We start from the raw sequence: 56954 nt of genomic DNA, 5'->3' as shown, positions 1-56954 counted from the left end.
TATCCCCTTCTTCGTTAAACGGGTAGCGGAAGGAAGTGTGGTAACCGAGTCCGAGCGGCATCGGATCTTCCCCGTGATTGACAACCGACGCATCTATCCTGAGATTCGGCCCCTCCAATATATAGGTCATTTCGATCGAAAACGAATGGGGAAATATGCGCTGGATCTCCGGATGATCCTCAGCCTTCAGAATGGTTTTGACGATGCTCTGCTCTCCTTCTGCTTCCGCTTTTTTCACCGCCCATTTTTTATCATAAAGAAATCCGTGCAAATGGTTTTGCAGCGGTTTTTCATTGACTGGCAGCGAATACGTTTTTCCTTCATATGTAAACTTCCCGTGATCGATCCGATTCGGCGGAAAAAGGATGGGAATCCCGAACAAGCATGGATTTTCATCATATTCTCCCTTCGTTTCCGGCGTCTTCAACAAATGTATTCCCGCAGGTTTCCACTTCAATGAAATCAAATTGCTCCCCCAGCCAGGCACGAGTATGGCTTCCAAATAATCGTTCGCAAGCAATAGTGCATCTTCGTTTAAAAAGCGGTGCTTTTGTACGGTGCAGGACATCCTTCATTTCCTCCCTTTCGTCATTCGGTACAGGCATCCATCCAAGCGGCAATGCTGCCTTTAGCTTATTATATCTAAAGAAGGCAGCGCTTTCAAAAAGCGGAAGTGAAAAATGTTTGAAATATTTTAATTTAAATAAACGCGCTATCTTTCTGTTATAATACGTTTACGCACAAAAGCATAAAAGGATTAAAGAATGATATTTTTGTAATGAGGTGTATAATTTGTCCAACGAAAAACGCTTATCGTTTTCTATATCGGCTTTTTTATTTTTGGCCATCTTATCGGTTATTTTTATATGCTTATTTATTTTTCATGCCGATCCGCATATGCCTTTATTGATTTGCATCGGATTTTTGGCGGTTGTCAGCGTTTTAAAGGGTTTTTCCTGGAAGGAGCTCGAAAGCGGCATCGTTTCCGGTATTAAAAGCGGCGTTCAGCCGATTATCGTCCTGGCGCTTATCGGCATTTTGATCGGGGTTTGGGAGTACAGCGGCGCGATCCCGACGGTTACGGTTTACGCGCTGAACTTGATCGAACCGCAGTTTTTGCTGCTGACCGCTTTATTCAGCTGCATGATCATCAGTTCGCTCGTCGGTTCCAGTTTTACGACGGTGAGCACGATCGGCGTCGCTTTAATAGGGGTCGCTTCAGCGGCCGGCCTTCCGCTGACATGGGTCGCAGGGGCCGTGATTTGCGGCGCATGCTTTGGAGACAAAATGTCGCCGTTGTCAGATACGACGAATTTTGCCTCCGGCGTCGGCGAGATTCCGATTTTCAAGCATATCAGACATATGACGGGAACGACGATCCCCGCCCTTCTGATCACCGTTCTGCTGTTCTTTTTCATGGGAAGATCTTTAACCATCGCATCAGCATCAACGGAAAACATTAAAGCGATTGTTAACGGGATTGAAAACACCGTAGGAATCAGCGCATGGTCCCTTTTATCGCCTTTAGTCGTCATTGTGATGGCGGTGAGGCGCATGCCTGTCATTCCTTCCCTGGCTGCGGGGATTTTGTCAGCGGGTGTTCTCGCCGCCTTTATTCAGCCTGATGCCGGCATTTCGTCATTTTTATCCGCGATGCAAAAAGGACCGGTATTTTCAGCCGGAAACGAAGCGGTCGAAAACATACTGAATCGCGGCGGGCTCCAATCGATGCTCGGCTCGATCTCTCTGATCATGATTGCATTTGCACTCGGCGGGCTGATGGAAAAGACAGGGCTGATTAAGAGCCTTCTCGAAGGCGTGATTAAAGGAATTCGTTCAAAAGGACGCCTTGTGTTTTCAACGGTTTCATCGAGCATCGCCATGAACCTTTTGACAGGCGAGCAATATTTATCGATTTTAATACCCGGACAGTCCTTCAAAGCGCTTTACGATAAGCTCGGAATCGACCGCAAACATTTGACAAGATCGCTTGAAGACGGCGGTACACTGGTCAATCCCTTGATTCCGTGGGGGGTCAGCGGCGCGTTCATGTCGAGTGCGCTCGGCGTCAGCGTCATTGACTATTTGCCGTTTGTCTTTTTCCTTTATATATCACCGCTCTTTTCGATTTTGTTCGGATTCCGGAAACAATGAAAAAGCGCCGTTTCCTTACACAGGAGACGGCGCTCTTTTTTATGAAAATGCTGCTGTTACTGATAAAATGTGCTGCTCTAAAGCTTTTTGCACCTCTTTTGTACGCGGGCCCGGCGCCCCTGTTCCGACATTCTGGCCGTCGATGACGGTGACCGGAATGACCTCGGCTGTCGTCGATGAAATAAACACTTCATCCGCATTCATCAGTTCATCTTTTGACATCGCTTTTTCTTCATACTGCCAGCCGTTTTTCCGGATCAGCTCCAACAGAGTCCTCCGCGTGATGCCGTTTAATATGAGGTTTGTCGCCGGATGTGTGTAAATCACCTGATCTTTGACGGCATAAACGTTTGAAGAAGTCCCTTCCGTCACAAATCCGTCGCGCACCAAAATCGCTTCAAACGAGGAAGCCTCATGCGCTTTTTGTTTGATCATGACGTTGTATAAGAGATTCAGGCTTTTAATATCGCACCTCAGCCAGCGCAGGTCGTCTTCCGTGATGACGGAAACGCCGTTTTGCTGTTCGTTTACCGGTTTTTTGATCGGGAACGTATAAGCCGTCACCTGAGGGACGAGTCCTGCGGGATATTGATGCTTCCTCGGAGCCGTTCCCCTTGTCGCCTGAAGATAAAGTCCCCCGTCTTGAACCTGGTTGGCCTCGATGAGCCCTTTCAGCTCACTTTTCAGTTCAGCCTCTGAAAACGGCAGGTCAATGCGAATATCCGCTGCGCTTTTGAAAAAACGGGCAACGTGTTCATCAAGCGTATAAAGCGTTCCGTTGTATATGCGGATCACTTCATAAACGCCGTCCCCGAATTGATAGCCTCTGTCTTCAATATCAACCGCGCATTCGCTCCGATCCATCAGCCGTCCGTTAAAAAGAACCTTCATTTCTCCATCCCCTTGCTACCAGAATTGGTTTCTCGATTTTCTCCCTTCCATTCTAACACGCCGCTTTCATTCTAAATAGTGTAAAAATTCTTAGAACGCCGACTTCCATCATTCAGCATTTTCTCTTAAAATTTGATCATTTTTTCGCTGCTCCCGGTATCCAACTTCTTTCCAATCCTGTATACTTAAACATTGTGGTCCATTATTTTATTAGACTAGAAATCTATTTCTTAATGGCATCGGAATAAGAACATGATATGGAGAGAGTAACATGCGCCAGGATTCAAAAAAAGCAGCCCCTTCAGCGGCCTATCTGCTGACGAAAACAGCATGTTTTGCCATTTTGTGCCTGATTCTCCTTTACGTATGGGATTTGTCGAAGTCCGCCGGCACGCCGGGCAAAAAAGAGCTGACCATGTCGGAAAACAGCCAAATGCGGCATGAAGGGGACAGCATTCCGCTTAAAAAAGCAACGCACGGCAAGCTTCTCGATCACCTGAGCACAAAGCAGGAAATCGCTGAACGCAAAAAGGAAAAAGAAAAGAAAAAAGAAGCGGCGGAAAAAAAGCAGGAAAAAACGGTTTATTTGACTTTTGATGATGGACCTTCAGCCGTAACCCAAACGCTGCTGGATATTTTGGACGAACACGATGTGAAAGCGTCATTCTTCATGCTTGAGCCGAACATGAAGCTTCACAGGAAAGCCGTTCTCAATATGAAGCAAGAGGGCCATGCACTCGGTCTTCACGGGGTTACACATAACCAGAAGCTATTTTATAAAGGCGCCAATTCTCCTAATCTGGAAATGAAGCAGGCTCAAAAAACGCTGAAGTCTATTACAGGAGTGAAAACCAGGCTGATCAGAACGCCGTATGGAAGCAAACCGTCGCTTACCGACGCGCAAAAGAAAAAGCTGAAGAAAAACGGGTTTATTTATTGGGACTGGAATATTGACAGCCTTGACTGGAAATACAGAAATCAACGATATGTTCCCGAAGTCATGAACCAGCTGAACATGATCAAAAACCGGCACACGAAACAGCCGATCGTCATCTTATTGCATGACATTCCTTCAACGGTTCACTCGCTGCCGCTGTTGATCACCAATCTAAAAAACATGGGATATTCATTCGCAACGCTTGATGAGTCAATGACGCCTGTTCACGAATAGCCCATCCGCATGATCCCCTGACGGCAGGGGATTTTTTTATTGCCAAAGCGGTTTTGGTCAGTTTATCTGACACACTCGTTGCATTTAAAAACCGTTTGACTATATTGAGAAGATAGATTGATATCAAATGAGGTGTTCAGATGGAGATTGAAGACGTGACATCGATTGAAGGCCATCTTGATCAACTGGCCGACCTCCTCGTCCAAGTCACAGACGAAGGGGCGTCGATCGGGTTTCTGCCTGCGCTTGACCGGGCGGCAGCAAGAGCATATTGGGAAAACGTGCTGGAGCCCGGCGTGATTTTACTGATTGCCCGACGGGACGGCGAGATCGCCGGAACCGTTCAACTGCATTTATGCATGAAACAAAACGGACGCCACAGAGCCGAAATCTGCAAATTAATGACGTCCCCCTCCTTCAGGCGGCAAGGCATCGCCCGTTCATTGATGGAAAACATCCTGGAAAGGGCGCAGCATGAAGGCAGATCTTTGGTCGTTCTCGATACAAGAGAAGGAGATCCTTCCAACCTTCTTTATGCGTCGCTCGGGTTTGCCGAGGCGGGACGAATCCCCCAATACGCTGAATCGGCGAACGGCCGGCTAGATGCAACTGTTATTTATTATAAAAATTTGGCTGCAACATGAACATGGAAATGGTCATAAAAAGAGGTCGAATGGATGTTTAGTGAAAACAGCGGCAATGGAAAAAACGCTGCGGCAAAAATGAAAGGCGTCCCCTCCGGAACGCCTTTTCAACTGCTGATTTCTTTGACAAACTCTGCGACTTTGCGGTGAATGACAACGTCGAACAAATGGTCAAACGGGGTGTCGTCAAGATTGATCATGATTTTCTTTAACCCCGGGATCAAATGGGCTTCCCCCGGTACAAACCGGACAGGCGCCACTTCAAGCGAAGTGCCGATCACCAGAAGAAGGTCGGATTCATCAAGGCTTTCAAAAAGGGTGTCAAAATGCTGAACGGCGTCACCGAACAAAACGACATCCGTCTTTAAAATAAACCCGCACTCCCCGCCCTTCCGGTTGATGCGGTTGCACCTCGGGACATCATCCTTAAGAATGTGTTCCAGTCCGTAGCGCGCGCCGCATTTTGGGCATGCAGCCGATTGAATGGAGCCGTGAAGCTCATAGACGCGGCGGCTGCCCGCCTTGCTATGAAGCCCGTCGATATTCTGTGTGAACACCCTGACGTCTTTCCCCCGCTTCTCAAGGTCGGCTAAATACATATGCCCTGCGTTCGGCTGAAACGTACCCGTCATCTTCATTTGGAAAAGCTCTTTGAACTTGGGCCAGAAAAGCTTTGGATAACGCTCATAGTAATCGCGGCTCATCGCTTCCATTCTTGACATATCTTCCGTCCATATCCCGCCGGCCGAACGAAAATCGGGAATTCCCGATTCAGTGCTCATCCCGGCACCCGTTAAAACGGTGATGCGCTGCGCGTTTTCGATTGCTTTTAAAAACGTTTCGGATTCTCCGCGCACGATTAGTCCCCCCCTTTTATCACGCTTGATTTTCCAGAGCGGCTTTCATATCTGTCAGCTCAAACAGGCTGTGTCCGGGAGAAACAAACTCCACTTGCTCTTCGTTCATGATGTCGATGATTCGATAGTTGATATCCTGTCTGATGTCTAAATTTTCGGCCCAAACAGTCGTATTCGTATAGAAGTTGAAAAAGATGCCTAAATACGTATCCTGCAATACATCAAGGTTGACCATGATCACCTCGGGATGAACGCCTTCATGCGTTTGCAGCATTTCCCTGAACCGTTGGATGCACCTTTCGACTTTTTCCCGCGGTGTTGACGGATCGATATGAAGCGAGAACGTGATCTGGCGCTTTCTCATTTTCGTCCAGTTCATGATCGCTTCATTGGCGAGCACCGAGTTTGGCACCGTAACGAGAGCCTCTCCCGACGTGCGGATCTTCGTGCTTCTGAACGAAATATCTTCGACCGTTCCGATTACGATTTTCGTTTCGATAAAGTCTCCTATCGTAAAAGGCTTCTCCATGATGATGACAATTCCTCCGAAAAAGTTCCCTACGGTATCTTTCGCCGCAAGCGCAAACGCGAATCCGCCGAGGCCTAGGCCGGCGACAAAACCGTTCACATCGTAATGAAACTCTCCGGCAATCACGCTGATTCCAAGAGCCACGATGACAAAGCGGAGAATCTTTGACAAAAACGGCGCGAGAATATCGTCCATCTCAAGTTCCAGCCGCTTGTTGATTTTATGAAAAAGCACCGAAGACGAAGCCGTTAAGTTATAGAGCCCGGTCACGACGAGAATGACAAGGGAAACTCTGTACAGCTTATGAACGATCGCCATATGTGTGTCGAAAAACGGCGAATAAATAATAGCCAAATAAATACCGAGGATGGCAAAAAACCATCTGGCCGGCTTTTCAAATGCAACCGCCACTTGATTGAAGAAATCGGTTTTCGGTTTATGCGTTAATTTTAGAATCAAGTTAAACAAATACTTCGTAAAGATTTTTCTCAATAAGAAAAATAAAAGCAGGATGCCGATGCTGATTCCGATTTGACCGGCAAACTCCATTGTCATGTATTGTGTGAACATCGCTTTCTCTCCTTATATCGCTGTCAAGCATTTATTATACTAAAAGCTTCGAAAAATTTCTCATTTTATTGCGCGGCAAAATGTGTCAAGTTATCCCAGGCGCCCGAAAGACAGCCATTGACAGACGGAGGCGGAACACATAAAAGGCCGCCGTTTTTTTCGGCAGCCTTTGTTGACTATATTCAGTTGTTCCACGAGACAATTGATTCGGGCTGCGCTGCTACTTTTCCTTCGCAGACTTCGTTTGGTCCAGGAGAGTCGCTTCAAACATTTCGGCATCGGTTTCGGCCTTGATCCGTTCTTCCACTCTAATTCTCCCTTTACCCATCATCTCGCCTCCTTTGCTTCATTATAAAATATCTGAATTTTTCGTAAATAGTCCTTTTGAACGATTTTGGCGAAATTTGTCGCAAGCTTTGCCGGCGGCTCTTTTTAGCTCTTATTTATTGCGATTCGAATGTGAGCCGATTTACTTGCGCCATCTCTTCGGGTATCCTTGTTATGGAATAGATTTTTATAAAGGGGAGCTGACATGTTTGCACATCATCGGACATCGCGGTGCCTCAGCTTACGCCCCGGAAAATACGTTTGCCGCTTTTGAAAAAGCGCGAGAGCTGGGGGCCGATTTTATTGAGCTGGATGTACAATTGACAAAGGATGGGAAGCTTGCAGTCATCCACGATGACAAAGTGGACCGGACGACAAACGGAACGGGCTTTGTCCGTCATTTTACGATGAAAGAGCTGGAAAAGCTTGACGCAGGAAGCTGGTTCGGCCCTTCTTTTCAAGGCGAAAAAATCCCGGACCTCGAAACCGTTCTTCACAAATATCACAAAAAAATAGGGCTGCTCATCGAAATCAAGTCATCCAGAACACAGCCCGGTATTGAACAAGCGATCGGCCGGCTGATTGAACGGTTCGGCTTTTCAAACAACACGATCGTTCAATCCTTTGACGCCGATGCGATCATGACGCTGCACAGCCTGTACCCTTCCATACCGGGCGCCGTATTGATGAGGCCGAGGTTTGGAATGCTGCCGCACGGCCGCCTTCGGCACATTGCTTCATTTTCGCGCTATGTCAGCCTGAAACATACAATGCTCAGCCCTTTTTTGATTAAATCCGCTCACAGCCATAATCTGAAGGTGTTCGCCTGGACGGTAAACGGGCTGAAAACCGGGCTCCGCCTGCAAGGCTGGAAGATCGACGGAATCATTACTGACTATCCAGATTATTTTGTGAAAGAAGGAAAAGCATGAAACCATATGTTGCTGTATTCATTGGGGGTGCACTCGGTTCGCTGTTCCGCTATGCGGTAAACATGAGTGTCGGGGGCGCCTTTTTTCCTTGGCCGACTTTTATAGAAAATGCTTCAGGAAGCCTGCTTCTCGGTCTCTTGACAGGCTTTTTTTCGTCAAGAGAGAAAAATAAGCTTATCCAGCTCATGTTAGGAACGGGTTTTTGCGGAGGGTATACGACAATGTCCGCGTTTTCAAAGGAAACGGCGCTGATCCTTCACTCCTCTTCGCCTCATATCGGGGTATTCTATTTGGCTGCCTCCCTTGCCACCGGGCTCTGCCTCGCTTTTATAGGGATTGTGTCGGGGACCCGGATCAGCCAAAAAAAGGAGCGATATGGATCATGATGACAGCGGGTTTTGTGATAGCGGGAGGCCTCGGTTCCGTTCTGAGGTTTTGGCTAGGGCATTTTATCAGCTCGAGATCGCAGGGCGCGCCGTTTCCGGTCAGCATTATGCTGATCAACATCCTCGGCTCTTTAATGCTCGGCATCTTCACGGCTCTCGACATGCAAAATCAAATGCTTTCTATTATAATAGGAACCGGTTTTTTCGGAGGGTTTACCACGTTTTCAACCTTCAGCGTCGAAGCCGTCCAGCTTCTGGCAGAAAAACGGCTGAAGGCGGGTGCAGCTTACATACTAATGACAATGATATGCTGCATCGGAGGCTTTTGGGCTGGAAGCCTTCTTTAACAAAAAAATGAGATGATAGGGTGTTTTGATGAAGCAATTGTTCTTGTTTGGTTTTGAACAGGCAAAATCGTGCCTGTTTCCCGTTGTTATTTTTCTGGCTCTCGCCATAACAAAGATAGTTGAAGTGCCTTTCATCTCCCGTTATGATGCGATTCTATTGATTTGTTTGCTGACGCAAATTCTCATGATCGCATTCAAGTACGAATCGTTGGACGAAGTGAAAGTGATCTGCGTGTTTCATCTGATCGGACTCGCATTGGAGTTATACAAAGTACATATGGGGTCGTGGAGCTATCCCGAGGAGGCGGTTACGAAATGGTTTGGGGTTCCTTTGTACAGCGGCTTCATGTACGCCAGCGTCGCAAGCTATATGTGCCAGGCGTGGAGGAGGCTTCAGTTAAAACTGACGAATTGGCCTCCTACTTGGAGCGTGTTTGTCCTCAGCGCCGCCATCTATATTAATTTTTATACAGACCATTTTATTTACGATTTTCGCTGGATATTAAAAATCGCAACCTTGCTTATCTTTTATCGTACATTTGTGCATTTTACGGTCAATCACCGTACATATGCGATGCCTCTGCCGCTGTCGTTTGCATTGATCGGCTTTTTCATTTGGGTGGCCGAAAATATCGCGACGTTTTTCGGCGCCTGGCAATACCCGAACCAGCACAGGCAATGGGAAATGGTTCACGTCGGAAAAGTCAGTTCCTGGCTGTTGCTCGTGATTGTCAGCTTTCTGATCGTTGCGCTTTTAAAACATATCAAAGAAGGCCGCACACAAACAGGCAGATTAAGCCGGGCGGGGGATCCCGGGGTCAAATCATAAGAATCCATTTTGAAAGCTCAAAATGGATTCTTTTCCCCATTTACCCTTTTTCAATCGTTGCCGTCTGAAAGGCCTCCCAATTTGAAGAAACGACTTGCAGCACGTCGTCTTTTTCCTGATAAGCCCCGATCTGTCCCCCGTCCATCGTCACTTTATATAATGAGGCGCCGCTTTTGGCGAGGCCGAGGCATTTGGCAATTCCGTTGACATGCCCTCTTGCCGTCTGTTCGATCCAAGCCGAGCTCTTCATCTTCGCTGCATCGTCCGGGTGATCGATAAAGCCGTTTTCCGTTAAAATCGCATGCATCACCGTTTCCCTGAGCACATGAAAATTCGCTTTTTTCATCCCTCTGTCCCGCAAACCGTTTTGTTTAATGACTTCTTCGTGAATGATTCTTTGGTAAAGCGCGGTGACAGACTCGTCGGACAAGCCGCTGTAAATATAATCCTCATAACCGTAGGCCGTGCCGTCAAAAGCGTTGATATGAATGGACACAAACAAATCGGCCCCCCACGAATTGGCGTCATCGGTCCGCTCCTGAAGCGAGACCGTTTTGTCTGTCGTCCTGCTGAGCCTCGTCTCCGCATTGCTGTATTCCTGCAAAAGGATGTCATTGATCTTTAATGCGATGGCCAATGTGACGTTTTTTTCCGACAAACCGTTTCCCGTAGCTCCCGGATCACTTCCGCCGTGTCCCGGATCCAAATAAATTTTCATGTTCGAATTCCTCCTTATTCGTTGTTAAGACGTTTTTTGAACCTGAATAAAAACCGACTGATGACAATCCGAGGCAGATTCCGACCGCCATGTCTTCCTTCCAGTTTCCCGTGGTCAACAGCAGCGAAATGCAAATTCCGAAAACAATCGCAAAGACGGGGAGAAATCGTTTCTGAATGCCGAGCAGCCTGACCGTATGAACCAGCCCTGTAATCAACGGAACGAATGCCACATCAGAAAATTCCATGCTCTTTCCCCTCCCTTTCTTCTTCGGTTACATGTTTTAATCCCCCCTGTTTTAAAAGGTTACGTTCATCTTATAAGGAAAACGCTCCTGAGCCGCGTCATCATCCGGTCAAGAAGCTGAAGAAAAACTGAAAACATATCCCGCCATTAAAAAAAGGACTTGTTTAAAACAAGTCGCTACATATTCGTGATCGCCGCCAGGCTGACGAGAAGCTTGTCCAATAACGCTTTTTTCAATAAAAACAACGTTTTTTCGCTATATCCGATTTCCATCGCGCACTTTCCCATGCTCCAATTGCGGATATAGCGGTATTCAACAAGCATCCGCTCCGTCTCATCCAATTCAGCCAAAGCCGTTTCCATGGAGTCCAGCAAAAATTGATAGAGCCTTTTTTCGGCGTCCAGTTGATAATGGGCTTCCGTCTCTTTGACAAAGCCGCCCGTCTCCACCTTCTCCATCCTCCTCTCCAAATTGACAACGGCGGCTTTGTAATTTTTCCAGTTCCGCAAATGAAATTCGATTCTCTTGATGCAGGTCTTCTTCTCATCCTCGGAAATGGTCTCATACCATAGCAAGGGCATCTCCCTCCAAACAGAACATTTGTTCTCATTATATACGAACGAATGTTCCTGTTCAAATGACATTTTTTCTATTTCAGCCGGGTCTTTTTTCTTAAAAAAACGCAAAAAACCTTGAGCTTATTTTTCGCTCAAGGTAACTTCGTTTATCATCACCGGGTCGGCCGGCGCGAGCTCGACGTGTTCTGTCGTTTGTTCCTGTTTGATTTCAACGTGCTTAATCAGCCGTCCCTCCATCTCGAGGACCTTAATCGTATAAGTACCGACATGAACCGCCTGGCCTTCGGCGATGTCTATATTTTCTTTCAGAACGAGTCCGCCGACAGTGTCGACCTCCTCTTCTTCGATCGCATCCTCAAACAATTCATTCACCTGATCGATCCTCACTTTTCCGTCCATGATGTATTCATGATCGGAAATTTTCTGAATGAGCGGTATTTCGTCTTCGTCAAACTCGTCCCTGATATCTCCGACAATTTCCTCGAGAATATCCTCGGTCGTGACAAGTCCGGACGTTCCTCCGTATTCATCCGTCAGGATCGCCATGTGGATCCGGTCGCGCTGCATTTTGATCAGAAGCTTTTGGACGGGCACGGTCTCAATGACTTCGATGACGGGGCGGACGTATGATTCAAGCGAAAGCCGCTTTTTTTCCTCCTCCGACATAAACAGCATATCCGTAAACAGCTGTTTCGTGTTGACCATGCCGATGACGTGGTCCTTATCGCCCTTATAGACCGGCCAGCGCGTATATTTTTCTTTCAGCATGAGCTGAAGCGCCTCATCGATCGGCATATCGGCCGAGACGTAGGCGATTTCGGTGCGGGGCACCATGATTTCTTTCGCAATCCGGTTATCGAATTCGAAGATTTTATTGACGTATTTATATTCAGACGGATTGATTTCTCCGCTTTTATAGCTTTCTGATAACAAGATGCGCAGCTCTTCCTCTGAATGGGAATCGCCCTTTTCCGAAGCGGGCCGCAAACCGAATAAACCGGTCAGCACTCTGGCTGAAGCATTTAAAATCCAGATGAACGGAAACATGACAACATGGAAAAAATGCAACGGTCCCGCAAGCCAAAGCGTCATTTGCTCCGCTTTTTGGATCGCGATGGTTTTAGGGGCCAGTTCTCCAACCACAACGTTCAGGAATGTAATGACACAAAAAGCAATGACAACCGACAGCGCATGTGAGATGGAATCTGACACGTGCAGGCTTTCAAAGAGCGGATGTAAAACCTTTCTGACCGTCGGTTCCCCCATCCAGCCCAAACCTAATGCCGTTATCGTAATTCCAAGCTGGCAAGCTGACAGGTATTCATCTAAATCCGATATCACCTGCTTTGCGCGAACTGCCCTTTTGTTTCCTTCCGTTATAAGCTGATCGATGCGCGAGTTTCTTACTCTAACAATAGCGAATTCTGATGCGACGAAAAAAGCAGTTAAAGCAATCAGAACGCCAATGATCATCAGACTAACGATATCGTCCATTTAACCTTATCCTTCCCGAAGGATAAGGAGTCACCTCCTGCTGAATTCAAATTCCCGTAATAAGGCTGATGTTTGTTCTGTGTTCATGACTATACAGAGGGCCCCATCATACCACCTCCAAGCCAATATATACTATTATCTTACTTTATTAAAAAACGGTCAGTCAAATGTCTAAACTTTAAATCCGACAATATTTTCGCGAATATTTAGAAAAATGACGGGGATTTTATGCCCCTTTTTCATCAATTAACTTGTATAAACAGCTTCTAATATATTAAAATATTTTTAACTAACTATAACGTGATGGTTGAGGAGGGATGCAGATGGGGCAGAGAAATATCGCATCGGCGAGTTAGCAGCTGCAGCAGGCGTAACAAAGCGCACTGTCGATTATTACACAAATCTGGGGCTTTTGACGCCTGCCAGATCATGTTCGAACTACCGCTATTATGATGAAGCCGCTCTCAAACGGCTGAAGTTTATTACGGACTGTAAGCAGCAAAGATTGGCCCTGTCCGACATCAAACTGCGGCTGGAAAAGCAGTTTCCCTCTTCATCCGCTAACGATGAAATCGGAAGCCTGACATCGGAAATCGACCATGTCAACGATACGATCTCCGTGATCGTCAATCGGCTGAACCGGCTGAATCCCGATGAACGGGCTGCTTTGAAAAGCCGGCTTTCTTCCGAGAAACTGGCGGTCATCCAGTCATTGATGATGCTGCTTTAGTTAATCTTTTACTAAACAGGAGGTGTTACCTTCATTCTCATGTTAGAGTGAAGGTCCTAATTGGATATAGTTAATTTGATTTTTGTTGCTGTTTTAATTGCTTTGACAGCATTTTTCGTAGCGTCGGAGTTTGCGATTATCAGAATCAGAACCTCGCGGATCGATCAGCTGATAGCCGAAGGGAACAAAACGGCGATTTCTGTAAAAAAAGTCGTCACCCATTTGGATGAGTATTTATCGGCCTGCCAGCTCGGCATCACCTTGACGGCTCTCGGACTTGGATGGCTCGGGGAACCGACCGTCGCCCGGCTGCTTGAACCGCTCTTTGTGAAGTGGAACATTCCAAGCTCGGCTTCGCATATTGTTGCGGTCGTGATCGCATTCAGCTTCATTACGTTTCTCCACGTTGTCGTCGGGGAGCTCGCTCCAAAGACGCTTGCGATTCAAAAGGCGGAAACCATTTCCTTCCTTTTTGCAAAGCCTCTCATTTTGTTTTACCGCGTCATGTTCCCATTCATTTGGGCGCTGAACGGATCGGCGAGACTGTTGACAAAAGCGTTTGGACTCGAAGCGGTTTCTGAAAACGAAATGGCACACTCTGAAGAAGAGCTGCGGATCATCCTGTCGGAAAGCTATAAAAGCGGCGAAATCAATCAGTCAGAATTCAAATATGTGAACAAAATTTTTGAATTTGATGACCGTCTTGCCAAGGAAATCATGATTCCGAGAACGGAAGTCGTCAGCTTTCCGCATGACATGAAAATCAAAGACATGATCGACGTGACAAAAGCCGAAGGGTATACGCGCTATCCCGTGGAAGACGGCGATAAGGACAATATCATCGGCGTCGTCAACGTCAAAGAAATTCTGACAGCCTGCATCAGCGGAGAATGCTCAAAAGAAGACACAATCGAACGGTTTATCAATCCGATCATTCACGTGATCGAGACCGTGCCGATTCACGATCTGCTTCTCAAAATGCAGAAAGAGCGCGTCCACATGGCGATTCTTGCCGATGAATACGGCGGCACTGCCGGTCTTGTCACAGTTGAGGACATCATTGAAGAAATCGTCGGCGAAATCCGCGACGAATTCGATATAGACGAAATTAATGAAATCCGCAAGCTTGACGAGGACCACTACATTCTTGACGGAAAAGTGTTGATCAACCAGGTCAACGATCTGCTCGGCATTCAGCTGGACAATGAAGAAGTGGACACGATCGGCGGTTGGTTCCTGACGCAGAAATACGAAGTTCAAAAAGGCGATACGATCACCGACCAAGGATTTGAATTTATCATTAATGAAGTCGACGGCCACCACGTCTCATATGTTGAGGTGAAAAGGGCCGCTGAACAATTGCTTGAAGAAGCGTGATGATAACTTGATGGAAAAGAGGATGCAGTATGAGCTGCATTCTCTTTTTATGAAAGTCAATGTAACCACTTGATTACATTTTGGATTACGCATAAAATGTAATCAAGTGGTTACACAAAGGAGAAACAAATGACAAAACAATTGACAAGAGAACGTTTAATTCAGGCTGCACTTACCCTTTTTAAAGAAAAAGGCTATGCGGCGGCGTCCACGAGAGACATTGCACAACAAGCCGGCGTCAATCACCTTACCCTCTTTAGACATTTCGGCAATAAAAGAAATCTGTTTCGTGAAAGCGTCATTCAGCATGTCTCCTCAGGCGATTTTACGAGCGCAATTCAAGGTAAGCTGTCCGGTAAACTGCAGGAAGACCTGATATTGATCGCCAAAGCGTACCTTGAAGAAAATTTGGAAAAGGACAGCGTGTTTTGGCTGTATTTCAATGAAGCAAAGCAAGATCCGGAAGTTTCTGAATTAATCGCAGAAATTCCCCGCGAATTACATGACTTTTTGGCATCCTATTTTTCGCAGCTGCATGACCGGGGCAGCATTTCGAGCGGTAATTTCCATCTTCTGGCGAGTATGTTTTTTGGATTGTTGAACCAGTATATTTTGTTTCGCCCATCTCCCGAATTCGGCAAATCAGCAGATGAAAACACGGATGCTTTTATTCATGAGTGCGTCGATTTATTCCGGGCAAAGCTTGAAAAAAGGGAGCTGTCTTGATGAGCCGGAAGCCTGTTTTAGATATCCCTTCAACATCGCTATGGGATGAAAAAACCAAAATAAAATTAAGCGGTTTGACTCCAGGGGATAAAGCTGAAATCACTGCCCTGGTTAACGATGAAGCAGGCGTCAACTGGAGATCCCGGGCGGTTTTTCAAGCTGGCGAATCCGGAGAAGTCGACTCCGCAATGGCATCGCCTTTGGAAGGCACATACCGCGTTTGTGATCAAATGGGACTTTTTTGGTCAATGAAAGCCGAAGGCTCTTCCTGCTCATTTCGAAAAAAAACGGTTGCTCCCTCTGTTTTTGACATCGAGGTGAAGCAAAACGGCAGCTTCATCTTAAAGAAAAAAATCAAACGATTGATGATTTCGGAATCGGTCATAAGAGAAGAAGTGGAGGCAGACGGGGTAGTCGGAACCTTTTTCCGCCCCCGCACTGCCGAACGTCCCCCTGTCATCATCGTATTGGGCGGATCTGACGGCGGACTTGATGAAACAACGGCAGGGATGCTGTCCAATTACGGGCTCGCCACATTGGCACTCCCCTATTTTCGGTACGGGCACCTTCCGAAAAAGCTCGTTGACATCCCGCTGGAATATTTTCAAAAAGCCCTTGCCTGGCTTTTTGAGCAGGACGGACTAAACCATGAGAAGATCGGTATATTCGGGCGGTCTAAAGGCGGAGAGCTCGCCCTATTGATCGGTTCTCATTTTCCGGACATCCGTTTTGTCGTCTCACACGTGGGCGGGGGAATCGTTTTTCAAGGAGTGGGACTGAAGCGCCTGCGCCAGACATCTTCATGGAGTGTCTCGGGCTCTCCGCTGCCCTATACCGCTCTCCCGTTTTTCAGCCTTTCGATGCTGCCCAAATGGCTCAAACAAAAAATAAAGAGGCAGCCGCAATCCTATCTCGATTTTTATAAACATGCGCTCTATCAAGTACGCGAAGATATCCTTCGATCATAAAAGCAGAACATATAAATGGGCCGATTCTTTTAACATCGAGTACAGATGATTTGGTTTGGCCGTCGGCGTACATGAGCGGGATGGTTGTCGAACGCTTGAAAAAGCATCGCTTTTCGCATTCTTTTAAGCATGTATGCTTTAAACACGCCGGCCATCACATCAGACCCCCGTATTTTCCAACAACGGCGAGAAACAGCGGGAGCATCGTGTACGGCGGAGAAACTGAAGCAGATGCTGCGGCATCGGAAACATTTTGGCGGGAGCTGCTTCAGTTTTTAAAAGATGCGATATAACAGCAGCAAAAAAACAGCCTCTTTAGACTGGAAGACACCTCCCGAATGTCAGAGGTGCGTTCCCGCTTAGAAGCTGTTTTTTCCGTTTTTCTATAGCTGCTTCAGCTCTTTCTCAAGCGACTTAATGCTGGCATTTAAAGCCTCAGTCATTTTAGCGAGCTTTTCCTTTGACGAATATTGGGCGAAATCTTCCTGATTGAGGGGTTCGCCGATGATCAATTTCATTTTGCCTTTCTTGAAAAGCTCTTTTCCGTTGGAAGGACCGCTGTATGCGGCCGGAACAATCGGCGCTTTTCCCATCTGGGCAATCGTGACCGCTCCCCTTTTCAAAGGGACGTCTTCAGACGTTCTGGTTCCGCTCGGAAAGATGCCGACGATTTTTCCTTCCTTCAGGAGCTTGATCGGCGTTTTGATGCTGCTCGGCCCCGGGTTTTCGCGGTCGACAGGAAAAGCGTTGATGCTGGAAAGGAAAGAACCGGTTAATTTATTTTCAAAAAGCTCTTTTTTCGCCATATAGTGAATTTCAAGAGGCAAAATGCCGACGCCCAATGTGACAACATCCACCCAACCGGAATGTGTACAGGCAATTACGAAACCCTTATCTTTAGGAAGATTTTCCTTATTGTATACTTTAATTCCGCCGCGTAAAGAAAGAATCGCTTTTGCAGCATAACCGATAAATTGATACATATGGCACTTCCTTTATGTAGTAGTCAAATGAGGTTTTCCTTTCTTTATTATAACAATATTTTTTATTACCTGGTACTAAAAAATAATTTTTCATTTAAAAAACCGCGGCATTCCCCGGCTGAGCCATGAATTCGGAATCGATTCTTTTGTTTTCATCCGTCAAGCGTCAGGCGGATTTGGCTTGCCCGTCCCGCTCCCGTCAGATCAAGCCGCCGATCGCCCATGTGCCCTGTTCTGCTGTTTTGTTTTCCCGGGAGCTTATGCATGAAAACGCCCTTCTCTCTATCTTTCCGGATGATTTTTGGTTACTATATAGGATAGCGATGATTTTTAAGGGTAAGAAATTGGAGGAAATGACAGCCGTGGGCATAATGAGTGCAACTTCAAACCTTTCTTATGCGTTTATAACATAGAGGGGAGAAAAGGCAGTGACTATCGACGAAATTTACCAAATGTACATGAATGATGTTTACAGGTTCCTGCTCTCCATGACGAAAGATAAGCATCTGGCAGAGGATTTGCTTCAGGAAACCTTTATGAGAGCCTATATACACATCCACTCTTACGACCACAGCAAAGTGAAGCCATGGCTTTTTCAGGTGGCGCGCAATGCTTTTATCGATTATGTCAGAAAGCATAAAAAAGAAGTGACGATTTCTGACGATCTGATCGGAAGCCTTTTTCAAACCGCGGTCCAAAGTCCGGCCCACCAGGTCGAAATCAAGGAAGTGTTGACGTTATATATGAACCAGCTGCCCGACAACTACAGGGAAGCGCTGACGCTGTATTATTTGAAAGAACTGAACTACAAGGAAGCGTCAAGCTTGATGAATATCTCGGAGGCTAATTTCAAGAGTGTTTTATTTCGCGCCAGACAGAGGCTGAAAGCACTTTACAACAGAGGTGTTAACGATGAATGAAGATTTCAAAAAACGTTGGGAACAATATAAAAACGGCGAGCTTTCCGAAGCGGAAATGATCCAGGTGGAAGAAGAGCTTGAAAAGCTTGAAGCGTACCAGGAAATGCTTGATCAGGAAATGAAAGATGAAAACTGGGATCTTTCCATCAGCCCGGAAAAACAAAAAGCCATTTTGAGATACGGGAAAAACAAATCGTATTTGCGAATCTCGACGCTTGCCGTCATTTCAACGCTGATTATCCTGCCGCTCTGCACGCTCGGCAGCTATTTATACTACGGTTTGGGCGGACATGACAGCAAAGGGAACGAGCTGGTGCAGACCGCATCAATGACCGTGGCCGTCACCCAGCCGAATATTCAAGTGGATACAGATGCGCTCGTCAACAAGGTCAAACTGTTCGGAATGAAAGCCCAGTTCCCGTTAAAAAAACAGATAGGAAACGTAACCAAAATCGTTGGAAATGAAGAAGTGGATATGTTCTTTGACCAGCTGAAGCCTCCGGAGGTCGAGCAATACAACCAGGAACTTTCAAATGAGGAGCGGTATTTTGTCTATCCTGCCGGCATAAAAGGAAAATCAGTGTCAAAAGCCAAATCGATGCTTAAACAATTGCCCGGCGGAAGCGTCACCGAAGCCTTCCTTTCTTTCGAAAGATCCTATCCGACCGATGAGCTGTATGATAAGTTAAAAGGATACGATATTCGCGTTCTTTGGAATGCCATCGAAACGGAAGACGATTTAAAAGATCACCCGTACGCCGAACCGATCGGTTTTCCCGGGAAGGATTCAGGCCGGATCTTTAAATTCCAGCATCCTGATCAAAATGAGAATGAACAATTTAAATCAGCGCTTTCCTATATGGCGCGGCATCATAAATGGGCCGAAACCATATCGGGAAGAAAAGATTTAAAACTTGCAAAACGGCTTGACTATGTAAACCAAAACGGCATTCATGTGTATGGGGCAGTCGTGACCGGTCCGTCAAAAGAAATCGAACGGCTGATTGAAAAAGGCCCTGTCAAAGCAGCTAAAGTAGGCGAGGTGGAACTATGGAATTGGTAAGAATCTTTAAGGAACATAACGTATTTGGATGGGTATCTGTCGCGACGGCGATTCTTTCCCTTTTCATTTTAAATTTGGCGATCTTGAGCGATACGCTCTCCTATTCCTATAAAATGCTACCTTTTGCTATGGCCGCCGTTCCGCTCGGAATCATCGAGCTGTTCATCAAAAAAGGCCGAACGGGTTTAGGGTTGCTCGGCGTCATACTCAATTTGTTCATCCTCATATGCGTATGGACCATCGTATCGATCGATACGAATCTGCAGCTTGGTTTTTAAACGAAAAAAATCCCCGATGTTGATCGGGGATTTTTTTATGCAAGCGTCTTGCGGTACAGATAGCTCGCCTTTTCGTAGTCCACCTTTTCTTCATAAAACCGGTGCGCCCTCTTCCGCGCTGTTCCCGAGGAAAGAGCGACAGATCGGCAGCCGTGCTCCCTTGCCCATTCTTCAACAATCCGTAAAAGCAGTTTTCCGTATCCTTTTGAGCGGTGCTTTTCACACGTTACCAAATCAGCCACCCATACATGCACGCCCTGGCTCAAAGACACTCGCGGCAGAAAGCCTGCCAAAGATACGGGCACGTCATCGCTGTAGAGGGCGAAAAGCTTGTAGTTTTCAGAAGCCCGCGCTTTGCTGACAAGCGTCAAAAACGCGGTTTCATCGAGATGGGGCCGAAGCTGTTTCATAATCGGATAAACGTCAAGCAGCTCTTTTTCAGATTGAACCTCTTTATGATAAATCACCATCAACACTCCTTTCTCATTTACTTTACCCCGATAAGTGGCATGATTAAAATAGTCAGTTTTGATAAAATAAAGCATGCCAGATTTCGTAAGAAAGGGGGACAATATGGACATCACGCCGTTTTTACAGCATGAAAAAGGCGAACCGCTTTATCAGCAGCTTTACTCGTTTTTCAAACGCGAAATTCTTGCGGGGCGCCTGAAAGCAGGAACAAAGCTGCCCTCAAAACGGGCGCTCGCCAAGCATGTAAATGTCAGCCAAACAACGGTTGAGCATGCATACGAACAGCTGACAGCTGAAGGCTATTTGATCAGCAGGCCGAGAAAAGGCTGGTACGCGGCTGAAGCAGAAGGGCGCTTCCACGAGACGGCACCTCCTCTTCCCCCTGAAACAGAGGCGAAGGACGAAGCTTCTCCCTCCCGGCGCATCATCGATTTTCACCACGGTCATGTCGATCTCGGGAATTTCCCCGTTTCTATATGGAAAAAAACGCTCGCCAAAGCGGTTGATGATTTTTCCCTTTTTCAAGGCGGGCCCGCTGCCGGGGACATTGCGCTGCGTTCGATGATTTCCTCTTATCTTAGAGAGTCGCGCGGCGTCGTCTCAACGCCTGAGCAAGTCATCGTCGGTGCAGGTACGCCGATTTTGCTCCAGCTTTTATGCAGGCTGTTTAGAGAAGGTACAGGGGTCGGATTTGAAAATCCCGGCTTTCACCGGTCAAAAACAGTTTTGCAAACAGGCGGTTTGCGAGTGATCCCGATTTCGGTAGATGACAGCGGGTTGTCCGTTGAGGAGCTTCGGCAGCACGATCTGAAGCTCGCTTATGTCACGCCGTCGCATCAGTTTCCGCTCGGGATGATCATGCCGGTCGGCCGGAGACTGGAGCTGCTTGACTGGGCGGCTTCAAACGGCGCTTATATTATTGAAGACGATTATGACGGCGAATTTCGCTATGCCGGACAGCCGATTCCTTCTCTTCAGGGCCTTGATCAAAACAGCCGCATCATTTACATGGGCACGTTTTCGAAATCGCTCATTCCATCGCTCAGGGTCAGCTACATGGTTCTCCCTGCCCCGCTTCTCAAAGATGGACTTAGGCTTGCATCGCTGTATAAGCAAACCGTCTCCCTCCATGTTCAGCATGCGGCCGCTCAATTTATGAAAAGCGGCGATTGGCAGAGACATCTCAATCGAATGAGAACGCTTTATCGGAAAAAACGAAAAGCGCTCCTTGATGCTGTCCAGCGGGAATTAGGGGAGAGCGTCTCAATCAAAGGGGAAAATGCAGGCCTTCACATCATTCTCGAAGCAAACGGTGCAGTAAGCGAAGAATCGCTCATTTCGAAAGCTTTTGAAGAAGGGGTGAAAGTGTATCCCGTATCAGCTTCTTATGAGAAGCCTCCTGAATCGGCATCCGTCCTTCTCGGATTCGGCGGACTCTCCGAAGAAGACATCGCAATCGGAATCAAGAAACTGAAAAAAGCGTGGCGCTAAAAACACCCTGCATGATCGTGCACGAAATGTCGGATGGGCACATCCGGGATTCTGCTATTGTAAGACATGAGGAGGTCATACGATGGATACACTTAAGCACTTCAACGAAGCAATGACGTACATTGAAGAAAACTTGACGAACGACATTGACTATAAAGAAGCAGCAAGGCTTGCTTTCTGCTCTGAATACCATTTCAAACGAATGTTTTCCTTTATTGCAGGCATTCCGCTTTCTGAATATATCCGCCGCAGACGGCTTTCTCTTTCAGCATTTGAATTGAAAGACAGCGGCGCCAAAGTGATCGACATCGCCGTGAAATACGGATACGATTCCCCTGACGCTTTTACCCGGGCATTTCAAAAATTGCACGGCATTACACCGACGGAAGCCAGACGCGGCGCACATACGCTTAAAGCGTATCCAAAAATGACCTTCCAGCTAACGATTAAAGGAGGAAGCGAAATGAATTATCGAATTGAAGAAAAATGTGCGTTTCGAATAGTCGGTATACGAAAAAGAGTCCCGATCGTCTTCCGCGGAATCAATCCGGAAATCGCCGCTATGTGGAAAACGTTGAATGAGGAGTCGATCGCTCAGCTAAAAGGACTGTCTAATGCGGAGCCCATCGGACTGCTTCAAGCGTCCGCAAATTTTTCCGAAGGCCGGATAGAAGAGAAAGGAGAACTTGATCACTATATTGGCGCGGCCACGACAAAAGAATGTCCGGATCACTTCGAACAGCTTGAGGTTCCTGCCTTGACATGGGCCGTATTCGAGGCAGCCGGGCCATTTCCGGACACCTTGCAGAACGTATGGGGCCGGATTTATTCCGAATGGTTCCCTTCATCGAACTATGAACAGACGGAAGGTCCGGAAATCCTTTGGAATGAAAGCAAAGATACCGATTCGCCGTCCTTCAAAAGCGAGATATGGGTGCCGGTTATGAAAAAGCGATAAATGCATGAAAAAGCTATGGAAAAACTTCCATAGCTTTTCGAAGTTCACCCTATCATGACATCAAGCGGCTCAATGCGGGCTTTTAAAAAATCGATATACTCATCAACCGATTCCACCGTCGTATAGGGGGAAACGCTGTAAAATTTTTGCACATAGAGCGGTACAGGCGACCGGCTGTCAGCCGGATACACATACCGCTGTTTTTTCGTGCTGCCGAAATAAGTTTCGCTGCGGAAGCGCCCCAATGTTTCGGCGATTTTTTCATTATACCGATTAATCTCCAGAACCTCTTCTTCTGTTATGTTTCCGCTTATTTCATCTTGATAGCGGACAACTCCCGGGTAAAACCTGAAGGTTGTCACCGGCGAAATCCCATTTGTGACGGCCGCGTTCGGAAACGCTTCTGTCAGCTTCCTGCGAAAAGCCGCATTTACCCTGATGTAGTTCGCCAACAGCTCCTGATAGCCCTCGATGCCGAAGGCAAGCAAAGACGCATAGATCGGAATGCTGCTTCCCATTCGCGAACATTCAAGGGTATAGCTTGTATGATAGCTGCCAAAGCCTCTGTTCCCGACATACGGCGTTTCATCCGGATCAAGGTCGACCGCTCGCAATGCCGTTCTGTCTTTGACTAAAAATAGGCTTGTCGCATACGGTGTTTGGCCGAGCTTATGAAAATCGAACACGAGGCTGTCCGCAAGGCTGAGGTTCCGAAAATGAGACTGGTAGAACGCCAGCACGCCGAGTACTTCTTCCTCAAACCCGAGCGGATTTTCTTCAAAATGGTATTCGTTAAAAAAACTGTACATTCCGCCCATCGCCGTATCGGCATGTATGTATATTTGAGGCAGCCCGTTTTTGGCTGCGACTTCCTCCGCCGTGCGCCTGATGCCCGCCAGATCGTCAATCCCGAATGTGTCAGTCGTTCCGAGCGTTGCGAGCACATAAACCGGAAGGCCGCCGCTTTCGATGACCGTCTCCATTTTTTCGCGCAGATCGGCAAGGTTCATCGAATGGTCGTCATTCGCTTTTATCCGGATCAAATGATCTGTCCCGATCCCTGCGGCCTGCATCGATTTATAGAGGCTGAAATGCGAAAGCTCTGAACAAAACGCGTACAAATGGGACGGAGTTCCTTTTTCGTTTGCCTCAGGACAGGCATTCGCGATCGCAAGCCTGAGCGATTGAAAGACGGCTCCCTGTCCGCCCCATGTTGTAAATCCGGTGCTTTTTTGCCTGTCATAGCCGACGATGTCAGACAGCATCGCCGTGATCTCCACTTCCGTTTTGGCAGCTGCCGTGCCGTCGACATCCCATAAATTGTTTCCGTTTAAAAGCGCCATCATCAGATTCCCGGCCAGGCTTGCATTATTCGGAAGCGGAGTGGCATTTGCAACATATTGACGGTTTAAAAAGCGGTGCCCTTCCAGCAGGTTTAACAGCTGTTCAACGCTTTTTTTTGCGCCGAGTCCTTTTTCAGGGAGTGCGGCCTGATTGATGATGCGTTGATAATAATCGGCCGACACATGTTCCTCTTTTCCGAGTATGAGCCGTTTTGGATCTTTTCTCTTGTCCATTCCGGCAAGCACTGTTTCAAACAGGCCAAGCAGTTCATACCGGGCTTCTCTGTTGCCGTCTTCGCTTGGAAACATCCTTTGAATATGTTTCATCATATTCCCTCATCTCCACGTCAATTAAAATGTAAACACTCCGATTAAATTCAAAAAGACAAGCACAATAGCAAGCGGAACGAGAAAACGGAGGAGATAATACCAGACGAGAAAAAACCCTTTCCCCGCTTTTGCTCCGCTTTTCATTTCATCGTATAAATCCGTTTTTGACAATTTTAAAGGAATGAAAAGCGACATTAAGAGCGCTCCCAGAGGCAGGAGGATATTGCTGACGACATAATCCGCCGCATCGAAAAACGTTTTGCCGAAAATCAGCGGCTGATCGAGCACACCGTAAGAGAGACATGCCGGAATGCCGACGATGAATATCATAAGGCCGATCGACCATGTCCATTTTCGCCTTCCCGTATCATCGCCTTTCGTGATCGCCGCGACGATGATTTCAATCATTGAAAAAGCAGACGTCAGCGCGGCAAATAAAAACGCGATCAAAAATCCGACGAAAAACAGCATTCCGAACGGCAGCCGGTCGAATACGGCCGGAAGCACCGCAAACAATAGCGTCGGCCCTTCATCGGCTTTAAGCCCGAATGAAAAAACAGCCGGAAAGATCGCCAGACCGGCAAGGAGCGTCACGGCGAGGTTCATGATCACAATCGACAATGCCGATTTCGGCAAATTTTGCGTTTTTGACAAATACGCACTGTACGTCACCATCACTGACACGCCGAGGGTCAGCGTAAAAAAAGCTTGTCCAAGCGCAAAAAGAATCGCTTGAGGCGTGAGGCTGCCAAAGTCGGGTACGAGCAGAAAGCGAACGCCGTCCATCGCATGATCGAGCGTCAGCGCCCGCACGACGAGCGTGATAAATAAAACGAATAAGAGCGGCATCATGATGGAACTGACCCGTTCGATTCCTTTTTGCACCCCTTTGGCTACGACGATGATCGTCATCACGATAAACGCGAGCTGCGCCGCCAGAGTCTGCAGCGGATCCTGAATGATCGAGCCGAAAAGCTCCCCGTACTCAGGCTGTGTAAGTCCTGATAAAGAACCTGTCACGGCTTTCAAGATATAAAGCAAAATCCATCCGCCGATCACGCTGTAAAATGTGAGCACGAGAAAACATGCGGCGATTCCGACCCATCCCGTTACAACCCAGGCCGTGCCGGGCGCGATTGTTTTATATGTACCGATGGCATCAGACCGGGCTTTTCGGCCTAAAATAAATTCTCCCAATAACAGGGGATATCCCAATAGGATCGTAAAAAGAACAAAGACAAGAAAAAATGCGCCTCCTCCGTTCGTTCCTGCGACATAAGGGAACTTCCAAATAGCGCCAAGGCCGATGGCAGACCCTGCGGCGGCGAGGACAAATCCGATTTTGGATGCCCATTTCACTGATAAATTTCGGTCGCTCATTCATTCACTTCCTTTCCGTTTCGATTCTATTATCTCTTATTTTGCGGCTTTTTTTAAAGCTTTCTGCCGTATTTCCACTTTTCCGAATAGACAAAAAGAAGCAGCCTTGTCAGCTGCTTCTTTTCATATCCTTTTTAAGACTCATTTTCCGTTTGTCCGAGTTTTGAATGCTTTCTCGAATACAGGAAGTAGACGGCAAGACCGATTACCAGCCAGATCAGAAAACGCATGATCGTTTCTCCGCCAAGGTTCAGAATGAGAAAACCGCAGAACAGCACGGCTAAAATCGGAACAAGCGGTACTGCCGGACATCTGAATGCCCTCGGCAGGTCAGGCTGTGTCTTCCTCATCACGATGACGGCAATGGAAATCAGGATGAACGCAGACAGCGTTCCGATATTGACGAGTTTTGCAAGCTCATCCAAAGGAACGAATCCTCCCATTAAAGCGGAAAGAATACCGAAGAACCATGTGTTGATATACGGCGTCTTATGCTTCGGATGGACTTTGGACAGCGCCGGGGGAACCAAACCGTCGCGGGACATCGCAAACATGACGCGGGTTTGTCCATAAAGCATGACCAGCATGACGGTTGTCATCCCGAGGATGGCCCCTACGTCAATAATGCCCGCCGCCCAGTTCTGGCCTGTGACTTGCAGGACAAGCGAAACTGGATGGTCGATGCCTTTAAACTGCATGAACGGAACGACGCCTGTCATGATTGCCGATACGACGACATATAAAACCGTACAAACGAGCAATGAATAAACGATGCCTCGCGGCAGATTGCGCGACGGATTTTTCGTTTCTTCAGCGGCGGAAGCCACGGCATCAAATCCGATGAAGGCAAAGAAAACAAGCGCCGCAGCGTTGAATACGCCCGTAAAACCAAACGGCATAAACGGCTGCCAGTTGGCCGGCTTTACATACATGACAGCAGCCGCGATAAATACGAATACGACGAGGATTTTTATCACGACCATAATATTGTTCACCCGTTTGGATTCGCGGATTCCAAGATACAGCAAAAAAGTAATTAAGATGACAATTAAAAATGCAGGCAGGTTAAAATAGGTTGCAGTTCCTTTTATTGCGCCCGGAGCGGCTGTCAATTCAACTGGAAGCTGAATGCCGAGCCCGTTCAAAAACGATTGAAAATAACCGGACCACCCGGCAGACACCGTACTAACAGCCAATGAATACTCAAGAATTAAATCCCAGCCGATGATAAACGCCATCAATTCCCCAAGCGTCGCATACGTGTAGGTATAAACCGATCCTGAGACCGGTACGGTTGAAGCGAATTCGGCATACGCCAAAGCGGCAAACAAACACGCGAATGCAGCGATAACGAATGAAAGCACAAGCCCCGGTCCCGCGGTCAAAGCGCCCGTACCCGTCAATACGAAAATGCCCGTACCGATAATCGCCCCGATTCCAAGCATCGTTAAGTCAAAGGAGCCGAGATCCCTCCTTAGAGATTTTTCCCCTTTTGTCGCAGCAATTAAGCTGTCAATCCCTTTTTTTCTGAATAGTCCGTCTTTCATTATGACTTCACTCCCATGGAATTATGAATTTACCTGAGTTTGCGGTTTTAGCTCATGAATTGCTAAAGCACCACCCCCTAAAAATCAATTTATTCTGAATTTTCAGTTAATATTATCCGAAAATACTACGCACTTTCTGTTCTTATTATATAGGAAAAACGAAAAAAGAAAACAAAATTTTAAAAATATTTTTTATACTCTATCACATAGTTGGTATTATAGGAAAAAATACGTAAAATAATCTACCAATCTAAATTTTTGAAATAGTGTTTTACAGATCCAAATCCTATATATCGATACATTTGCTAGTTTTCACAAAACATTCACCAATCTCGCAGCGAAGACTGCATATAAAACGGGCTGTCCTTGACAGTGTCAGACGTTCTCGTTTATCATTTATTTAACTTATTTAAATGTTAATAAACAGTAATTTTAACAAGAGGAATAAAATGAGAAGGTGAATCAACAATGACAATCTCCCATACATCGAAAGAATGGACCGACTACACCGAGAGGTTTCATAAGGCATTGGCCGCGACGAATAAAAAGCTGTTTACCTGGTTTACTGCAAAGCTGGAAGACGGTTTGACGGGGCAGCAATGTTTCATTTTAAAACAAATCGCCGATGAGGAAAGAATGACGTCCTCTCTTCTGGCTGACCGAATGGAAGTAAAGCCAAGCGCCATCACGGTCAGCATTGACCGGCTTGTTCACAACGGGTTCGTCGAACGCTTGAACGATCCGCGCGACAGGCGTGTTACGATTCTGAAGCTTACCGAGAAAGGAGCTGCCGCCCTTGAGAAAGCAAGCAGACAGTTCCGCGACGCGCTCACGAGGCTGCTCGTCGTCCTTGACGAAGCGGAAATCAAGCCGTTTATCCAGTCGTTCGAGCGAATCGCCGCGGAAGCTTGCAAACTGGAATCGTGATCAGCATGTTTAAAACGGCAATGGCAAATCAAAATGTTCACAGAATAATCACAATGGAACTTCCCATTGCCTTTCTTTCGCACCGTCCTGATTCGGCTCTAAAACCGCCCATGACTTAGAAAACAGCAAATTTGTCTCATTTCTTTATATTTGAATGTCCGGTCACCGTCAGCTTCAGAATCGCTTGACGGCGGCCGCTACTGGGCTGCAGAAGGCGAAAAATTTGCGGAGAGTTGGTATGTGGGGTCATACAAGCAGTCTGAGGGAACACCCATGGGATTCAGGCACCGCTGAAAATGCTTGGCGCGTCATGAGGCTTCTTGACGTAAAACAAAAGAGCAAAAAACGAAACGGGCTGACGCCGCTTGAACATCAGCGTCAGCTTGTTTCGTTTTTATTGTGTCAACGGAACGGCCATTTCTCCGATATATTTAGCGGACGGCCTGAAAATCGTATTATTTTCAGACTGTTCTAACACGTGCGCACACCATCCGACCATTCTAGCTGCCGAAAATGTAGGTGTGAACAATGATGCGTCAAAATCGATCGCTTTCATGACGGCTGCCGCATAAAACTCTACGTTCGTATAAAGCTTCCGGCCCGGTTTATATTCTTCCAGCAGGCGGATGGCGGTGTTTTCGACATGAAGCGCCAGATCGATATCCCGGTCGCCTCCGGCAATTTCCTCAGCCTTCACCCTCAAGGCCTTCGCCCGCGGATCGTGCGTCTTATACACGCGATGCCCAAATCCCATCAGCCTTTCGCCTTTTTCAAGCTTTTCTCTTAAATAGCTTTCGGCATTTTCCTTTTCCCGAATGTCCTCGAGCATTTCCGTGACGGCTGACGGAGCTCCGCCGTGCAGAGGCCCTTTCATCGTGCCGAGCGCGGACGTCACGGCTGAAACAAGATCGGATTCCGTCGATACCGTCACCCTTGCCGAAAAAGTTGACGCGTTCATGCCGTGTTCCATCGCGAGAATCATATACGTTTCAAGCGCCTTTTTTTGCGCTTCTGTCGGGCGTGTCCCTTTCAGCATATAAAAATAGTTTTCTACGAAGCCCAGTTCGCTAAGCGGCTGTACGGGCTCGTGTCCGTCCATTAAACGTTTTCTGCAAGCGATGATAGATGGAGCGGCGGCGATCAGCCGAACGGCCTCTTCCATTGTCGGGCGGAATGTATACGTTTTTTCTCCGAATGAAGAGATGACCGTACGCAGGACCGCCATATCGTCCATTTGCGCCGGCAGGCTCCTTATCAATCGTTCGGCCGATTCCGGCAATGGGCGGTAAGAAGCAAGCATTTCGTTGAATTGTCTGAGGTGTTCTTCTTGTGGGAGCGTTCCGTGAAGGATCAAATATGCGACTTCTTCAAAAGTTGAGGTGAGTGCCAGTTGTTCTGCGTTGTATCCCCTGTAGATGAGTTTTCCTTTTTCACCGTCAATATGACTGATCGATGTTTCAACACATGCAATCCCTTTTAATCCATGATATACCAACTGAGATTCCTCCTTTTTCCTTTGTCATTTTCATTATAGTTGATATAATATTTAAAAAATATTGAATTATATTGATGTCTTTGATTAATAAAATTAATCAGGAGGAACGATATGGATTTCAAATGGCTTCACACCTTCGTTACAGCTGCAAAATACGAAAATTTCAGAAAGACAGCAGAAACGCTATTCATATCCCAGCCGACTGTCACTGTTCAAATCAAACTGCTTGAAGAAGAGCTCGGCTGCCAATTATTCGTCAGAAAAGGAAGAAGCATTCACTTAACGAAAGAAGGCAGAGCATATCTCCCTTTTGCCCTGCGGCTTTTGGAAGATTACGAATCCAGCATGGCCGAGCTTCACAGAATCAGGCAAGGATACTTGCAAACATTGAACCTGGCAGTCTCGCCGCTCATCGCCGATACCATCCTGCCATTCATCCTGAAGAAATATACGTCATTGCACCCAGACTCGGAAATGAAAATCAAAATCGCCGAGTCGGCGGAAATCGCGCCTTTAATATTAGCCGGTGAAGCAGATGTCGGATTAAGCTGTTTAAAAGTGCAATCGTCAAACCTGACCTGTTATTCGATGTACAGCGATCCTGTTATTCTCGTCGCCCCTCACGACGGGCGCGAACCTGAAAGCGCTCCTCCGCTTGATGTCGAGGAACTGCTTGAACAATATTTGCTGCTTACCCACAACCACCCCGAATATTGGGATGATTTGGTCCGCCAGCTGAGGCTCAAATTTCCGTTTGTCAGAACGATGCTCGTTTCCCAGACGCATATTACGAAACGATTGATTTCGGAAGGACTCGGGATTTCATTTTTGCCGTTATCGACCGTGCGTCGCGAACTGATGGAAGGAAGATTAATAGAGGTTCCGTGCGACTTTATGCAGCTTCCGGTTGCAGGAGGATATGCGGTCAGCCTGATTGACAATGAGAAAGTACAGAGCTTTCTGGCGTTCTTGTCACAGTTTCGGTTTTGAGACGCAAAAAAACCCGTTCAGCTGGGAACGGGTTTTCTAAAGGGGCGATTAGAAGCGTTTTGCGCCAAGGTAGCGCGGCTTCCAATAGCTTGATGTCATATCGCTGATCATCACGCCGTCTGAGCTTGCATGAATGAATTTGTTGCTTCCGATGTAAACACCCATATGTGACGGTCCTGCCTGATAGGTCGTAAAGAAGACAAAATCGCCGACCGCAGGGCTTGATACTTTTGTCATAGAGCTCCAGTATCCGGCTGTGCTCGTTCTCGCCACATTTGTTTGCTTGTTCAACAGGTACCAGATAAATCCGCTGCAGTCAAAGCCTGAAGGAGTCGTGCCGCCCCATTTATAAGGAGTTCCGATCAGAGCGCGTGCATCTGAGACAAGCTTTGATGTATTAAGCTTAGATGAGCTTTGTACTGTTTTATTGCTGGATGTTGTCTTCTTGCTTGCTGTGCTGCCGGATGTCGATTTTACGCTGCTTGTCCCTTTTACTTTCAGGACTTGTCCGATCCGGATGAGATCTGTTTTTAAGCCGTTCAGCTTTTTTAATTCACTAACGGTCATGTTATAGGTCCTTGAAATTTTCCAAAGGCTGTCTCCTCTGACGACTTTGTGCGTCGCTGAAGAAGAGCTGGATACTTTTGATTGTTTGCTGCTTCCATTGATGGACAGCGTTTGGCCTATGTAAATGGTATCTGACGTCAGTTTATTTTCCTTTTTGATCTTGCTGACTGTTGTTCCATACTTTTTTGAATATCCCCATAATGTATCGCCTTTTTTCACCTTTACCGTCTGTGCGGATGCCGCACCTGCAAACAATGAACTTCCCAAAACAATCGCCGTTGTTGCTGTTAAAACCTGTTTCTTCATGTTGTCCTCCCATAAGCAGATTTTCACGAATTATTTTAAAATAATAGTTTCTGATAGAATCATCGAAACGGCTGACGCTTCAGCCTTCCTCTGTTTCTATTATAAGGAGGACATTCCAATAGAAATAGTCTTGACTTCCTGCATCAAATTGCTTAAATATTCGTTTTTAAAAAAAGTTTTTAAGGGTATTAAATATTTCATTTGTGTTTCAAACGTAACCGGAATACGACAAAGCCAAAATGGTTAAATCATTGCATTTATGAAGAATTCAGTCATGGAGTTGTGAGGCAAAAAGAAAGAACCGGCGTTTACAGATGGACAGGTTCTCCTTTTTGCGGGCAGTTAGGCTCATCTTTCACAGTACTGCCCTCTTTAATCTTTTTAGCAGGCACACCGGCTATTGTAATATTTTCTTCAGTAAACGACTTATTGACGATGGCGTTGGCTCCGATCGTGACGCCGTTTGCGATCTGTATCTTGCCGAACAGCTTCGCACCCGGACCGATCCATACATGATCGCCTATTGTGGGAACATCATATTGGCCATGGTTCTGTCCGATGTTGACTCCTTGGTGAATGTCGCAATTTGCGCCGATTTTGGCATTGCTGTTCACTACGATTAAGCCAAAATGGTTGATTCTTAATCCGGGCCCAAACACGTTCACGGGGATGTCGAAGCCGAGTTTTAATCCTTTTTTCTTATGAAGGTACCTGTAAACATGCTTCCATATTCTTGAGCCCGTATTCGTGTAGTATTCATGCTTTCGCAGGCATATTTGATATTTCCATATGTAATCGCCAAACCGTTTGGGCCGTTTTCGGTTTGAGATGCCTAAAGCCTTCTTGTCTTGTTGCAGATAATATCGCAATTCTTTTTTCGCCGAGATCACCAAGAACACCCACTTTTTCTTGATATTAACATAAAAGCAATCGTTTGCAACTATTTTTTCCGAGGGATTTCGATCTGTTTTGTGAATGTTTGCCAATCTCGGCATCTGCCATTTTACAATTTTTTTACATCATCTTTATGTTCCGTTAAAACCCGGCAAACATCGTTCCTTTACGATAAAACATGAAGCTGATGCGATAAGGGGGAAATATCAAATGGGATTAAAGTCCAAAATTTTTGCGTTTGCCGGGATTTCGGCTTTGGCAATCGGAACTGTTATCGGCACGGGACTTAATGGAACAGACGAAGCATATGCAAAGCAGACGAAAAAAAAGGAGCCTGACATTAAAAACGTGATCTTCTTGATCGGCGACGGGATGGGCGTTTCCTACACTTCCGCCTACCGTTCATTTAAAAACAAAGAACAGGGCACACCGACTGAATTTGACAAATACCTCACCGGATTGCAAATGACGTATCCCGATGACCCGGAATACAACATCACCGATTCGGCGGCAGCCGCCACGGCCATGTCTTCAGGCGTGAAAACGTATAATAACGCGATCGCCGTCGATAAACATAAAAAGCCGGTCAAAACCGTCCTCGAAGAAGCAAAAGCGAAAGGAATGTCAACAGGGCTTGTTGCAACATCAGAGATTACCCACGCCACCCCGGCCGCTTACGGGGCGCACAACGAATCGCGGAAAAACATGGACCAGATCGCAGATGACTATTTCAACGGCAAAATCAAAGGAAAGCACAGGATTGACGTTCTCCTCGGCGGGGGCAAAACGAATTTCGTACGGAAAGACCGCGATTTGACAAAGGCCTTTCAAAAAGACGGATACAGCTATGTGACAAATAAAAAACAGCTGCTCAAGGACAAAAACGAGCAGGTTCTCGGTCTGTTCGCGGACGGCGGGCTTGACAAGGCGATAGACCGAAGCGCGGAAACACCGTCTCTTCAAGACATGACCAAGTCCGCCATCGAAAGGCTCAATCAAAATAAAAAAGGATTTTTCCTCATGGTTGAGGGAAGCCAAATTGACTGGGCGGGCCATGACAACGATATTGTCGGCGCAATGAGCGAAATGAGAGATTTTGAAAAAGCGTTTAAAGCTGCCGTCGATTTTGCCAAAAAGGACAAGCATACGCTCGTCATCGCAACTGCTGATCATTCCACTGGCGGAATGACGGTCGGAACGGACGGACAGAAAAACTGGTTCCCTCAGCCGATTTTGGCAGCCAAAAAGACCCCTGCCTTCATGGCGAATGAAATCGCAAGCGGCAAATCGGTTTCAAGCGTACTAAAAAACCGGATTGGCTTCGCCTTAACGAAGGATGAAATCAACAGCGTTGAAAAATCGGCCGGGACAAAAAAAGCGGACGCCGTTGAAAAAGCGATTAAAACCATTTTTGACAGCCGTTCGCATACAGGCTGGACAACGGGCGACCACACGGGCGAGGAAGTGCCGGTCTATGCGTTCGGCCCGGGAAAAGAGCAGTTTACAGGCCTCTTGGATAATACAGACCAAGCAAAAAACATCTTCAAGATCCTAAAAAACAGAAAATAAAAAAAGAGGGGGCTTCCCCTCTTTTTTCGCCTACAAATATCTGCGGTGAACCGCCTTTCCGTCATATGAAAACATGACGGGCTTATCCTCGAGCACGGTTTCGACGTGGACGCTTCTTCCCCAGAGCTGATGGAGATAAGGAAGGACTTTTTCAAGGTATTTTAAATCCAGCTCGATCCCCTCATACCAATGCTTAATATACAGCTCGTAATTTTTCATATAATCCCCGTCTTCAACGGTCAGATAAGGAAAGCCTCCGTTTACCCGCATGCTGACAAGCTGGTCGCGCACCGACTTCCAGTCCTTGTCGACGATTTTATAATCCCTTCCCTGTTTTTGAAACAGATAAAGGTCTTCCCGCCTGACGAGATCCTTCGTCAAATAATTGCGGATAAACGAAATATCTGATTCGATTTCTCTGACTTCAAAGATTTTCTCTCTTCCCGAGTCCGGCTGAACCCCCATCTTCTTCATTTCTTCCGTCGGGTTGTTGTACCGTTCTTCAATGTCTTCGAATATTTTCAGCCCGAGATAGTATGGATTAATGCCGGTTTTGGACGGCTGGACGACGTCGGCATTCAGCTTGGCAAACTCAAGCGCCTCGCTTGAGGTTAGGTCAAGCTCGCGCATGATCCGCTGGTGCCAGTAGGACGCCCATCCTTCGTTCATAATTTTTGTTTCGAGCTGCGGCCAGAAGTACAGCATTTCCTCCCTCATCATCGTCAAAATATCCCGCTGCCATGGCTCAAGTTCCCGTGAATGTTCTTCAATAAACAGCAAAATGTCTTTTTCGGATTTCGGCGGAAATTTCTTTTTCGCTTTTTTCTTGTTCTGCTTCGGCTCTTTCCGGTCCAATTCCCACAGATCATCATACGGCGATGAGGATCTTTCTTCTTCCTCGTCGTCTTCATCATCGATGCTCCACGAAAGCTTCGGGCGCACCAATGACGGGTCAATATGCTCTTCAATCGCTAAAACCGCGTCGAGAAAAGCTTCGACTTCCTTTGCGCCGTGGATCGTCTCATAATGCTTGATCCGCTCCGCCGTTGCAGCCATGCTTTCGACCATATCGCGCTTTGTATTTTGAAACCTGCAGTTGTTTTTAAAGAAATCACAGTGGGCAAGTACGTGAGCGACAATCAGTTTATTTTGGACAAGCGAATTGCTGTCAAGCAAAAAAGCATAACAGGGATCTGAATTGATGACAAGCTCATATATTTTGCTCAAACCAAAATCGTAATGAAGCTTCATTTTGTGAAACTGCTTGCCGAAGCTCCAATGGCTGTATCTCGTCGGCATCCCGTAGGCGCCGAATGTATAGATGATTTCAGCCGGGCATATTTCATATCTCATCGGATAAAAATCAAGGCCGAATCCTTTCGCGATCTCCGTAATTTCTTCAATCGCCCGCTCCAGTTCTTTCTGCTCCCGCACGCTCAATAATGAATCCCCCCCGGTTGGACTTATCTTTATTGTATGAGGGGGGGCGTCAAAAGATGAAATGTGCGGGAATATGTTTTAAGGCAGCCGTCAAAGTGACAGCTGCCTTTGTTTTAATTAGCGATTTGCATATCAAGCGATGAAGCAAAGCTTTCGTAGCGGATGTTTTCCGTCGGAACTCCAAGTTTTTGCAATCCGCTGATGACGCTTTTCATGAAAGAAAGCGGTCCGCATACATAAAATTCGCCGTCCTGATCTTTCACGATCGATTTTAAAAGGTCCTCATCAAGCCGGCCGTTGATCACGCGGTCTGATGCGGCTTCAGTTCCGCGGCTGTAAACAAACAGCAGCCTGTTATCCTGATTTCCGCTGACGAGTTTTTCGGCTTCTTCTTTGAACGCGTGGTGCGTTTCTGATTTTGCGGCGTGAACGAATGTGATCCGGCGTCCGCTGTCTTTTGCGGCAAGCGTTTTTGCCATGCTCATAACCGGCGTAATTCCCGACCCGGCGCTGATGAAATAAACCGGCTTGTCCGATTCTTCGGAAAGGGCGAAGTCTCCTGCCGGAGCACTCAATTCAAGAGAGCCGCCAACCTCCATTTCTTCATGCAAATAGCTTGACACTCTTCCTTTCGGCTTGCCTTCTTCGGCTTCCAATTTGACCGATATCCGGTAATAATCTTTATTCCACACATCTGACAAGCTGTACTGCCGGGTCAAGAAGTACTGCTCTCCGGGAATTTTGATGCGGACTGATACATACTGGCCTGGAGTGAACGGAGGCAAGTCCGATCCGTCGGCCGGTTTCACATAAAAAGAAGTGATCGTTTCAGATTCCCGGCGTTTCTCAACGACGACGAACGGTTTGAAACCCTCCCAGCTTCCTGCCTTTTTGGCTTTCTCGTACATTTGTTTTTCGATTTCGATAAACACCCGTGCGATTTCTTCATAAGCCTCTGCCCAGGCTTGGAGAATCTCCGGAGTCGCAGCTTCCCCGAGGACGATTTCAATCGCTTCCAGCAAGTGCTTGCCGACGATTGGGTAATGCTCAGGTTTTACTTGCAGGCTTTTATGCTTGTGGCCGATTTGTTCGACTACCGGAAGCAGCGCCTCAAGCCGGTCGATGTTCTCGGCAGCCTGCAGCACCGTAAATGCCAAAGCTTTCGGCTGTCCTCCCGTTTTCTGGCGGGACATGTTAAAGATATTTTTCAATTCGGGATGCGCGTTGAACATTCTCTCGTAAAAACAAACGGTGATTTCAGTTCCTCTTTCCTTTAATACAGGTGCGGTCGATTTCACAATTTGCATGGTTTTCTCAGATAGCATATCGTTTGCTCCTCTCCAGATCACTTTAAAAATGTATTTCAAATACATCTTTAAAGGTGCAATGCGGTCATCTTTAAGGAAAATCATTTGCTTATTCTTAATTAAAGATGTATTTTTGATACATCTTTATCTTAGGCATCAATTAGGATTAAAGCAATATTTAAGAAGAATGTTTTATAATTTTGTAACAAATTGACTAAGACCAATCATAAACGAATGAAAATGTGATAAGATAATGGAAACTTGTTTGATTGAGGTAAATGCGATGAAATTAACAAATTATACCGATTACTCTTTAAGGGTGCTGATTTTTCTTGCAACCAGAAACTCAAACAAGCTTGTCAATATAAAAGACATCGCCGATACCTACTCCATATCAAAAAACCACCTGATGAAGGTGATTTACGATCTCGGCAAGCTTGGCTATGTTGAAACGATCCGCGGCCGCAACGGCGGGATCCGGCTCGGAAAGGCTCCTGAACAGATCAATATCGGAGAAGTCATCCGGAAAACGGAAGACGATTTTAATCTTGTGGAGTGTTTTGACAAAGAAACAAACAACTGCATTCTGTCGCCGAACTGCGGGTTGAAACACGTCTTAAACAAAGCGCTTTCCGCATATTTGGCCGTGTTGGATCAATATACGCTCCAGGATGTTATCTTTAATCAGGACAATATACGTAAATTGTTGAGTTAATCGAAGGGCATCCGCCCTTCGTTTTTTTTATAAAGGAAAAATCTGAACGCTGATGATCGCGTTGGTGACCGGATGGAAATATACCTCGGCATGAGCGGGGAACGATTTGCCTTTCCGATTGACGGTTACCCGGAATACGTCTTTTGTCTCTTCATCATTGATTTCTGTCCGCCCTATATATTCATAATCCTTCAGAGAAGCGCCTTTATACTTTTCCTCCAGCGCGCTCCAGGCGATTCGTTCCCATCTTTCAACAGAATCGTGCTCTTCTGCGGCATTATAGCCTTTTGCCGTGAAAGACGCGATGAAGATAATGCTGAAAAAAACCGCGCATAAAAGTTTTTTCATGTTTACCTCTCCGATTGTCATTGTACTCATGTTTTATCATGACCAGAAAACGATGCGCCATGCAGACAGTTTTCGAATTTTTGCGTTATGCAATCCTCATATTTCTAGGCTGCCGCATCAGGCAGACCAACTTTTGCCCAGAGAAAAAAACATCCCCCGTACATAAAATAATCAAGACTCCTAAAGAAAGAAGGGAGAGTGGCGAATTGAATTACGCTGATTATGATAAAGCTTTGTACTATACACACCGGTCACAATGGGATAATCTTCTCATTCTCATGGTCCGCACGGAAGATGATTTACTGTCAAAGCGGATTGAACATTTTCTGCATGCCTACAATTTTGAAAGAGACGATGCGATTGTCGAGAAAAGGCTGTATGACCTGCTCCAGTATATTGACCACGCCTCATTTTCCGGACACGGCGAAGACAGCGGCGTGCTTGTTTTCACCTAAAAAAGCCCGGCGCACCTGTGCGTCAGGCTTTTTGAAATTTCGCGAACTTTAGAAGTTCTTCCATCACATCTTTAATTTTCGCTTTTGCGTCTTCTGTGACCGTGTTGTTTTCATCGTCTATATGAACCGGATCGAGCACAAGCTGATTGGGAATCACGTTTGCGTAGACACCCCGCGCCACGATGCGCATATTGGCCAACGCGTTAATCCCGCCTTTTCCGCCTCCGGCGCACGCAAAAATCGCAACCGGCTTGCTTGCGAATTGTTCGCTGCTTAAAAAGTCTAGCGCATTTTTCAAAGCTCCGCTCATGCCGCTGTGATATTCAGGGGATAATAAAACGACAGCGTCTGCTTCTTTAACAGACGTTCTTAACGTTTGGACATTTTCGAGCTGAAACTGGTCATCTTCTCCATTGAAGGATCGGCAGGCTGAATTCGCTTAAATCGATGAGAAGGGCCTGATACGCATCGGCGATATACGAAGCGGCGATTTTCGTTCTTCCTTTTTTTCTTGCGGTTCCGCTGAGTACGGTTATGTTCATATTTTCATCTCCCGGTTTTTGGATCTATGTTATGTTTCACGACAAACAGCGCTGCCTGCGTACGATCTGACAGGCCAAGCTTTGACAACAGATTGGATACGTGTGTTTTCACCGTTTTTTCGGTTATGAAAAGCGCTGCGCCAATTTCTTTGTTGCTCTTACCTTTGGCAATTTCAAATAAAACGTCTTTTTCTCTATTTGTTAATTGGTGTATTTTTTCTTTTTCGTCGGCCTGTGCCATGTGACGGAATACGTGGGACATGATTTTCGGATCCAGTGTATGGCGTCCGGCGTGAACGGACCGGATCGTTTCGACAAGTTCATCAGGCTCCGTGTCTTTGAGCTGATATGCTTCAGCGCCTGCCTGGATGGCGGGAATGACGTGCGACTGATCGGCATAGCTTGTCAAAGCGATGACTTTGACGGTAGGATAGAGCGTTTTTATCCGTTTTGTCGCTTCGATGCCGTCCATATCAGGCATGGAAAGATCCATTAAAACGATGTCCGCCCGCTTTTCTTCCAAGATGTCCAATACTTCTCTGCCTGTCGACGCTTCCCCGATGACAGCCAGGTCGTTTTTCGTTTTGAAAAAGAACAGCAAACCTTTTCTGACGATATGATGGTCATCGGCAATGACGATTTTCACTTTCTCCATTCGGCTTCCCCCTTCCCGTTGCAGGGCAGAATAATCGTGATTTTCGTTCCTTTATTCATTTCCGAGCTGATCGAAAACGAACCGCCCGCCTGCTCTGTCCGCTCTTTCATCCCCTTTAAGCCGAGCGTCGGGATGTTTGAATCCGGGTCATATTTAAACCCTTTTCCGTCATCCTCGATTTCGAGCATGATGGATGACGAAGAACGGCTGATTCTCACCTCCGTCAGCTCGGCTTCGGCGTGTTTTTTACAATTGGCGAGGGCTTCCTGGCTCAAGCGCCAAATCAATTCTTCCTCTGATTGTGAAAGACGGAGCACGCCGCTTTGCGTCAGCTTCACATTGAGCCCGATGACTTCGGCGTATTTTTCAATGGCCGCCGCCACCCCCTCTTCAAGCCCCTGCGGCCTAAGCTGCCAGATTAGCGCCCTCATCTCATGAAGCGCTTCATGTGAGAGGCTTTGAATAAATTCAAGCATTTCGCGAAGCTCGGAATCGTCCGTCATCTCCCCGGCCGCTTTTGCCGTAAGGCTTACCGAAAAGAGCATTTGGTTAACCGAATCGTGCAGGTCCTGCGCAAGCCTGTTCCGCTCTGTCAGAAGCGCGTTTCTTTGTTCATTTTCGGCAAGCTTCATCCGCTTGACCGCCGTGCCGATCTGAAGGGCGACAGCTTCCAGGAGAGCGAGCTCCTCTTTATCAAAATGAATCTTCCCCGGAGCCGCAACATTCAGCAGCCCGAAGCGCTTGTTTTGATCTGTGAGGGGCACCGTCGCATGCTGGGTAATGCCTTCGGGGTCTCCCGTTTTCATGTCAATCGCCGTATCGATCCGCTTGCAATGGATCATATTTGTCGCTCTATCCAGTCTTCCCTGTCTGTATTGGTAAAGACAGTAGCAGTCCCCTTCACACATTAAACGCTTCTCATCGTACATCAGGGCTTCAGGCAAAAAAGCAGAGGCCGTCAGCTCGAATCCGCCCTTCGCATCAATCAGGAAAATCCATGCCGTTTGAAGGCCCGTTAAACGAAGCAGTTTTTTCAAAACGGCATCAAGCGTTTCTTTCAGGTCATTTCCTTCATTCAATGTCTCTGCTATTTCTTTCAATGTTTTCAACTTTTCGAAACGGGTGTCTTCTTTCAACCGTTCATCCGCCTTTCATGCCCCTTCGTTATTCTTCATTATACACGCGCTTTTTTAAAAACGGCTTCTTTCATTAGAAGGGAATAGTCTGATTGATTCGCCTGATTTTTTCTAAGACTTTTGGCTGAAAGGTTTATCGTCAAAGATGTTTTTGTTTCTTTTGAAGGACATTAGCAACAGAATAATACGACAAGCAGGCCGAACAGAATCATTTTTCCCATTCCCCGGCGCTATTCGGCAGACCGGTGAACATGACGCCGGCAAGCAGAACGATCACGGCCCAGACCTTGCTGCCGAACTTGTTTTCTTTTTTTGCGACAGGCTTTCCTCAAATACTCCATCCCTGACAACAAACAACGGAAAAGCATATATAAATGCTTAAAGCAGCAGGACCTTACAATTTATTGCCAAATACCTGTGCAGAACGGCGCCCCTGATGACGATGTCTGCCATAAGCAGGGCAGCGGTCAATATGCCTGCTTCACTGAAGTTTTTTAATTTCAACGTATTCATCCGCTGATGCAAACCACTTCCTCATCTTTTATCCTCCTCCCAAAATAAATCATCCAACGTTTTATCCAGCGCTTTTGCGATTGCGATGCATAGCTGAAGCGTCGGATTGTATTTTCCTTTTTCAATCAGCCCGATCGTTTGCCGCGTCACATCAACCCGTTCTGCCAACTGGGCTTGTGTGAATGACTTTTCGATCCGGGCCAATTTGACCCGGTTTACCATTTGCTCACCTGCTTCCCGCGATGTATCTGTTTTAACTAGAGCTTTCGTCAGTCATCCAAAAGATCTTTATTTTTCTTGAAAGACATACGTAAAGAGATGACATTGACCAGAAAATAGAATAAAACAAACAGAAAGACCATCATCACAAGATCAAGCCATTCTTTCGCATGGCCGGGTATTCCCGTGAACGCAATCGTTAAACACAGAAAAATGAAACCTGACGTCATGCTGACCGCCAGCATTTCTTTTCTTTTTTTGCGATAAGCCTGTTTGCTGGCAATGTCCGGGTATTCCAGGCCGGAAAACAGATACCGGAAAATGATCCAGCAAGCGTACAGTCCAAAGCCGATTCCGCTCACAACGTATTCTGACGGTTCTCTATCCAATATGATGCCTCTGACGATCACATCTAAAAGCAATAAAGAGGCGACCAGCATACCGGATTCGTTAAAAAATTGGTTCATTTTCTTTTCAACGTATTCATCTCCGCTTTTCAAAAATTTCATGACAACCGTCTCCTTTCCGAAAACGAATTATGCAATATATACATTACATTACGTTAAATATATATTACATCAGAAGGATTCGCAAATCAACTCAAACAAAAAAAGCCGCCTGCGTGTGCGGCGGCCTTTCAACTTTTATGCATTTGCTTTAACGATCGAGTCGATCTGTTTCATGACTTCGTCAGTCAGGGTATTCAAACGCGCTTCGCTGTCTTTGCTTGTTTCTCCCTTGACGGCGAAGTAAAATTTCACTTTAGGTTCGGTTCCTGACGGACGGAGGCAGAACCATGAGCCGTCTTCGAGGAAATATTTCATCACATTCGATTTTGGAAGATCGATCGCCTCTTCCTTGTTTTCTTTAAACAGCGTCCGTTTGCCGACAAGATAGTCTTCTGCAGATACAACGTCTTTTCCGGCAATTGAAAGCGGCGGCTGCTGTCTGAACGTGCTCAGAATCGCCGCAATTTGCTCGGCCCCTTCCTTCCCTTTTAAGGTGAGGGATTTCAATCCTTCGCGGTAATAGCCAAACGTTTTAAACAGCTCAAGCAATCCGTCGTAAAGGGATTTGCCTTGCTTTTTATAGAAGGCGCATACTTCGACGGCAAGAAGGGCGGCCTGAACAGCATCCTTATCCCTTGCAAAGTCGCCGATCAAATAGCCGTAGCTTTCTTCATAGCCAAATTGGAAGGTATATTCGCCGGTTGCTTGATACTGCTTGATTTTTTCTCCGATGAATTTAAAGCCTGTGAGCGTGTCGACCGTATCAAGTCCGAACGAAGAAGCGATGTCGCGGCCCATTTCGCTTGTCACGATCGTTTTCAAGACGACTCCGTTTTCAGGCAGGATTCCTTTATGCTGTTTTTGAGAAAGCAAATAATGAAGCAGGAGCGCTCCGGTCTGGTTGCCTGTCAGGACGACATATCGGCCTTCGTGATCCTTTACGGCGACACCGAGCCTGTCCGCATCAGGGTCTGTTCCGATCAGTATATCGGCACCCTCTTTTTCCCCCAGTTTGATCGCATATTCAAAAGCGGCGTGCTCTTCCGGATTCGGTGAAGAAACCGTAGAAAAATCGGGATCTGGAAGTTCCTGCTCGGGCACGACTGTCACGTGTTCATAGCCGAGGGCTTTAAGTCCCCGTCTGACAGATTTGTTGGCCGTTCCGTGAAGCGGCGTAAAAATGACCTTTACATCCGTTTCCTTCGCAAGGTCCGGGTTGACGGAAATCGATGTCAGCTTGTCAAGATATGCCTTGTCGATGTCTTCTCCGATGATGCTGATAAGGCCTTTTTCTTTTAAAGCTTTCTCATTACCCTCTGGAATCTCTAATTCGTTTTCAATCGCATTGACTTGCTCGATAAGCTTGTCCGCTGCGGCGGGAGGAAGCTGTGCACCATCGTCTCCGTATACTTTGTAACCGTTGTATTCCGGCGGATTGTGGCTCGCTGTAATCACGATGCCAGCATACGCGTGAAGATGTCTTACAGCGAATGAAAGCTCAGGCGTCGGGCGAAGCTCGTCAAACAGATACGTTTGCACTCCGTTTGCGGCGAGCGTTTTTGCCGCTTCCAGCGCAAATTCAGGCGACTTGTGGCGCGAATCGTAAGCGATGACGACTCCCCGCTTCTTTGCTTCTTCCCCGTTTGCGGCTATATACGATGCAAGGCCGGCCGATGCTTTGCGGACCGTGTAGACGTTCATCCGGTTTGGACCGGGTCCGATTTCTCCGCGCATTCCCGCCGTTCCAAATTCAAGCTTTTTATAAAAGCAATCCTCTAGTTCTTTCTCATTTCCTTCCGCTTTGAGAAGGAGGGATTTTAATTCAGGATCTAAATTTCCAGTGTTTTTCCAGCGTTCATAGCTTGTTTTCCAGCTCATGTCAGACCTCCCAATTTTCTAGCTTATGTAGCAGCTGTTCTGCTTTTATATTATCGATAAACGGCGTCTTTGTCCAAAATAAGTTGGCGCAACATAAAAAATGGTGCTGCCTTTATAAAGGCAGCGCCATTTCGGATATTCCGGCCCGTTTTTTCAACATGCCGGACCGTGTCATTTGTACTTGACAGGGTTATTTGCTTTCCAGCGGAACGACCGCGTCATGAAGAAGCTCATCCAGCGTTTTCAGATGCTTTTCTTTCGTGTCTTCGTCCCAGTTCAGCTTATCGCTCATATAATCCGTAAGTCCTTCTTTATAGGTGCGGACCCAATTGATGTCAAAAAACAGTGCGCCCGTTCTGCGAACGAAGAAATCCGCCGGAACCGCGGCCATTTCTTCATCGATCGCGTAATCGATTTCCGCCAGTACGTGAACGGGAATGCCGCGCTTGACAGCTTCATCTTTCAGCTTTTGAACCCGTTCAAACAGCCGGTCCGCATTCGATCCATATCTTGCTGCAAGGTGTCTTGCCGTTTGCTCTGTTAAGCCCGGTGCAGCTCCTTCTTTCGCCTTCTCCTCGATAAAGGCTTCAAGGTTTTGGGAACCGCCGATATGCCCTCCGGAAATCGGCATCGTTTTTGTTTTGCAAGGTCCGAAGTCTTTGTCTCCTTCTTCTTTTAACCGGGTTCTGACAAGGTCAACGATATGTTCAGCCATTTTTCTGTAGCCTGTCAGCTTTCCTCCTGCAATCGTGATCAAGCCTGAGTCAGATGTCCATATTTCATCTTTCCGGGAAATCTCAGACGGATCTTTTCCTTCTTCGTGAATCAAAGGTCTGAGCCCGGCCCAGCTTGACTCCACGTCTTTGGCGGTAATGTTCAGGTCAGGGAACATATAGTTGATCGCGTCTATGACGTAGTCCCTGTCTTCGGTCGTCATTCTCGGATGTTCAAGGTTTTTGTTATAGACGGTGTCGGTTGTTCCGACGTATGCCTTGCCGTCCCTCGGAATGGCAAACACCATGCGGCCGTCCGGCGTATCGAAGTAGACGGCCTGCTTCAGCGGAAAGACCGACTGATCGAATACAAGATGAACGCCTTTTGTATGCTGAAGGTGCTTGCCTTCTTTTGAGCGGTCTTTTTCTCTCAGGCTGTCGACCCACGGGCCTGTCGCATTAACGATTTTTTTTGCATAGACGCGGTACGTTTTCTTCGTAAAGACGTCTTCGATCACGACGCCGGCAACCTTTCCGTTTTCGTAGATAAATTCTTTTACCTTTGCATAGTTGACAGCTTCCGCCCCGAATTTAACCGCTTCTTTCAGCACTTCGATCGTCAGTCTGGCATCGTCTGTCCGGTATTCGACATAATAGCCTCCGCCTTTTAAGCCGTCTTTTTTCACGAGCGGCTCTTTTTCAAGCGTTTCTCTTGCAGTCAGCATGCTTCTCCGCTCGGCTTTTTTGACTCCTGCCAAAAAGTCGTACACCCTGAGGCCGATTGAAGTCGTGAATTTGCCGAAAGTGCCTCCTTTGTGCATCGGCAAAAGCATCCATTCAGGCGTTGTCACATGCGGACCGTTTTCGTAGACGATCGCCCGTTCCTTCCCGACTTCGGCGACCATTTTCACTTCAAACTGCTTTAAATAGCGGAGCCCTCCGTGAACAAGCTTTGTTGAACGGCTTGATGTTCCCGCGGCAAAATCCTGCATTTCGCAAAGAGCGGTCTTCATCCCGCGCGATGCGGCGTCAAGCGCCGTGCCGGCACCCGTAATCCCTCCGCCGATAATAAACACATCATACTTCTCTTTTGTCATATGCTGTAGGATGTCATCCCGCTTGCGGCTTGAAAATACTGTATCCATTAAAAGTCCTCCCTTGTTGTCACGGCAAATAATAGAAAAAGAGACCACAAACATCCAAAGCAATACAACTGCTTTGGTGCCTGTGGTCTCTCCTCTTCTCCAACCGTTTCTATTAACTTGCATTCATTGTAACATACTCGCTGCTTATTTGAAAGCCCTAGCTGCTTTAACTGCTTTTTTCCAGCCGCTGTAAAGGCTTTCGCGCTCTTCTTCCTCCATTTTCGGTTCAAATCGTTTATCCAGCTTCCACTGGTCTTCAATCTCTGAACGGTCATCCCAGAAGCCGACGGCAAGCCCCGCCAGATAAGCTGATCCGAGGGCTGTCGTTTCATTGATTTCCGGACGTTCGACCGGTACATCAAGAATGTCTCCCTGGAATTCCATCAGGAAGTTGTTTTTCACGGCGCCGCCGTCTACCCGCAGCGTTTTGACCGAAATTCCCGAGTCTTCCACCATGGCATCGAGCACATCTTTCGTCTGATATGCGAGGGATTCGAGCGTCGCTCTGATAAAGTGCTCTTTCGTCGTGCCGCGGGTTAAACCGAAGACTGCGCCGCGAACGTCGCTGTCCCAGTACGGCGTACCTAAGCCGACGAATGCCGGAACTACATATACACCATCAGCAGATTGTGCTTTTACAGCATATGTTTCACTTTCTTTCGCATCTTTAAACATTCTCAGCCCATCGCGAAGCCACTGGATGGCGGAGCCTGCGACAAATACGCTTCCTTCAAGGGCGTATTCAACCTTTCCGTCAATGCCCCAGGCGATCGTCGTCAGCAGGCCGTGCTCTGACTTAATCGCTTTTTCGCCGGTGTTCATGAGCATAAAGCAGCCGGTTCCGTATGTGTTTTTGACCATGCCTTCTTCAAAGCAGGCCTGCCCGAACAGCGCGGACTGCTGATCGCCTGCCGCCCCTGCAATCGGAATGTTCTTCCCGAAGAAATGGTAATCGACGGTTTCGGCGTACACATGGGAAGACGGCTTGACTTCGGGAAGCATCGATTTCGGAACGCCGAGAATGTCTAGCAGTTCATCATCCCACTTCAAATCGTAAATGTTGAACATCAGCGTTCTTGAAGCATTTGAATAATCGGTCACATGAGCTTTGCCGCCCGACATCTTCCAGATCAGCCATGAATCGATCGTTCCAAAGAGCAGGTCGCCGTTTTCTGCTTTTTCCCGCGCTCCTTCTACATGATCCAAAATCCATTTGACCTTTGTGCCTGAAAAATAAGGGTCGATCAACAGACCCGTTTTTTCCCTGATCTTGTCTTCATATCCTTTGTTTCTTAATTCCTCGCAAATGTCTGCTGATTGCCGCGATTGCCAGACGATCGCATTGTAAACGGGCTGACCTGTATGCTTATCCCAGACAACCGTTGTCTCCCGCTGGTTTGTGATGCCGATGCCGGCGATTTGTCCGGCTTGAATTCCTGATTCAGAAAGCGCTGAAGCAATGACGGCCAAAACGGACCCCCAGATTTCGTTTGCATTGTGTTCAACCCAGCCGGGATTCGGGAAATATTGATTGAATTCCTTTTGCGCGGTATGCACAATCTTTCCTTCTTTGTTGAAAATTATCGCTCTTGTACTTGTCGTACCTTGATCAAGAGATAAAATATACTTTTCCATTTTAGCTCCCCCTTATTGCTCCTTAAGTTACAAATTAAATGATTTCTCTGCCGTTTGCTTTTTCGAATATATATAGAAACCTAACAATACCACAGCTACTGCAGCGCTTACAATCCAAAATGTGTTTGTCATGTGCCCTTTAAACACGGCATTGTAAAAAACGCCGGCGAACGATCCTCCGAGAATCGGTCCGAAGACTGGCACCCATGCGTAGCGCCAGTTGGAGCCTCCTTTTCCCGGTATAGGAAGGACAAAATGGGCGATTCTCGGACCCAAATCACGCGCCGGGTTAATCGCATACCCTGTCGTTCCTCCGAGCGACAGGCCGATTGCCACGATCAAAAAACCGACGATCAGCGGGTTCAGCCCTTCGGTGAATTTATTTGCGCCAATAGTCAAAATACTGAGTACGAGAATAAATGTACCGAATGTTTCACTGAACAGGTTGGCAAATGTATTTGGAATGGCCGGCCCTGTCGAAAACACCCCAAGCTTCGCTCCCTGGTCATCTGTTTCTTTCCAATGCGGCAAATAATGAAGAAAAATGAGAACGGCTCCTAAAAAAGCGCCAAGCATTTGTCCGCAAATATAGGCAGGCACTTGCTCCCAAGGGAAATCGCCGACAAACGCCAGTCCCAATGTTAGGGCCGGATTTAAATGGGCTCCGCTGATATTGCCGACGGCATATGCGGCCATGGCCACGCCAAGCCCCCAGCCAAATGCGATGACGATCCATCCCGATTGATGAGAAAGTGATTTTTTTAAATTTACGCCGGCGCAAACTCCTGCGCCAAAGACGATGAGCAGCATCGTTCCGATAACTTCCCCCCAAAATGCTGTCAAGGCTACCCCTCCTAAGAAAATCAGTCTTTATAAATATAAGTTTTCACTGTGTCTAAAAGACCATAAAAAAACACAGCAAAACTTCTTTACATAAGGTAAAGAACTGCTGTGGTCTCCGGGTCTCCGTCACAATGTATCAACTTGGTACGATCGTATCGTATAATGAAAGCGTTGTCAATATTTTTTCATTATTTTCGCTCAGATCCAATACTTTTTCCACAGCTCTGTATCGGACGTTGTTACAGCGGACGCCCCAGCCTCCAAGGCGTTTTTCACGTCATTCTCGGAGCGGATGAAGCCGCCCGCGAATATCGGGATTCCTGTTTTTTCTTTTACTTCCCTGATCAATTCAGGCACGACCCCCGGGAGGACTTCAATAAAATCAGGCCGGTGTTTTTTGACCAGTTCAATACTTTTGTCCATGGCGCTCGTATCGATTAAAAACATCCGCTGAATCGCATACACCTTCTTTTGTTTCGCCTTGGCGATCACGCTTGATCTCGTTGATAAAATGCCGGCCGGCTTCATCTCCTGGCAAATAAATTCAGCTCCGTATTCGTCATGCTTAATCCCTTGGATTAAATCAACGTGAACAAACATATTTTTGCCCCTGGCCCTCGCCGCGCTGATCACGCCTCCCAGCCGTCCAAGGTGAATATCAAGAAGAACGCCGTATAAAAACGGGCTGTCCAGGAAAATGTCAAACTGCTTCATATTGCGAATCGCCGGTAAAATTTGCTGATCGTGAAAACTCATGTTCCATCTCCTTCTTCGTTTGCATCCTGTATTACACTAAAGGAAATTCCCCTCTATTGCAATCCCCTTGTTATGTTTAATCGTTCCCCAGGCAGAACATTTTACATTCATCCTTTGCCGAGCCATAATGTTACCATCATTTGAGAAAAGAAAGGGGTATTTTCGTGAAAGCGATCATCCATAGCGGTACGGACGGTCTTGCGGGATTGAAAATGACAGACGCAGCCGTTCAATCCCCCGGATACGGGGAAGTAAAAATCAAGGTGAAAGCGGCAGGACTCAATCACCGCGACATTTTTCTCTTCCGCTCGCGAAAGGAAGGCGATGCGCCTTTCATTCCCGGATCTGACGGGGCGGGCATAGTCGAAGAAACCGGCGAGGGTGTATCAGGTCTCGCAGCAGGCGCTGAGGTTATCATCAATCCGAGCATCACTTGGGAATTCACGGATTCCGTCCCGCAAGTTCCCGACATTCTCGGCGGGCCTTCTGACGGAACCTTTGCAGAATATGTAATTGTCTCTGCAAAAAACGTCCTTCCAAAACCGGCCTATCTTACCTGGGAAGAAGCCGGAGTCTTGCCTTTGTCAGCGCTGACCGCCTACAGGGCTCTTTTCACAAAAGGCCGGCTGAAAAAAGGCGAGCACCTCTTCATCCCCGGCATCGGAAGCGGTGTGGCCACATACGCTCTGCTCATGGCCAAGGCGGCAGGCGCACAGGTCACAGTCACGTCGCGCAGCGAAGAAAAAAGAAAGGAAGCGCTGAATCACGGCGCAGATCGCGCGATTGACAGCAGCAGCGATTGGAACGAAAGCCTCAAAGGGGAAAAAGTCGATTTTGTCCTTGATAGTATCGGACCGGCGACATTTCCGAAATACTTTGACATTCTGAAGCCGAATGGACGGATCGTCAATTTTGGAGCAAGCTCCGGAGACAGCATTGAACTTCCGCTGCGTTCGCTTTTTTTCCCGCAATTCAGCATCATCGGCACTTCAATGGGCAGCCTTGAGGAGTTCCGCGGGATGCTTCGGTTTATGGAGCGCCATTCGCTTCGGCCGATCATCGATAAGACGTATCCTTTGTCAGATGCACGCAATGCCTTTAACCGGATGACGAAAGGAGAGCAGTTCGGAAAAATCGCCCTCGTCATAGACGCGTAAAGTGCCTTTATAAGCCGGCGGCCGACTGACGGCCGCCCGCGTCTTTTAAGCTAAACGGCACAGACTTTCCTTCAGCACGCCGATGATGAAGGAAAGGTCTTCTTCCGTCAGACTGAGAGGGGGCGCAAGCTGGATGACGTTGTTGTATCCGGCCGCCGTATCCGCATTTTTACTGACGATCAATCCTTTCTGTCTGCACTCCCCGATCACTTTGTTCACGTCCGCCAAATCGGCCGGTTCTTTCGTCTGTTTATCCTTTACGAGTTCGACCCCTACAAGAAGCCCCTTACCGCGGACGTTCCCGACTTTCGGACGGTCTTCCATCTCCTTCAGCTCGCTGAGCAGCCTTTCGCCAAGCACGCGCGACCGCTCGATTAAGCGCTCTTCCTCCATGATGGAAAGGTTTTTGATCGCCAATGCACAAGCGGCCGGGCTTCCTCCGAACGTATTGACGTGGCGGAAACGGTCATAAGGGCCGTCACCTGCGTACGCTTCATATATCTCCCGTTTGACGGCCGTTGCCGCAAGCGGAAGATAGCCGCTCGTCATCCCCTTGGCCATTGTGATGATATCGGGTTTTACGCCGTAATTCATAAAGCCGAACCGCTCGCCCGTCCGCCCGAATCCGCAAATAACTTCATCACAGATCAAGAGCGCGCCGTTCTTTTCGCATATATCTTTGACTTTTGCCATATACCCGTCAGGCGGCATCAATATGCCTCCTCCGGTAATGATCGGCTCCATGATTACGCCGGCGACTGTTTCAGGAAGCTCCCACATCATTACCTTGTCAATGTCTTCAGCGCTTTCAAGCGTATCGCGATCAGCAGGGTTGCGGTACAGATCAGGAGGCTGTACATGGATGAATCCTTGGCCGAGCGGTTCGTATTTATACTTTCTTTGCGCCTGTCCGGTTGCACCGAGCGCTCCCATCGTGTTTCCGTGATAGGCTCTGTAGCGGGAAATGAACTTATATCTCGCGTGTTCCCCTTTTTGCTGATGATATTGGCGCGCAATTTTAAAAGCCGTTTCATTTGCTTCAGAACCGCTGTTGGAAAAAAAGATCACATAATCTCCGCCAAGCCATTCATTCAGCTTTTCAGCCAGCCGGACGGCGGGAACATGAGTGTTCGTCAACGGGGCGTAAGGCATCTCAAGCAGCTGTTCATACGCCGCATCTGCAAGCTCTTTTCTGCCGTAGCCGGCATTGACGCACCACAGCCCGGCCATTCCGTCCAAATAACGGCGGCCGTCAATGTCCGTAATCCAGGCGCCTTCGGCTTTCTTCACGACAAGCCGGGCAGGATCGGAAGCCGTCCCGCTCATGGCGTGCCAAAGGTATTTTTGATCCTTCGCTTTGAGATCCGCGCGATTTTCCTGTACCGTCATTTGTCCACCCCATTTCATGATCTAAAAAACCATACCATTTTATATGTATTTCATTTCTTCATCGGAAATGCAGTTCCTTTTTCAAAGATAAAAAGGGCCGCCTGAAACATTCAGGTCAGACCCATACGGAAAGCATCCACAGTACGACAGGCAGCGTGCCGATGCTGAGCAGTGTGCTGATAAAGGTCGCGCTTGATACGATTTCCGGTTTTGTTCCAAATTGAACGGCCATCAGCGTTGTATTCGCAGCAGTCGGCATGGCCGCCGACAGGATCATGATCTGTTTGACCAAATCGCTGACAGGAAGGATAAGGGCAAATCCCAAAGCAATAAGCGGCGATGCGATGAGCTTGAGCAAAAGCGAGTAAGAGATTTTTCGATATTCGATATGTTTAAACGAAATCGCCGCGAGCTGCATCCCGAGAATAATCATGATCGTCGGAATCGCGGCGTCCCCGACCAATTTAATTGCCGTCATGAACTGTTCGGGAATCGAAATATGACTCAGCTGCAGTGCGATTCCGAGCAGCGCCCCATAGGCGACAGGCATCCGCGTCACCCTGCTCATCACCGTTTTAAAGCCGTCTTGTTCAGAGCTCCCTTTTGCCGCATAATAGAGTCCGATCGTACTCATGACGAGCTGCTGGATTACCATCAGCACAACGGCAATGTCAAGTCCGGCTGCACCGTAGACGAGCAAAACGACGGGCGTCCCATAAATTCATGAAGGCTGACGACAAAATAAGGGCGCAGCGTTCCTGATTGGAATACTTGTACATATAGGAGATGAGATAGACCAATAGAATCAAAGCGATGCAAAGGCCCAGGGCAAAAACGGACATATACAAATAATCCATGGTCAGCTTGTTTTCATAAAACGTATCAAACGCCAAAAAAGGAGACATTAAATAAAGGGACATTTTAGACAGGTTTTGAATGTCAAAGCCAAGCAGCTTCTGCCCGGCATATCCGATGGCAAATACTCCGAAAACAGGGAGCAAAACGAGTAGAAATTCCATGATGCACCTTCTTTTTATGTATAAACCGCTTTCAGTGATATGTTTAATGATAAAGAATATTCTCTCTATTTTCAATATAGCAGAATAAGCGTATCAAATGGAAGGGAGCCCGCCATGGTCATGAGCGAACGGGATTTTTATGTTAAAGGAATGCATTATACGATTCGGTCAGCCGCCAAAAAAAGACGCAGGAGCATTATCAGAATTAAGGATGCGAATCGACGGGGAAACCGAAAATTTGGACAGGGAAAAAGGAGAAGCGTTCATCGATGCGCCGCGGTTTGAACAAATCATACAAACCGATGCAAAAAAGCCCGGAATTTATTTTTGGTAGCGGAAGTTCAAGGCCGGACCGTTGGTTTTTCAAGGTGCGAAGGAACAGATTTGAAAAGATTCTCGCACAAGACCGAATTCGGGGTATGCGTGTTAAAGGATTTTTGGGGATACGGCATCGGGAAAAATCTATTGCAGCAATCTATTTTTTGGGCAGACGCGAGTGGAATCAAAAAAATAGCTCTTCAAGTGTTAGAAACAAATGAGAAAGCGATTAAACTCTATCAAACATACGGTTTTGAGATAGAAGACATCCTAAAAAATGACAAAATGTTTTCTGACGGCAAATACCACAATACGATCATAATGGGAAGATGGAACGAATGACCAAAAACAGCCAATGGAAAGTGCGGAGCCGATTCAGGCTCCGCCATTCTCTCCTCAATCTTCGCCTTCATTCCGCCGCTTCTCCCTCGCAAACGTATAATTGCCTTCATATCGCGTCAGCCGGCCGCCGCTGAGCCAATACGTGACATTGAACATCCTGTCCAGAAAATATCTATCATGGGAAACCGCGATAATCGTCCCTTGAAATCGGGCGAGCGCCTCTTCGAGCACTTCTTTTGATTCGATGTCCAAATGGTTTGTCGGTTCATCGAGGATCAGCACGTTATGATGCTGATGGACAAGCTGGGCCAGGCGAAGGCGCATGCGCTCTCCTCCGCTTAAGTCCTTCACTTTTTTAAACACGGAGTGTCCGTAAAACAAAAACTTCGCCAGCATCATTCGGGCTTCGCCTTCGGTCGCAGTGACTTGATCGCGAAACTCAGCCAGGACGGAGTGCTCTTCATTCATTTCCGAGACATGCTGGGTCAGATGAGCGACAGACAAACTGCTCCCAAGCTGCACCTCGCCGCTGTCAGCCGGCGCAGTACCGCTGATGATCGAAAGGAGCGTCGTTTTGCCGCTTCCGTTTTCGCCGACGATGGCAACGCGGTCCTGAAAGCGGACATGCATGTGCAACCCGCTGAACAGCTCCCGTTTTCCAAAGCGCTTTTTCACATTTTCAAGCTTGACGACGTCTTTTCCGCTTCGGTCGTTCATTTTGAAGGCGAGATCGATTTTCTTTCGGTCGAGTGCGGGCTTTTTTAGAACATCGATGCGCGCCAATGCCTTTTCCATGCTTTTGGCGCGGCGGTGCAGTCCCTCGTTTGGAGGATTGGCCCTGTTTGCCCATTCCTTCAGACGCTTGATCGTTTCCTTCATTTTTTTGATCTTTTTTTGCTGGTCCTGATAATGCTGGAACTCTCTGATCAGGCGTTCTTCGCGCTCAATCGTATACCCGGAATAATCCCCCTGGTATACGTGAAGCTCTCCCTGGTCGATTTCAAAAATGGACGTTGCGACATCATCCAAAAAATACCGGTCATGAGAAACGATGACCGCCGTCCCTTTGTACTGTTTGACAAATGTTGTGAGCCATTCGACCGCATCCAGATCCAAATGGTTTGTCGGCTCATCCAATAAAAGCAGATCGGGAGACGACAGCAAAAGCCTCGCCAAGCCGACTTTCGTCCGCTCTCCTCCGCTTACATCCCGCCATTTTGCATCAAGCAGACGGCTGATCTTCAAGCCGGCGGCGACGCGTTCGATTTGCGAGCTGATCTCGTAACCGCCTTTTTGCTGAAATTCGTCCTGCAGCGCACCATAGCGTTCAAGCAGCCGTTCGAGTGTTTCCGCGTCTTGTTCCTCTGCCAGCCGCCGTTCGATGGCAGACAGCTGGTTCTGTATATTCCATAATGAAGCAAACACATCAAACAGCAGCTCTTTTACCGTTTGTTCCCCGGCATGCGCCGCCGACTGCTTCAGCAAACCGGCCGATATTCCCTTCTTCCATGTGACAAGTCCTTCATCAGGCTTCACTTGCCCGCTCATCAGCCTCAACAGCGTCGTTTTCCCTTCCCCATTGCGGCCGATCAGACCGATTCGTTCGCCTTGTTTTATTTCGCATGACACTCCGCTGAGAACCGCATGTCCTCCATATGACTGTGTCACGTTTTGTACACTGCATACTGCCATGAATCTCTTCCTCCGTTTCGCGAAGAGACATCCGGCCATAAAAAAAACGGCAGAGCTAACATGCTGCCGTCAAGATCAAAAAGCAGTTAAAATCCGATTGTGGGCAGATGTCTCTCACTGGTATTTTTTCCTCATGAATGTGTAAAAAAGGGCAGACTGATCCCGTAATACGCATTCTCCGGAAAAAATTGCGCGACAAATATACAAGTGGGCTTGCACGTCTGTCATGCGCTTACCAGTTTGATTCATCTTTTCCACCTCCTTTACATACATCCAATATATGAAAAACAAAACAGAAAGTCAATCGCAAAAAGCCGGCCACTAGGGTGCCGGCTGTTCACACGTTATTTTTTATAATGAATCCGGTAAATGTCGTGGCGTCTGTCTTTCAGCTGACGGACCGTACCGTCTTGGCGCTGCCTTCTGAGAATTTCCAGATCGACGTCGCCGATGACGACCATTTCAATGTTCGGATTGCATTCGCCGACGATTCCGTCCCTTGCAAATTCAAAATCGGAAGGCGCAAAAATCGCCGATTGCGCATATTGAATATCCATGTTTTCTGTTTGCGGCAGGTTTCCGACCGTCCCGGAAATGACGGTGTACACTTGGTTTTCCACAGCTCTCGCCTGAGCGCAGTATCTGACGCGCAAATACCCTTGGCGGTCTTCTGTACAGAAGGGCGTGAAGATGATCTTCGCGCCTTTTTCCGTTGCGATTCTGGCAAGCTCGGGGAACTCGATGTCATAGCAAATCTGAATCGCGATCTTTCCGCAATCTGTGTCAAACACACGCACCTCGTCTCCCCTGCTGATCCCCCACCATTTCCGTTCATTCGGCGTGATATGAAGCTTATATTGCTTTTCAATCGTGCCGTCTCTTCTGAATAGATAAGCAATGTTGTAGATTTTCCCTTCCTCTTCGACAAAATGGGAGCCGCCGATAATATTGACGTTGTATTTGACGGCAAGGTCTGTGAACAAGCTGATGTAATCCTCCGTATATTCGGTAATCCGCTGAACGGCAAGGCTCGGGGAACGCTCCTCAAGAAAAGACATCAGCTGCGTCGTGAAAATTTCCGGATAAACAGCAAAATCGGCTACCGCGTCTGATGCGACATCTGCATAGTACTCGACTTGGTTGGCGAACTCTTCAAACGAATGAATCTGCTTCATTTCGTATTGAATCACGCAAATCCTTACCGGGAAGGCCGATTTGTAGTAGCGTTTGCTTTGCGGCATATAGTCGACATTATTCCACTCCATCAATGTCGCATATTTGCTCGATGCCTTGTCATCCGGCAGATAGTTCGGATTGATCCTCATCATCGTAAAGCCGTTCAGCAGCTGAAACGACAGCACCGGATCATAAATCTGATGGTGAATGACCTGTTCGACGTACTGCCTCGGCGTCATCTCAGAGGCGTATTTGTGATAGTTCGGAATCCGGCCGCCGATGATGATGCTCTTTAAGTTGAGCCGCCTCGCCAGATCCTTTCGCGCTTCATAAAGGCGGTGGCCGATTTTCATTCTTCTGTATTCGGGATGAACCATCACTTCAATGCCGTACATGTTCAGGCCGTCGGGGTTGTGATTCGTAATATAGCCGTCATCTGTGATATCCTGCCATGTATGACGGTCGTCATATTCGTCAAAATTGATCAAGAGGCTGGAGCAGGAGCCGATCACTTCCCCTTCAAGCTCCGCACAGAACTGCCCTTCCGGAAAATACTGAAGATGGCTTTCCAGATGCTCCCGCTTCCAAGGAACCATCCCCGGAAAACAAAGCTCCTGAAGCTCAATGATGCTTTCAATGTCTTTTTCTTCGATATTGCGGATGACGATCTTTTTTTCAAAACGGGAAAGATCCAATTTTTCAGACACGTCTCTTCCTCCTCTCGCTTGGCTAAGCTTGATCAGACACTTTTTTGATAAGCTGTTCCAACTCCATTTCCGCCATCGATTCAAGGCGGTGATCATAATGCTCGAACAGCAGGCTTTTCGTCACTTTATTCGGCACGATGACACACTTCATTCCAGCGCGCTTTGCCGCCATCGATCCGTTGACGGAATCCTCGAAAGCGAGGCATTCCCCAGGCTGTACGCCGAGGCACTCGGCTGTCTGCAAGTACAGCTCCGGATTCGGCTTGACCTCCTCAACGTCATCGGCCGTTCTGATGCATTCAAAATCGTCGTACAGGCCGATCTGCTTCAAATGCTGTGATACCCATTTATAATCAGA

The 56954-nt window shown here is 47.3% G+C and carries 57 protein-coding genes and 3 pseudogenes (2 of these 60 running past the window's edge); 24 read left to right on the top strand and 36 right to left on the bottom strand.

Annotated features, from left to right (window positions below; all coding sequences use genetic code 11):
• Positions 1–568, bottom strand: partial view of an aldose 1-epimerase gene (locus NSQ39_RS21335; protein ID WP_175077136.1) — the 5' portion only. The gene continues 413 nt to the left of window position 1, outside the view; the window shows 568 of its 981 coding nt (coding positions 1–568); it begins with the start codon at positions 566–568; its stop codon lies beyond the left edge, outside the window.
• 224 nt (positions 569–792) lie between these two features.
• Here NSQ39_RS21335 and nhaC point away from each other — a divergent pair, with 224 nt between their 5' ends.
• Positions 793–2154 carry a Na+/H+ antiporter NhaC gene (gene nhaC, locus NSQ39_RS21330; RefSeq protein ID WP_175077135.1) on the top strand — a complete coding sequence of 454 codons (1362 nt, stop codon included), beginning with the start codon at positions 793–795 and terminating at the stop codon, positions 2152–2154.
• Between the two features lie 39 nt (positions 2155–2193).
• Here the strand turns inward: nhaC and dat are convergent, their stop codons facing one another.
• Positions 2194–3045 (bottom strand): D-amino-acid transaminase, encoded by an 852-nt coding sequence (dat, locus tag NSQ39_RS21325; protein WP_175077134.1) that lies wholly within the window; start codon positions 3043–3045, stop codon positions 2194–2196.
• Between the two features lie 271 nt (positions 3046–3316).
• Here dat and NSQ39_RS21320 point away from each other — a divergent pair, with 271 nt between their 5' ends.
• Both NSQ39_RS21320 and NSQ39_RS21315 read left to right on the top strand, forming a co-directional pair.
• On the top strand, positions 3317–4216 hold the full coding sequence (locus tag NSQ39_RS21320) for a polysaccharide deacetylase family protein (RefSeq protein ID WP_175077133.1): 900 nt from the start codon (positions 3317–3319) through the stop codon (positions 4214–4216).
• Positions 4217–4356: 140 nt separating this feature from the next.
• Positions 4357–4860 carry a GNAT family N-acetyltransferase gene (locus NSQ39_RS21315; protein ID WP_175077132.1) on the top strand — a complete coding sequence of 168 codons (504 nt, stop codon included), beginning with the start codon at positions 4357–4359 and terminating at the stop codon, positions 4858–4860.
• A gap of 107 nt (positions 4861–4967) precedes the next feature.
• Here NSQ39_RS21315 and NSQ39_RS21310 read toward each other — a convergent pair whose 3' ends face one another.
• The 3 genes from NSQ39_RS21310 to NSQ39_RS21300 all read right to left on the bottom strand — a co-directional run bounded on the left by NSQ39_RS21310 (position 4968) and on the right by NSQ39_RS21300 (position 7144).
• Positions 4968–5717 (bottom strand): NAD-dependent protein deacylase, encoded by a 750-nt coding sequence (locus NSQ39_RS21310; RefSeq protein ID WP_175077131.1) that lies wholly within the window; start codon positions 5715–5717, stop codon positions 4968–4970.
• A gap of 19 nt (positions 5718–5736) precedes the next feature.
• Positions 5737–6816: a mechanosensitive ion channel family protein gene (locus NSQ39_RS21305; protein WP_175077130.1), complete on the bottom strand. Its 1080-nt coding sequence runs from the start codon at positions 6814–6816 to the stop codon at positions 5737–5739.
• A 220-nt stretch (positions 6817–7036) separates the two neighbouring features.
• Complete coding sequence (locus NSQ39_RS21300) at positions 7037–7144, bottom strand: YhdX family protein (RefSeq protein ID WP_175077129.1); 108 nt, start codon at positions 7142–7144, stop codon at positions 7037–7039.
• 208 nt (positions 7145–7352) lie between these two features.
• Between NSQ39_RS21300 and NSQ39_RS21295 the strand changes: the two genes are divergently transcribed.
• Genes NSQ39_RS21295 through NSQ39_RS21280 form a run of 4 tightly spaced genes read left to right on the top strand, consistent with a single transcriptional unit; the run spans position 7353 to position 9637 of the window.
• The gene (locus NSQ39_RS21295; RefSeq protein WP_175077128.1) at positions 7353–8075 is read left to right on the top strand and encodes a glycerophosphodiester phosphodiesterase; all 723 of its coding nucleotides are present in this window, start codon (positions 7353–7355) and stop codon (positions 8073–8075) included.
• Positions 8072–8461, top strand: a complete 390-nt coding sequence (locus tag NSQ39_RS21290) for a fluoride efflux transporter FluC (RefSeq protein ID WP_175077127.1) — start codon at positions 8072–8074, stop codon at positions 8459–8461. Before NSQ39_RS21295 ends, NSQ39_RS21290 begins: the two co-directional genes overlap by 4 nt.
• Positions 8458–8808, top strand: a complete 351-nt coding sequence (gene crcB, locus NSQ39_RS21285; RefSeq protein WP_175077126.1) for a fluoride efflux transporter CrcB — start codon at positions 8458–8460, stop codon at positions 8806–8808. The genes NSQ39_RS21290 and crcB overlap by 4 nt, the downstream gene beginning before the upstream one ends.
• Positions 8809–8836: 28 nt before the next feature.
• Positions 8837–9637: a DUF817 domain-containing protein gene (locus NSQ39_RS21280; RefSeq protein ID WP_216899313.1), complete on the top strand. Its 801-nt coding sequence runs from the start codon at positions 8837–8839 to the stop codon at positions 9635–9637.
• 40 nt (positions 9638–9677) lie between these two features.
• Here NSQ39_RS21280 and NSQ39_RS21275 read toward each other — a convergent pair whose 3' ends face one another.
• From NSQ39_RS21275 to NSQ39_RS21260, 4 genes are all read right to left on the bottom strand, one after another.
• Positions 9678–10355 (bottom strand): N-acetylmuramoyl-L-alanine amidase family protein, encoded by a 678-nt coding sequence (locus NSQ39_RS21275; RefSeq protein ID WP_175077124.1) that lies wholly within the window; start codon positions 10353–10355, stop codon positions 9678–9680.
• Positions 10318–10602: a hypothetical protein gene (locus NSQ39_RS21270; protein ID WP_175077123.1), complete on the bottom strand. Its 285-nt coding sequence runs from the start codon at positions 10600–10602 to the stop codon at positions 10318–10320. Before NSQ39_RS21270 ends, NSQ39_RS21275 begins: the two co-directional genes overlap by 38 nt.
• A gap of 176 nt (positions 10603–10778) precedes the next feature.
• The gene (locus tag NSQ39_RS21265; RefSeq protein ID WP_175077122.1) at positions 10779–11177 is read right to left on the bottom strand and encodes a transcriptional regulator; all 399 of its coding nucleotides are present in this window, start codon (positions 11175–11177) and stop codon (positions 10779–10781) included.
• Between the two features lie 123 nt (positions 11178–11300).
• Positions 11301–12674: a hemolysin family protein gene (locus tag NSQ39_RS21260; protein ID WP_175077121.1), complete on the bottom strand. Its 1374-nt coding sequence runs from the start codon at positions 12672–12674 to the stop codon at positions 11301–11303.
• 307 nt (positions 12675–12981) lie between these two features.
• On the opposite strand from NSQ39_RS21260, the gene NSQ39_RS21255 reads away from it, so the two are divergent.
• From NSQ39_RS21255 to NSQ39_RS21235, 5 genes are all read left to right on the top strand, one after another.
• Positions 12982–13404: a MerR family transcriptional regulator gene (locus NSQ39_RS21255; RefSeq protein WP_175077120.1), complete on the top strand. Its 423-nt coding sequence runs from the start codon at positions 12982–12984 to the stop codon at positions 13402–13404.
• Positions 13405–13464: 60 nt separating this feature from the next.
• Complete coding sequence (locus tag NSQ39_RS21250) at positions 13465–14781, top strand: hemolysin family protein (RefSeq protein WP_175077119.1); 1317 nt, start codon at positions 13465–13467, stop codon at positions 14779–14781.
• 129 nt (positions 14782–14910) lie between these two features.
• A complete protein-coding gene (locus NSQ39_RS21245) occupies positions 14911–15507 on the top strand; it encodes a TetR/AcrR family transcriptional regulator (protein WP_175077118.1) in 597 nt (198 codons plus the stop codon).
• Positions 15507–16475, top strand: a complete 969-nt coding sequence (locus NSQ39_RS21240; RefSeq protein ID WP_236809851.1) for an acyl-CoA thioesterase/bile acid-CoA:amino acid N-acyltransferase family protein — start codon at positions 15507–15509, stop codon at positions 16473–16475. Before NSQ39_RS21245 ends, NSQ39_RS21240 begins: the two co-directional genes overlap by 1 nt.
• The gene (locus NSQ39_RS21235; protein WP_335497131.1) at positions 16469–16768 is read left to right on the top strand and encodes an acyl-CoA thioester hydrolase/BAAT C-terminal domain-containing protein; all 300 of its coding nucleotides are present in this window, start codon (positions 16469–16471) and stop codon (positions 16766–16768) included. The genes NSQ39_RS21240 and NSQ39_RS21235 overlap by 7 nt, the downstream gene beginning before the upstream one ends.
• Positions 16769–16858: 90 nt before the next feature.
• Here the strand turns inward: NSQ39_RS21235 and NSQ39_RS21230 are convergent, their stop codons facing one another.
• Positions 16859–17458 carry a lysophospholipid acyltransferase family protein gene (locus NSQ39_RS21230; protein WP_175077117.1) on the bottom strand — a complete coding sequence of 200 codons (600 nt, stop codon included), beginning with the start codon at positions 17456–17458 and terminating at the stop codon, positions 16859–16861.
• A 428-nt stretch (positions 17459–17886) separates the two neighbouring features.
• Here NSQ39_RS21230 and sigM point away from each other — a divergent pair, with 428 nt between their 5' ends.
• Genes sigM through NSQ39_RS21215 form a run of 3 tightly spaced genes read left to right on the top strand, consistent with a single transcriptional unit; the run spans position 17887 to position 19719 of the window.
• Entirely contained in the window at positions 17887–18378 is a 492-nt protein-coding gene (gene sigM, locus NSQ39_RS21225; protein WP_006636629.1) for an RNA polymerase sigma factor SigM, read from the top strand.
• Positions 18371–19441, top strand: coding sequence for an anti-sigma factor (locus NSQ39_RS21220; protein ID WP_175077116.1), 1071 nt, complete (start codon positions 18371–18373; stop codon positions 19439–19441). Before sigM ends, NSQ39_RS21220 begins: the two co-directional genes overlap by 8 nt.
• Positions 19429–19719: an anti-sigma factor gene (locus NSQ39_RS21215; protein WP_175077115.1), complete on the top strand. Its 291-nt coding sequence runs from the start codon at positions 19429–19431 to the stop codon at positions 19717–19719. Before NSQ39_RS21220 ends, NSQ39_RS21215 begins: the two co-directional genes overlap by 13 nt.
• Before the next feature lie 35 nt (positions 19720–19754).
• Here the strand turns inward: NSQ39_RS21215 and NSQ39_RS21210 are convergent, their stop codons facing one another.
• Positions 19755–20189 carry a GNAT family N-acetyltransferase gene (locus tag NSQ39_RS21210; RefSeq protein WP_175077114.1) on the bottom strand — a complete coding sequence of 145 codons (435 nt, stop codon included), beginning with the start codon at positions 20187–20189 and terminating at the stop codon, positions 19755–19757.
• A 103-nt stretch (positions 20190–20292) separates the two neighbouring features.
• Between NSQ39_RS21210 and pdxR the strand changes: the two genes are divergently transcribed.
• Positions 20293–21681 (top strand): MocR-like pyridoxine biosynthesis transcription factor PdxR, encoded by a 1389-nt coding sequence (pdxR, locus tag NSQ39_RS21205; protein WP_175077113.1) that lies wholly within the window; start codon positions 20293–20295, stop codon positions 21679–21681.
• An 82-nt stretch (positions 21682–21763) separates the two neighbouring features.
• The gene (locus NSQ39_RS21200) at positions 21764–22639 is read left to right on the top strand and encodes an AraC family transcriptional regulator (protein WP_175077112.1); all 876 of its coding nucleotides are present in this window, start codon (positions 21764–21766) and stop codon (positions 22637–22639) included.
• 44 nt (positions 22640–22683) lie between these two features.
• Here NSQ39_RS21200 and NSQ39_RS21195 read toward each other — a convergent pair whose 3' ends face one another.
• The 3 genes from NSQ39_RS21195 to NSQ39_RS21185 all read right to left on the bottom strand — a co-directional run bounded on the left by NSQ39_RS21195 (position 22684) and on the right by NSQ39_RS21185 (position 27239).
• Complete coding sequence (locus NSQ39_RS21195; RefSeq protein WP_046129771.1) at positions 22684–24309, bottom strand: pyridoxal phosphate-dependent decarboxylase family protein; 1626 nt, start codon at positions 24307–24309, stop codon at positions 22684–22686.
• A 24-nt stretch (positions 24310–24333) separates the two neighbouring features.
• Positions 24334–25692: a sodium-dependent transporter gene (locus NSQ39_RS21190; RefSeq protein WP_046129717.1), complete on the bottom strand. Its 1359-nt coding sequence runs from the start codon at positions 25690–25692 to the stop codon at positions 24334–24336.
• A gap of 134 nt (positions 25693–25826) precedes the next feature.
• A complete protein-coding gene (locus NSQ39_RS21185) occupies positions 25827–27239 on the bottom strand; it encodes an amino acid permease (protein ID WP_175077111.1) in 1413 nt (470 codons plus the stop codon).
• 468 nt (positions 27240–27707) lie between these two features.
• Between NSQ39_RS21185 and NSQ39_RS21180 the strand changes: the two genes are divergently transcribed.
• Positions 27708–28166, top strand: coding sequence for a MarR family winged helix-turn-helix transcriptional regulator (locus tag NSQ39_RS21180; protein WP_052948501.1), 459 nt, complete (start codon positions 27708–27710; stop codon positions 28164–28166).
• Positions 28167–28560: 394 nt separating this feature from the next.
• Here NSQ39_RS21180 and NSQ39_RS21175 read toward each other — a convergent pair whose 3' ends face one another.
• Positions 28561–29661 (bottom strand): citrate synthase/methylcitrate synthase, encoded by a 1101-nt coding sequence (locus NSQ39_RS21175; protein ID WP_046129715.1) that lies wholly within the window; start codon positions 29659–29661, stop codon positions 28561–28563.
• Positions 29662–29772: 111 nt separating this feature from the next.
• On the opposite strand from NSQ39_RS21175, the gene NSQ39_RS21170 reads away from it, so the two are divergent.
• Entirely contained in the window at positions 29773–30651 is an 879-nt protein-coding gene (locus tag NSQ39_RS21170) for a LysR family transcriptional regulator (RefSeq protein WP_046129714.1), read from the top strand.
• Positions 30652–30699: 48 nt separating this feature from the next.
• Here the strand turns inward: NSQ39_RS21170 and NSQ39_RS21165 are convergent, their stop codons facing one another.
• Both NSQ39_RS21165 and NSQ39_RS21160 read right to left on the bottom strand, forming a co-directional pair.
• Positions 30700–31524: a C40 family peptidase gene (locus tag NSQ39_RS21165; protein WP_046129713.1), complete on the bottom strand. Its 825-nt coding sequence runs from the start codon at positions 31522–31524 to the stop codon at positions 30700–30702.
• Between the two features lie 308 nt (positions 31525–31832).
• Positions 31833–32414, bottom strand: coding sequence for a serine O-acetyltransferase (locus NSQ39_RS21160; RefSeq protein ID WP_046129769.1), 582 nt, complete (start codon positions 32412–32414; stop codon positions 31833–31835).
• Between the two features lie 214 nt (positions 32415–32628).
• Here NSQ39_RS21160 and NSQ39_RS21155 point away from each other — a divergent pair, with 214 nt between their 5' ends.
• The gene (locus tag NSQ39_RS21155) at positions 32629–33987 is read left to right on the top strand and encodes an alkaline phosphatase (RefSeq protein WP_175077110.1); all 1359 of its coding nucleotides are present in this window, start codon (positions 32629–32631) and stop codon (positions 33985–33987) included.
• Positions 33988–34017: 30 nt separating this feature from the next.
• Here NSQ39_RS21155 and NSQ39_RS21150 read toward each other — a convergent pair whose 3' ends face one another.
• A complete protein-coding gene (locus NSQ39_RS21150; RefSeq protein WP_046129712.1) occupies positions 34018–35427 on the bottom strand; it encodes a SpoVR family protein in 1410 nt (469 codons plus the stop codon).
• Between the two features lie 113 nt (positions 35428–35540).
• Positions 35541–36752: an NO-inducible flavohemoprotein gene (gene hmpA / locus NSQ39_RS21145; protein WP_175077109.1), complete on the bottom strand. Its 1212-nt coding sequence runs from the start codon at positions 36750–36752 to the stop codon at positions 35541–35543.
• A gap of 265 nt (positions 36753–37017) precedes the next feature.
• Here hmpA and nsrR point away from each other — a divergent pair, with 265 nt between their 5' ends.
• Complete coding sequence (gene nsrR / locus NSQ39_RS21140) at positions 37018–37449, top strand: nitric oxide-sensing transcriptional repressor NsrR (RefSeq protein ID WP_046129766.1); 432 nt, start codon at positions 37018–37020, stop codon at positions 37447–37449.
• Between the two features lie 27 nt (positions 37450–37476).
• Here nsrR and NSQ39_RS21135 read toward each other — a convergent pair whose 3' ends face one another.
• On the bottom strand, positions 37477–37797 hold the full coding sequence (locus tag NSQ39_RS21135) for a DUF3889 domain-containing protein (RefSeq protein WP_046129711.1): 321 nt from the start codon (positions 37795–37797) through the stop codon (positions 37477–37479).
• 206 nt (positions 37798–38003) lie between these two features.
• On the opposite strand from NSQ39_RS21135, the gene NSQ39_RS21130 reads away from it, so the two are divergent.
• Positions 38004–38252, top strand: coding sequence for a YhdB family protein (locus NSQ39_RS21130; RefSeq protein ID WP_046129710.1), 249 nt, complete (start codon positions 38004–38006; stop codon positions 38250–38252).
• A gap of 22 nt (positions 38253–38274) precedes the next feature.
• On the opposite strand, the pseudogene NSQ39_RS21125 reads toward NSQ39_RS21130, so the two are convergent.
• The 11 genes and pseudogenes from NSQ39_RS21125 to NSQ39_RS21075 form a co-directional block, all read right to left on the bottom strand.
• Positions 38275–38794 (bottom strand): annotated as a pseudogene (locus NSQ39_RS21125) (NADPH-dependent FMN reductase).
• Positions 38795–38798: 4 nt separating this feature from the next.
• Complete coding sequence (locus tag NSQ39_RS21120) at positions 38799–39449, bottom strand: response regulator (RefSeq protein ID WP_046129709.1); 651 nt, start codon at positions 39447–39449, stop codon at positions 38799–38801.
• A complete protein-coding gene (locus tag NSQ39_RS21115; protein ID WP_046129708.1) occupies positions 39437–40585 on the bottom strand; it encodes a GAF domain-containing sensor histidine kinase in 1149 nt (382 codons plus the stop codon). The genes NSQ39_RS21120 and NSQ39_RS21115 overlap by 13 nt, the downstream gene beginning before the upstream one ends.
• A gap of 378 nt (positions 40586–40963) precedes the next feature.
• Positions 40964–41110, bottom strand: coding sequence for a hypothetical protein (locus NSQ39_RS21110; protein WP_157759325.1), 147 nt, complete (start codon positions 41108–41110; stop codon positions 40964–40966).
• Positions 41111–41119: 9 nt separating this feature from the next.
• Positions 41120–41320: a helix-turn-helix transcriptional regulator gene (locus tag NSQ39_RS21105; RefSeq protein ID WP_046129706.1), complete on the bottom strand. Its 201-nt coding sequence runs from the start codon at positions 41318–41320 to the stop codon at positions 41120–41122.
• Positions 41321–41367: 47 nt separating this feature from the next.
• Positions 41368–41826, bottom strand: coding sequence for a DUF6773 family protein (locus NSQ39_RS21100; protein ID WP_046129705.1), 459 nt, complete (start codon positions 41824–41826; stop codon positions 41368–41370).
• Between the two features lie 135 nt (positions 41827–41961).
• Positions 41962–43704 carry a phospho-sugar mutase gene (locus NSQ39_RS21095; RefSeq protein WP_175077108.1) on the bottom strand — a complete coding sequence of 581 codons (1743 nt, stop codon included), beginning with the start codon at positions 43702–43704 and terminating at the stop codon, positions 41962–41964.
• Positions 43705–43894: 190 nt separating this feature from the next.
• Positions 43895–45562: a glycerol-3-phosphate dehydrogenase gene (glpD, locus tag NSQ39_RS21090; protein WP_046129703.1), complete on the bottom strand. Its 1668-nt coding sequence runs from the start codon at positions 45560–45562 to the stop codon at positions 43895–43897.
• Positions 45563–45706: 144 nt separating this feature from the next.
• Positions 45707–47197: a glycerol kinase GlpK gene (gene glpK / locus NSQ39_RS21085; protein WP_046129702.1), complete on the bottom strand. Its 1491-nt coding sequence runs from the start codon at positions 47195–47197 to the stop codon at positions 45707–45709.
• Between the two features lie 27 nt (positions 47198–47224).
• A complete protein-coding gene (locus NSQ39_RS21080) occupies positions 47225–48040 on the bottom strand; it encodes an MIP/aquaporin family protein (protein ID WP_046129701.1) in 816 nt (271 codons plus the stop codon).
• Between the two features lie 198 nt (positions 48041–48238).
• Positions 48239–48796, bottom strand: a complete 558-nt coding sequence (locus NSQ39_RS21075; RefSeq protein ID WP_046129700.1) for a glycerol-3-phosphate responsive antiterminator — start codon at positions 48794–48796, stop codon at positions 48239–48241.
• Between the two features lie 164 nt (positions 48797–48960).
• Here NSQ39_RS21075 and NSQ39_RS21070 point away from each other — a divergent pair, with 164 nt between their 5' ends.
• Positions 48961–49953, top strand: coding sequence for a quinone oxidoreductase family protein (locus NSQ39_RS21070; RefSeq protein ID WP_046129699.1), 993 nt, complete (start codon positions 48961–48963; stop codon positions 49951–49953).
• 45 nt (positions 49954–49998) lie between these two features.
• Here the strand turns inward: NSQ39_RS21070 and NSQ39_RS21065 are convergent, their stop codons facing one another.
• Complete coding sequence (locus NSQ39_RS21065) at positions 49999–51342, bottom strand: aspartate aminotransferase family protein (protein WP_046129698.1); 1344 nt, start codon at positions 51340–51342, stop codon at positions 49999–50001.
• A 115-nt stretch (positions 51343–51457) separates the two neighbouring features.
• Positions 51458–52361, bottom strand: a pseudogene (locus NSQ39_RS21060) (AEC family transporter).
• Between the two features lie 114 nt (positions 52362–52475).
• Between NSQ39_RS21060 and NSQ39_RS21055 the strand changes: the two are divergent.
• Positions 52476–53021 (top strand): annotated as a pseudogene (locus tag NSQ39_RS21055) (GNAT family N-acetyltransferase).
• A gap of 54 nt (positions 53022–53075) precedes the next feature.
• On the opposite strand, the gene abc-f reads toward NSQ39_RS21055, so the two are convergent.
• The 3 genes from abc-f to NSQ39_RS21040 form a co-directional block, all read right to left on the bottom strand.
• Positions 53076–54713, bottom strand: a complete 1638-nt coding sequence (abc-f, locus tag NSQ39_RS21050) for a ribosomal protection-like ABC-F family protein (protein ID WP_046129697.1) — start codon at positions 54711–54713, stop codon at positions 53076–53078.
• A gap of 344 nt (positions 54714–55057) precedes the next feature.
• A complete protein-coding gene (locus NSQ39_RS21045) occupies positions 55058–56596 on the bottom strand; it encodes a carbon-nitrogen hydrolase family protein (RefSeq protein ID WP_175076710.1) in 1539 nt (512 codons plus the stop codon).
• A 22-nt stretch (positions 56597–56618) separates the two neighbouring features.
• Positions 56619–56954 carry the 3' portion of an HAD family hydrolase gene (locus tag NSQ39_RS21040; protein WP_046129765.1) on the bottom strand. Its footprint extends 327 nt past the window's final position, so only the last 336 of its 663 coding nucleotides appear in the window; its start codon lies beyond the right edge, outside the window — the gene reads right to left on this strand; the stop codon is at positions 56619–56621.

The sequence above is a fragment of the Bacillus sp. FSL W8-0848 genome, from assembly GCF_038007805.1.
GTDB classification, from domain to species: domain Bacteria; phylum Bacillota; class Bacilli; order Bacillales; family Bacillaceae; genus Bacillus; species Bacillus glycinifermentans.
This window is presented reverse-complemented; position numbering and strand designations above follow the sequence as displayed.

What these genes read in the sequence shown, in the direction of transcription:
- NSQ39_RS21275 (WP_175077124.1), bottom strand. Translation starts at nt 10,355, where the DNA reads ATGAAAATTTATTTGGATCCGGGACACGGCGGAAGTGATCCGGGAGCT.
- NSQ39_RS21290 (WP_175077127.1), top strand. Translation starts at nt 8,072, where the DNA reads ATGAAACCATATGTTGCTGTATTCATTGGGGGTGCACTCGGTTCGCTG.
- NSQ39_RS21190 (WP_046129717.1), bottom strand. Translation starts at nt 25,692, where the DNA reads ATGAGCGACCGAAATTTATCAGTGAAATGGGCATCCAAAATCGGATTT.
- nsrR (WP_046129766.1), top strand. Translation starts at nt 37,018, where the DNA reads ATGAAATTAACAAATTATACCGATTACTCTTTAAGGGTGCTGATTTTT.
- NSQ39_RS21185 (WP_175077111.1), bottom strand. Translation starts at nt 27,239, where the DNA reads ATGAAAGACGGACTATTCAGAAAAAAAGGGATTGACAGCTTAATTGCT.
- NSQ39_RS21320 (WP_175077133.1), top strand. Translation starts at nt 3,317, where the DNA reads ATGCGCCAGGATTCAAAAAAAGCAGCCCCTTCAGCGGCCTATCTGCTG.
- glpK (WP_046129702.1), bottom strand. Translation starts at nt 47,197, where the DNA reads ATGGAAAAGTATATTTTATCTCTTGATCAAGGTACGACAAGTACAAGA.
- NSQ39_RS21280 (WP_216899313.1), top strand. Translation starts at nt 8,837, where the DNA reads ATGAAGCAATTGTTCTTGTTTGGTTTTGAACAGGCAAAATCGTGCCTG.
- NSQ39_RS21065 (WP_046129698.1), bottom strand. Translation starts at nt 51,342, where the DNA reads ATGACGGTACAGGAAAATCGCGCGGATCTCAAAGCGAAGGATCAAAAA.
- NSQ39_RS21210 (WP_175077114.1), bottom strand. Translation starts at nt 20,189, where the DNA reads ATGGTGATTTATCATAAAGAGGTTCAATCTGAAAAAGAGCTGCTTGAC.
- NSQ39_RS21260 (WP_175077121.1), bottom strand. Translation starts at nt 12,674, where the DNA reads ATGGACGATATCGTTAGTCTGATGATCATTGGCGTTCTGATTGCTTTA.
- NSQ39_RS21315 (WP_175077132.1), top strand. Translation starts at nt 4,357, where the DNA reads ATGGAGATTGAAGACGTGACATCGATTGAAGGCCATCTTGATCAACTG.
- NSQ39_RS21135 (WP_046129711.1), bottom strand. Translation starts at nt 37,797, where the DNA reads ATGAAAAAACTTTTATGCGCGGTTTTTTTCAGCATTATCTTCATCGCG.
- crcB (WP_175077126.1), top strand. Translation starts at nt 8,458, where the DNA reads ATGATGACAGCGGGTTTTGTGATAGCGGGAGGCCTCGGTTCCGTTCTG.
- NSQ39_RS21100 (WP_046129705.1), bottom strand. Translation starts at nt 41,826, where the DNA reads ATGAAATTTTTGAAAAGCGGAGATGAATACGTTGAAAAGAAAATGAAC.
- NSQ39_RS21270 (WP_175077123.1), bottom strand. Translation starts at nt 10,602, where the DNA reads ATGGAATTTTCTGATGTGGCATTCGTTCCGTTGATTACAGGGCTGGTT.
- NSQ39_RS21170 (WP_046129714.1), top strand. Translation starts at nt 29,773, where the DNA reads ATGGATTTCAAATGGCTTCACACCTTCGTTACAGCTGCAAAATACGAA.
- NSQ39_RS21095 (WP_175077108.1), bottom strand. Translation starts at nt 43,704, where the DNA reads ATGAGCTGGAAAACAAGCTATGAACGCTGGAAAAACACTGGAAATTTA.
- NSQ39_RS21220 (WP_175077116.1), top strand. Translation starts at nt 18,371, where the DNA reads ATGAATGAAGATTTCAAAAAACGTTGGGAACAATATAAAAACGGCGAG.
- hmpA (WP_175077109.1), bottom strand. Translation starts at nt 36,752, where the DNA reads ATGCTATCTGAGAAAACCATGCAAATTGTGAAATCGACCGCACCTGTA.
- NSQ39_RS21240 (WP_236809851.1), top strand. Translation starts at nt 15,507, where the DNA reads ATGAGCCGGAAGCCTGTTTTAGATATCCCTTCAACATCGCTATGGGAT.
- dat (WP_175077134.1), bottom strand. Translation starts at nt 3,045, where the DNA reads ATGAAGGTTCTTTTTAACGGACGGCTGATGGATCGGAGCGAATGCGCG.
- NSQ39_RS21105 (WP_046129706.1), bottom strand. Translation starts at nt 41,320, where the DNA reads ATGGTAAACCGGGTCAAATTGGCCCGGATCGAAAAGTCATTCACACAA.
- glpD (WP_046129703.1), bottom strand. Translation starts at nt 45,562, where the DNA reads ATGGATACAGTATTTTCAAGCCGCAAGCGGGATGACATCCTACAGCAT.
- NSQ39_RS21200 (WP_175077112.1), top strand. Translation starts at nt 21,764, where the DNA reads ATGGATACACTTAAGCACTTCAACGAAGCAATGACGTACATTGAAGAA.
- NSQ39_RS21155 (WP_175077110.1), top strand. Translation starts at nt 32,629, where the DNA reads ATGGGATTAAAGTCCAAAATTTTTGCGTTTGCCGGGATTTCGGCTTTG.
- NSQ39_RS21120 (WP_046129709.1), bottom strand. Translation starts at nt 39,449, where the DNA reads ATGGAGAAAGTGAAAATCGTCATTGCCGATGACCATCATATCGTCAGA.
- pdxR (WP_175077113.1), top strand. Translation starts at nt 20,293, where the DNA reads ATGGACATCACGCCGTTTTTACAGCATGAAAAAGGCGAACCGCTTTAT.
- abc-f (WP_046129697.1), bottom strand. Translation starts at nt 54,713, where the DNA reads ATGGCAGTATGCAGTGTACAAAACGTGACACAGTCATATGGAGGACAT.
- NSQ39_RS21195 (WP_046129771.1), bottom strand. Translation starts at nt 24,309, where the DNA reads ATGAAACATATTCAAAGGATGTTTCCAAGCGAAGACGGCAACAGAGAA.
- NSQ39_RS21305 (WP_175077130.1), bottom strand. Translation starts at nt 6,816, where the DNA reads ATGTTCACACAATACATGACAATGGAGTTTGCCGGTCAAATCGGAATC.
- NSQ39_RS21180 (WP_052948501.1), top strand. Translation starts at nt 27,708, where the DNA reads ATGACAATCTCCCATACATCGAAAGAATGGACCGACTACACCGAGAGG.
- NSQ39_RS21165 (WP_046129713.1), bottom strand. Translation starts at nt 31,524, where the DNA reads ATGAAGAAACAGGTTTTAACAGCAACAACGGCGATTGTTTTGGGAAGT.
- NSQ39_RS21215 (WP_175077115.1), top strand. Translation starts at nt 19,429, where the DNA reads ATGGAATTGGTAAGAATCTTTAAGGAACATAACGTATTTGGATGGGTA.
- NSQ39_RS21230 (WP_175077117.1), bottom strand. Translation starts at nt 17,458, where the DNA reads ATGTATCAATTTATCGGTTATGCTGCAAAAGCGATTCTTTCTTTACGC.
- NSQ39_RS21300 (WP_175077129.1), bottom strand. Translation starts at nt 7,144, where the DNA reads ATGGGTAAAGGGAGAATTAGAGTGGAAGAACGGATCAAGGCCGAAACC.
- NSQ39_RS21075 (WP_046129700.1), bottom strand. Translation starts at nt 48,796, where the DNA reads ATGAGTTTTCACGATCAGCAAATTTTACCGGCGATTCGCAATATGAAG.
- NSQ39_RS21245 (WP_175077118.1), top strand. Translation starts at nt 14,911, where the DNA reads ATGACAAAACAATTGACAAGAGAACGTTTAATTCAGGCTGCACTTACC.